Source organism: uncultured Bacillus sp., from assembly GCF_958411575.1.
GTDB lineage: Bacteria > Bacillota > Bacilli > Bacillales > Bacillaceae > Bacillus > Bacillus spizizenii.
This window is the reverse complement of record NZ_CATYRA010000007.1, coordinates 169807-226018: the sequence shown is the minus strand read 5'-3', so window position 1 is coordinate 226018 and position 56212 is coordinate 169807. Positions and strand designations below refer to the sequence as shown.

Genomic DNA, 56212 nt, shown 5'->3' with positions numbered 1-56212 from the left:
TATACGTCTTTAAACAGAACGAAAAAAGACACAAGCCAAAGCTCGTGTCTTTTATCACAATCTATATGATTAGTTTAAGATTTTTACATTTACAGTTTTGACGCCCCAATTAGATGCATCACTTTTATTGGGTACAAATACGTCGATTTTATTTCCTTTAATAGCGCCGCCAGTGTCTGCTGCTGTTGCTTCACCGTAACCTTCAACATAGACTTTAGAACCTAGTGGAATCACATTAGGATCAACCGCGATAACTTTCGCGTTCGGGTTCTTATTTAAGTCAACGCCTGTTGCTGTAACGCCGGAGATACCGCCGTCGTTAGCAGTGTAAGCAGTAGCAGTAACTGTTAGTTCTTTTGAAGCTTGTTGATTATTTGTATTAGATTGAACAGCCTTTTCTTCTGTAGGAACAGAAGTTTCTGCTGCAGCCTTTGTTTCTTGTTTTGGTTGTTGTTGAACTGTTTCTTGTTTAGGTTGCTCTTTTTGCACAGCTTCTTGTTTTGTTTCAGTTTGAGGTGCGCTTGTTTGCGTATTCTCAGTAACTGTGTTTGCTGCTGTTGCCTGACCTTTTACTGAAAGTGTTGATCCAGCATAGATCATGTCAGAGCTTAGGTTATTCCAAACCTTCAGGTTATTGACTGTTGTTCCGAATTGTTGAGCAATCTTTGTCAGCGTATCTCCCGCTTTAATTGTATATTGCCCAGTAGTGGTTGTTTCTTCTGAAGAAATGGTCAGTTTTTCTCCTGCAATGATTTTATCAGAAGTTAACTTGTTCCATTCTTTTAGGTCCTTTAGGTTCACTCCGTTTTTCTGAGAGATTCCCCAGAGCGTATCACCCTTTTGCACCGTGATTTCTTTTGCAGAAGCGTGAGCTCCGAATGCAGTTGATGAAAGTGCAGCAACTGCTACAAAGGACATAATCGTCTTCTTCATAAGTAAATCCTCCCTTGTTAGCTTTTTATTGGCGGCTAACAGGTGATATCGTAACACACGTAAATGTCAAATCAATAACAAAAAGATATGATTTAGATTACAGTTCCTTTACATGAAGGATTTCTCTCTGCTGGAAAGACTTGCTGAACCCTTGATATAATAGGCTTCGCAAGTCTTTTTATTTCGAGAAAAAAAAGAGAAAATAAAATGTGTTTTTTATAGAAAAAAAGGTTGATTTACGTTTTTTTAGTCTGACACCCCTGCATAAGCTTGTATTTCTTGTAAAAAAAGCCGGCCGTATTTTGCTCTTTTTTGTTCTCCGACTCCTTTTATAGACAAAAGTTCTTCATCATTTACGGGCTGTTTTCCTGACATTTCTTTTAACGTTTGGTCAGAGAAAACGACAAAAGGAGGAACACCCTGCTCTGCCGCGATTTCTTTGCGAACCATGCGTAATCGTTCAAACAGCTCGTCATTTTCAGTAATCGCTGCCGCTTTTAACGCTTCTTTTCTCTTTATTGATAATTCTCCTCTTAGCACATTCCTTCCTTTACTGCTGACAAAAAGAGTCGGAAACGTTCCGTCTGACATCCTGATGAAATCGTCAGAAATAAGAAATTCGATAAAATCACTGATTTCCCCTACTGATTGGTGTTTTAATATCCCGTATGTGGAGAGATCGGAAAAGCCGTTTTCAAGAACCTTTTTATTTTTAGAACCGGCTAGCACCTGGGCAACCATCGTCTTGCCAAACCGTTCTTTCATGCGAATGATACAAGATAAGACCATTTGTGCCTCCCGGGTCACGTCATGGGACGTCCTTGTATCAGTGCAATTTCCGCACTGTCCGCACGCATGAGGCTCCTTTTCTCCGAAATACATAAGGATAAAACGCTGCAGACAATCTTCCGTGTGACAATAGTCGACCATTTGTCTCAGCTTTTTTAAATCCTGCTTTTGTTTCTCTTCATGCTCTGATTGTTCAATTAAGAAACGCTGCACCATAATATCCTGCGGTGAAAACAGAAGTACACATTCGCTGGCAAGACCGTCCCGTCCAGCTCGTCCAGCCTCTTGATAGTAGCTTTCCATATCTTTCGGAATCTGTGCATGCAGAACAAATCGGATATTTGATTTATCAATGCCCATTCCAAAAGCAGAGGTTGCCACCATCACTTGCAGCTCATCATTAAGAAACCTTTCCTGCTGCTCTTTTCTCACATCATCTGCCAAGCCCCCGTGATATCGGCCTGCACTGATCTGATTTCGTTTCAATCTCTCATATATTCGATCAGCTTCTTTTCTGGTCGCTGTGTATACAATCCCTGCTTCATGTCTGTTGTTTTGCACATAATCATCAATAAAACGATCCTTATTTTCTCCTTTTGCTACTTTAAAGGTTAAATTGTCTCGGGAGAATCCGGTATGTACGGTGTTTTCTTTTTGAATATGCAGCTGTTTGCATATATCCTCATGAACCTCAGGTGTTGCTGTTGCTGTTAATGCCATGATGACAGGCTTGTCATGTAATTCTCGGAACAAAATTTCAATATTTCTGTAGCTTGGCCTGAAATCGTGGCCCCATTGAGAAATACAGTGCGCCTCGTCTATTGCGACCAAAGGAACATCAATGCTCTGCAAAATCCGTATAAACTCTGTGGACGTTAGTCGCTCCGGTGTAATGTAAAAAAGCTTATAAGCCCCTTCTTTGAGTCCGTTCAGCCTCTCATATATTTCCTGATTGGATTGTGTGCTGTTAATGTAGGCGGCGTTAATCCCTGCTTCTTCTAACGCATCGACTTGATCCTTCATCAAGGAAATCAACGGCGAAATGACGATCGTTGCCCCTTCAAACATTAGTGCCGGAATTTGATAGCAAATCGATTTGCCTCCTCCCGTCGGCATAATGCAGGCCGTATTTTGTCTCGCTTCCGTCACCGAGCGGATCGCTTCTTCTTGTCCACTGCGGAGTTTTTCATAACCGAAATAATGGGCCAGAAGGGATTGGGCTCTATGTAACATAACGTGTAAACCTCGCTTTTCCTTGAATTTCTCCCATCATATCATAAAAAAGCGGCCTTCATTTCTGTCACACAGAAATTGATTTTCACTATACCTATCTTTTTTAGATAAAATAAAAAGCCATTTCCAAAAAGGAAATGGCTTTCGCTACATCTTGCCGTATGCAAGTAAGAAAGTTTTAAACCACCACTCCTCAAAGTGGGTGTTTGCAGAAACGTTCCTGTCGTCCTCTGCAATGGAGGCATGACATTCCAGCTTCGATATAAAACTCCCTATTACAGCTTAAAGGTTAAAACTTAATTAACAATACGCACAAAGTAGCTTCTTTTATATAGTACACCATCAGCCGATTTTTATCAAGGGGACAGAACAATTGTCTAGAAAAACTTTTTCCAACGATTAAAACTGCTTTTTCGCAATTATATCTGACGATTCGACAAATGAAAAATATATTACAATAAAAAAACAGCCTTTTACGCTAAGAGGAATGATCACTTTTTTCTATATAATATGTATACAAAAAAACTCCTATCGCAGTGATAGGAGTCTTTGTTTCATTAGAATTTTGCAGCTAGATCTTTTGCTTCTTGTAAACCTTTTTCAACGATTTCTTGAGCTTGATCAGGCGCTGCGTTATGTCCTTCGATAACAACTGTGTGCAAGTCTTGAACACCCCAGAAACCAAGAACTGTTTTCATGAAGTTTAATGACATTTCAAGTGCAGCCATTGGTCCTTCAGAGTAAATGCCGCCGCGCGCGTTAAGGAGTGCAACTTTTTTGTCTCCCATTAAACCAACTGGTCCTTCTTGTGTGTATTTGAATGTAACGCCTGCACGAGACAGGTAATCAACATAAGTATGAAGAACTGCCGGCACTGTGAAGTTCCAAAGCGGGAATGCGAAAACAACTTTGTCAGCTTTTACAAACTGGTTCAGATATTTGTCGGCAATTGCAGCTTGTTTTTTCTCTTCTTCTGTCATTTCCATTCCTTGACCTGCTTTAAATGTTCCGTTAATCATATCTCTTCCAAGGTAAGGAAGGTTCTCTTTATGAAGATCTAATTCAACCACTTCATCAGCAGGGTTATTTTCTTTATAAGCAGCTAAGAAAGCCTCGTAAAGTTTAGTTGAAACGCCTTCTTCGGCTGTACGGTCGCTTGATTTTACAAATAATACTGTAGACATTTGTATTCCTCCCGGTAAACTTTTTATATTAACTTACAAATAGTATGTTACTTTCTTTTTTACGCAAAGTCAATCACTTTATTTTGAATATGAGATTTTTTTTCAAAAAAAAGCAAGTACATCTAATATCGGTGTACTTGCTTGCCATTTTCACTTCGAATCTTGTTCACGATCCAAAATCTCATACGTCTGAGAGCTTTTTTGATCAATGGTTTCTTTATTGGATAGATCTTTTACCTGCTTGTGAAACTCTCTTTCAAATGATGGAGCGTCTGTCTCTACATCATCCTCCATATCAGCTTGGGCCTCCACTGTCATTCTTGCATAAGGAACAGCTTCAAGCCTTTCATAAGGAATGTCTTGGCCAGTTTTTTCACAAACTCCGTACGTTCCATCTTTCATTTTTTGTAACGCATGGTTGACCTCCTCTAACAGCTCCCGGTCGATCTCTCTCACCGTTTGGTCTGTCATCCGGTCTGTGACGAGGGTGCCGTGGTCTGCCATGTGGTTGTCAACCCCATTGGACAGCTCCCCCACTTCTTCCGTCATTGATTCTGTTTCCTTCTTCTCGCCGGACAATTCTTTTTGCATATCGAGCAATTTATAATAGAGATGCTTCTTTTGTTCTTTTGTCAGCGCCATGTGTATCCTCTCCTTTCTATCCTGTTTCCCGTTTTGCCCCCTGTCAAACATGGGAACTTGATAGAAAGATGAGCACTGCATCTTTGAACGCATCGCCACCAGAACGAGGCATGTACGCTCTTCTCTGTTTTTTATATAAAAAAAGCCTAACCATTTTTCAAACGGCTGGCTCATCAAATATTCAGCTGCACAAGTGCTTTGTCAGCACCGCTTGAACTTCGCTTAAATCAGTGTCTTTCGCAAATTCTAATTCGAACGTTTTGCTTCTAGTCATCAATAAAAGCCCAGTGTCCGGGTCGAACATGCCCGCTTCTTGGATCGCAAAGCTTTCAATTGTTTTATATGGAAGAAATACACGAACCTTCTTTTTAGAAAACATTTTATTGTCAAAGAAAATGATCCGCTTATTTGTAAAGCAAATTTGGTCCACTCGGAGCTTATAAATCGATTCTATTCTTTCCCCTTCAACGAGCAAAGCTTCAAGCTTCTTTGCATCCGTTGATCTGCTAACAGAAAAAATACCCAATGAAGAACCCCTCTTTCTGCATTTATCTAGCTGTTGTCATCAAGTAATACGCACGTATAGAGAAAAAAGTTTCAATATTCAGCATTGTTTTTTTAAAAAAAGTGGTTTTTAAAGTTTTCATTGATTTTGTTTTATTTTTCCTGTTTTAATCATAAAAAAACCGCAGCACTGCTGCGGTTTTTTTTCTATCCTCTGCTTTTTTCAGGCTTTAAACCTCTTCGAAGTATTCTTTATAATAGCCACCGACTTTATTCGTATTGTCGATCACAAAGATAAACTCCTCTGTTTCATTTTTCACTTCATATTCTTTTCCCGGAGTTAAAACGCGGTTTACGATATATTTTTTTGCGTTTGTCTGCACACATTTTACCTTTTTGATTGTTTCTTTTTCAAGCCAATTGTTATGAATCATAAATGAAATCTCCTTTTCATATCTATAAGCTTATTGTAGCTTTTTTCTTTTGTAAATTGCAATATCGGTTATTCATTGATTTTGCCTTGTTTTCTATTATAGAATGTTTGTATACGCTTACTCTTACAGCAAATATTACAGCTTATACCTGCTATTCAATCAATGAATCAATGTGCTATCACCAAGAATCTCAAAACAGACCATAAAAAATGACTGGAGGTTTGTTACAGATGAGTTCTTTAACGATGCAAGTGACGAAAAGGCTGGAGACATTTTTACAAGGAACAAAAAAGCTTTATATTGACGGAAAGTTTGTTCCGAGTGCCTCAGGGGCAACATTTGACACACCCAACCCGGCGACCGGCGAAACTTTGATGACACTGTATGAAGCCCAGGCTGCGGATGTGGACAAAGCGGTTAAAGCTGCCCGGAAAGCCTTTGACCAAGGAGAATGGAGAACAATGTCTCCGGCTTCGAGAAGCAGACTGATGTATAAGCTGGCAGACTTAATGGAAGAGCATAAAACTGAGCTTGCTCAACTTGAAACGCTTGATAACGGGAAACCGATAAATGAAACGACGAATGGAGATATACCGCTTGCTATTGAGCATATGCGCTATTACACCGGCTGGTGTACAAAAATAACAGGACAGACGATTCCGGTTTCCGGCGCTTATTTTAATTATACGCGCCATGAGCCTGTGGGCGTCGTCGGCCAGATTATTCCATGGAATTTCCCGCTCCTGATGGCGATGTGGAAAATGGGCGCTGCTCTTGCAACAGGCTGTACAATCGTGCTCAAACCGGCTGAACAAACACCGCTTTCTGCTCTTTATTTGGCAGAATTGATTGACCAAGCCGGCTTCCCTGACGGTGTCATCAATATCATTCCGGGATTCGGTGAAGATGCGGGAGAAGCGCTGACGAACCATGAAGCGGTTGATAAAATTGCCTTTACCGGCTCCACTGAAATCGGAAAGAAAATCATGGCCACCGCTGCCAAAAGCATTAAGCGGGTTACATTGGAGCTGGGCGGAAAATCACCTAATATTCTTTTGCCGGATGCGAATTTGAAAAAAGCGATCCCAGGCGCTTTAAACGGTGTGATGTTTAACCAAGGCCAAGTCTGCTGTGCGGGCTCACGCGTTTTCATTCATAAAGACCAATATGATGAAGTTGTTGATGAGATGGTGTCCTATGCTGAATCACTCCGCCAAGGAGCGGGACTTCATAAGGATACACAAATCGGGCCTCTCGTGAGCAAGGAACAGCACGAACGCGTTCTTTCCTATATTCAAAAAGGAAAAGACGAAGGAGCGAAAGCAGTGACTGGCGGAAGCTGTCCTTTTGAAGAAGGATATTTTGTCGCACCGACTGTGTTTGCGAATGTTGAAGACGAGATGACCATCGCAAAAGAAGAAATTTTCGGACCGGTGCTGACTGCTATTCCGTACGAAACAGTCGATGAAGTCATTGAACGAGCGAATCATTCAGAATATGGACTCGCAGCCGGACTATGGACAGAGAACGTCAAGCATGCCCACTATATCGCGGACCGTCTTCAAGCCGGAACCGTCTGGGTAAACTGCTATAATGTGTTTGACGCAGCATCTCCGTTTGGCGGTTATAAACAGTCAGGACTCGGACGAGAAATGGGATCATATGCCTTAGATAACTACACAGAAGTCAAAAGTGTATGGATAAATCTCGAAGACTAACATGTATGTCAAAAAACTGCTGCCTGCCAGCAGTTTTTTTCTTTCTGTAATGGCTGTAAAAGACGCTGAATATATATGCTTCTGAAGGAGTTGAGCGTGATGGGCACACTTCAGGAGAAAGTGAGGCGTTATCAAAAGAAAACCATTGCAGAGTTAAAAAACAGGCAAAATGCTGACGGTTCGTGGACATTTTGCTTTGAAGGACCAATCATGACAAATTCCTTTTTTATTTTGCTCCTCACCTCACTAGATGAAGGCGAGAATGAAAAAGAACTAATATCAGCGCTTGCAGCCGGCATTCGTGAAAAACAGCAGCCCGACGGCACATTCATCAATTATCCCGATGAAACGAGCGGTAATATAACGGCTACCGTCCAAGGATATGTCGGGATGCTGGCTTCAGGTTGTTTTCACCGATCTGACCCGCACATGAGGAAAGCTGAACAATTTATCATCTCACATGGCGGTTTGAGACATGTTCATTTCATGACAAAATGGATGCTTGCCGTGAACGGGCTGTATCCTTGGCCTGTCTTGTATTTACCATTATCACTCATGGCGCTCCCCCCAACGTTACCAGTTCATTTCTATCAGTTCAGCGCATATGCCCGAATTCATTTTGCTCCTATGGCTGTAACACTCAATCAGCGATTTGTTCTTAAAAACCGCAATATTCCATCTCTTCGCCATCTCGATCCGCACATGACAAAAAACCCTTTCACTTGGCTTCGATCAGATGCTTTTGAAGAAAGAGATCTCACGTCTATTTGGTCACATTGGAATCGCATTTTCCATGCACCCTTTGCTTTTCAGCAGCTCGGCTTACAGACGGCTAAAACATATATGCTGGACCGGATTGAAAAAGACGGAACATTATACAGCTACGCAAGCGCAACCATATTTATGGTTTACAGCCTTCTGTCACTTGGTGTGTCACGCTACTCTCCTGTTATCAAGAGGGCGATTAACGGCATCAAATCACTGATGACAAAGTGCAACGGGATTCCTTATCTGGAAAACTCTACTTCAACTGTTTGGGATACAGCTTTGATCAGCTATGCCCTTCAAAAAAACGGCGTGACCGAAACAGACGGCTCTATTACAAAAGCAGCTGCCTATTTGCTAGAACGCCAGCATACCAAAAGAGCAGATTGGTCTGTCAAAAACCCGAGTGCAGCGCCCGGCGGCTGGGGCTTTTCAAACATCAATACAAATAACCCTGACTGTGACGACACTGCAGCCGTATTAAAAGCGATTCCCCACAGTTATTCTCCTTCGGCTTGGGAGCGAGGGGTGTCTTGGCTTTTATCGATGCAAAACAATGACGGCGGATTTTCTGCTTTTGAAAAAAATGTGAACCATCCTCTAATTCGCCTTCTCCCGCTTGAATCCGCCGAGGACGCGGCAGTTGACCCTTCAACCGCTGACCTCACCGGACGTGTGCTGCACTTTTTAGGCGAGAAAGCTGGTTTCACTGAGAAACATCAACATATTCAGCGCGCTGTGAACTGGCTTTTCGAACATCAAGAACAAAATGGGTCATGGTACGGGAGATGGGGTGTTTGCTACATTTACGGCACATGGGCTGCTCTCACGGGTATGCATGCCTGCGAAGTTGACCGAAAGCACCCTGCTATACAAAAGGCCTTGCGCTGGCTCAAATCCATACAGCATGATGACGGCAGCTGGGGAGAATCCTGTAATAGCGCCGAAGTCAAAACGTACGTCCCGCTTCATAAAGGAACCATTGTACAAACGGCCTGGGCTTTAGACGCTTTGCTCACATACGAAAGTTCCGAACACCCATCTGTTGTGAAAGGCATGCAATACCTTACTGACAGCAGTTATCATGGCGCCGATAGCTTGGCCTATCCAGCCGGAATCGGATTGCCAAAGCAATTTTATATCCGCTATCACAGTTATCCATATGTATTCTCTTTGCTGGCTGTCGGGAAGTATTTGAATTCTATCGAAAAGGAGACAGCAAATGAAACGTGAATCTTATCAAACGGAGATGTTCAATTGGTGTGAAGCATTGAAGGATCAGATTCAAAAGCGAGGACAGCTTGAACAGTTTGAAGATCAATTTGACAAAATGATTGAAGCGCTGGAAGATGACCAAACAACAGAAGAAGATTGGTATAAACAGGCTGCTGCCCTTTATCGGGATATTACAGAATCAGAGGATACAAGTGAAAGACGTGCTTACGTCCCTATAGGGAAACATGTGCTGCCAAAGCTTCCGTACAAATATTCCGCCTTAGAACCTTATATATCACGCGACATTATGGTCCTTCATCACACGAAGCATCATCAAAGCTATGTTGATGGTCTAAACAAAGCAGAAACAGAGCTAAAAAAAGCGAGAGCATCAAAGAATTATGACTTGATCACTCATTGGGAAAGAGAGCTTGCATTCCATGGAGCAGGCCATTATTTGCACAGTATTTTTTGGTTTTCGATGCATCCAAACGGAAAAAGGCGTCCTACAGGAGCATTGTTCCAAATGATTGATATTTCATTTGGAAGCTACTCGGCCTTTAAAGAACATTTTACTCAGGCCGCTAAAAAAGTGGAAGGTGTCGGCTGGGCCATTCTGGTCTGGGCTCCCCGATCGGGACGGCTGGAGATTTTAACGGCAGAAAAGCACCAGCTCTTCAGCCAATGGGATGTGATCCCTCTTTTACCGCTTGACGTATGGGAACATGCCTACTATTTGCAATATAAAAATGACAGGGCAAGCTATGTTGATCATTGGTGGAATGTCGTGGATTGGCGCGAGGCAGAAAAACGTTTCGAGCGGGCAAAAGAAGTCGTTTGGAAACTCTATTAAAAAAAGCCCCCTTTTCACGGGGGCTTCGTGTTTTAAAAAATGCCTACCACATGCAAAAATACGATGATGATGGCAACAGGAGATAGATAACGAATGAGCAGCAGCCAAACCGCAAACCACTTTCGTTTGAGATTGGAACCGCTTTTCAGCTCGTCAAACAAATCCTGTTTCGGTATTTTTAGCGGGACAAAAATAGAAATCAATAACGCGCCTAACGGCATTAAAATATTGCTTACAAGATAGTCGGCAGCATCAAAAATAGACAAGTGAAATAGAGAGACGTCACTTAAGACACCGTAGGATAATGCAGACGGCACTCCGACAATAAAAATAGCAATTCCGCCTAACCAAGCGAATCGTTTTCTCTTATTGACATCGCCTTTTGAAAGCACTGCGACCAAAATTTCCAGCATTGAGAAAGCGGATGTCAATGCTGCAAATAAAAATAGAATTAAAAATGCTAATAAAAAGATAATTCCGAATGGCATTTGATTAAACACAGTCGGCAGCACGTTAAATAACAGAACCGGCCCTTGGTCTGGTTTGAGGCCGAATGAAAATACAGCTGGAAAAATCGCAATTCCTGCCATTACAGCAACAAGCATGTTTAATACAGTTACTGATACAGCGGACTGCACAACGTTTTCCTGTTTCTCTAAATAAGAGCTATACGTTACCATGACTGATACACCGACACTTAATAAGAAAAAGGATTGGCCCATCGCATATAAAATCGTATTGGCGTCAATCGCGGTTAAATCGGGCATCAGGAAAAACTTGAGCCCTTCCATCGCGCCATCAAGTGTAACGGAACGCACCATTAAAATAACAAATAATATAAAAAGCGCTGGCATTAATATTTGGCTTGCTTTTTCAATTCCGCTGCTAACCCCTTTTGCAACAACTAAAATTGTCACCACCATAAAGAGCAGCTGGCCTCCTACAGCGAGATAAGGATTTGAAATCGTGCTTGCAAATATCGTATCAAAACCAGATGTTTGCGATAAACCTCCAGTAAAGCCTTTTGTAATATAAATTAAAATCCACCCGCCGACGACACTGTAAAAAGATAAAAGAATAAAGCACGTCGCCATTCCTAAATAACCGATCCAATGCCACTTCGTTCCCGGAGCAAGTGTTTTATAGGATTGTACGGCATCTTTCTGTGTTTTTCTGCCTATGATGAATTCACCTAACAATAAAGGCAGTCCGATTAAAACCGTAAATAAAATAAAAATAAGTAAAAATGCGCCTCCTCCGCTGGTTCCCGCTACATATGGAAATTTCCATATCGCACCAAGCCCGATAGCTGATCCTGCCGCAGCTAAAATAAAGCCGAGCTTCGAAGACCATTGATTCGCTTCCTTCACCCTATCACTCCTATTTTATCTAACCATTATAAAGATTCATTGTAAGAATATCTTCCTATATAGTCAAGAACATTTTAATTAGTTTACATAATGTATTTGTTGTTTTCTATTAAAAGTCAATCCATCTACTAATATTGAATTATTCAGAAAATTAATTATAATAAGAGAATGCCTCAAAATCTGTGAGAATTTCTGCTGAAGTTCTTGATAAATGTGTAAGGAGTGTTTTGATGGACATCATTAGAAAAATAAGTCATTTCGCGGGACAAACCTTTGGCATATGGGTCATTGTTTTTGCCGTGCTGGGATTTACTTTCCCGTCTTTTTTTACATGGATCAGTTCTTATATTACGATTTTTCTTGGCATTATCATGTTTGGAATGGGTCTTACACTGCAAGCCGATGATTTCAAAGAACTGATCAGAAAACCTTGGCATGTCATTATCGGGGTAATTGTTCAGTATACCATCATGCCGCTCGTTGCTTTCGGCCTCTCATTTGGGCTGCATCTTCCAGCTGAAATCGCAGTGGGTGTTATTCTTGTCGGCTGCTGTCCTGGCGGCACAGCCTCTAATGTCATGACATTTTTAGCAAAAGGAAATACGGCTCTTTCTGTTGCTGTTACAACAATTTCTACCTTGTTGGCACCTGTTTTAACACCAGTTTTGATTATGCTGTTTGCCAGAGAATGGCTTCCTGTCTCGCCAGGGTCTTTAATTATTTCAATCTTACAGGCTGTGTTATTTCCGATCATCGCAGGCGTGATCGTCAAAATGTTTTTTAGAAAACAAGTGGAAAAAGCCGTACATGCCCTTCCGCTTGTTTCTGTCATTGGCATCGTTGCGATTGTCTCAGCTGTCGTCAGCGGCAACCGGGAAAATCTCCTTCAATCAGGGTTGCTCATTTTTTCTGTTGTTATCCTGCATAACGGAATCGGTTATTTGCTTGGATTTCTTTGTGCAAAGCTTTTAAAAATGGATTATCCGTCTCAAAAAGCAATTGCAATCGAAGTTGGCATGCAAAATTCAGGACTTGGGGCGGCACTCGCCACGGCTCATTTCTCACCGCTATCTGCCGTACCTAGCGCGATATTCAGTGTGTGGCATAACCTTTCTGGTTCCATGCTAGCAACATATTGGTCAAAAAAAGCGAAAAAGAAACAAACTGCATCCAACAGCAGCAATCTGTCCCTTTAAATACGCATCAAAAAAGGTACATCACTTTATCGTGATGTACCTTTTTTTATTATCCCTCTAATAAAAGCTGTTCAGGATCTTCCAGTAAATTTTTGATTGTCACTAGGAAACCAACCGCTTCTTTACCGTCAACAATCCGGTGATCATAAGATAAAGCGATATACATCATCGGACGGTTTTCGAAACGCTCTTCATCAATTGCTACAGGGCGCAGTTGAATCTTATGCATGCCCAGTATACCGACTTGAGGGCTGTTTAAAATCGGAGTCGACATCAGTGAACCGAAAGTCCCTCCGTTTGTAATGGTGAAGGAACCGCCCTGAAGCTCACTAAGGGTTAATTTATTGTTTCTTGCTTTTTTCGCAAGGTCACCGATTTCTTTTTCGATGCCTGCAAATGTCAAACGGTCCGCATCCCGTACAACCGGAACGACAAGGCCTTCATCAGCTGCAACAGCAATCCCGATGTCGTAGAATTTCTTAACGATCAGCTCATCGCCTTGAATTTCCGCATTGAGCAGCGGATATTTCTTCAACGCAGCAACGACCGCTTTCGTGAAGAAAGACATAAAGCCAAGCTTCACTTCGTTTTGCTCAAAGAATTGATCTTTGCGGCGTTTTCTGAGGTTCATGACAGCCGTCATGTCTACTTCATTAAATGTAGTCAGCATCGCTGATGTTTGCTGTACCTCTACAAGGCGTTTTGCAATCGTTTGTCTGCGACGTGACATTTTTTGCACTTCGACAGGTTTATCAAAGCTTTGTTGTGCTTTTTGAGCCTGAGGCTGCTGTTGTTTCTGAGGAGCCGGTTTTGACGCTGGTTTTTCGTACGCTTCGACATCCTGCTTGCGCACTCTTCCTAACGGATCTCCCGTTGGAACCTGAGACAGGTCAATTCCTTTCTCTCTTGCCAGCTTACGGGCTGAAGGGGAAGCGATCGTTCTTGATTTTGCTTCGGCTTGTGCTTCCTCGCTAACCTCTTTTGCAGCTGGTTCAGCCTGCTTCTCTTCTTTCTCGCTATCTTTGCTTTCAGCTTTCTCTGAAGGTGCAGGGGCAGAACTTTCACCCGCGCCTTCTGAAATCGTACCGATAATTTCTCCAACTTGGACGGTATCACCCGAATCTTTCAATACCTCTTGAAGTACACCCGATTCTTCTGCTGTCAATTCAACATTTACTTTGTCCGTTTCTAGTTCAAGCAGATATTCACCCTGTTCTACATAATCACCAGGCTGCTTCAACCATTGGGCTATTGTTCCTTCTGAGATTGATTCTGCTAATTCAGGTACCTTAATTTCCGCCATTTTTTCATTTCCCCCTTAGTTTTTGCGAGTCAAGCTATCAGATACAATACGTTCCTGTTCTTTTTTATGAACTGTCGGATCTCCCTCTGCAGGGCTGGATCGTCTTCTTCGTCCAATATATTGAACGCTTACTCCCTGTGGTGCAATCTCTGTCAAATATGGGCTGATATAACTCCAGGCCCCCATGTTCTGCGGCTCTTCCTGCACCCAAACGATTTCTTTCAGGTTCGGAAGTTTTGCAAATAATTCTTTGACTCCTTTTGCCGGGAATGGATACAGCTGTTCAATTCTCGCAATGTGAAGCCACTCTTTACCGTCTTCTAGCTTATTGAAATGGTCGCTGATGTCTATAGACACTTTACCGCTGGATAATACAAGTCTGGTTACTTTTTCATAGTCATGAGAAAGTCCGGACTGTTCGTATACAGGCTGGAAGCGGCTTTCGCTGAGCTCCTGCACTTCCGAAACCGTATTCGGATTACGAAGAAGGCTCTTCGGCGTCATAATGACGAGCGGCCTGATTTCTTCACGAAGCAGCATTTTGGCCTGTCTTCTTAAAATATGAAAATATTGTGCAGCGCTTGTCAGGTTGGCAACCGTCCAGTTGTTTTCCGCGGCAAGCTGCAGGAACCGCTCGATTCTTCCGCTTGAGTGCTCGGGCCCCTGTCCCTCGTAACCGTGCGGAAGAAGCATGACTAATCCGGATTTTTGGCCCCATTTCGCGCGTCCTGCAGAAATGAATTGGTCAAAATACACTTGAGCAGCGTTGGCAAAATCTCCATACTGCGCTTCCCACATGACAAGCGTTTCCGGTGAATGCACGTTATAGCCGTATTCAAAGCCGAGAACCGATCCTTCAGACAGCGGGCTGTTATGAACAGCAAAAGATGTGTCACAGTCAGATAAGTGATGCAGCGGCACAAATTCTTCGCCCGTCTCACTGTCATGAAGCACAAGGTTTCTTTGGGCGAACGTTCCGCGCTCGGAATCCTGCCCAGTTAAACGAATCGGTGTTCCGTCTTTCAAAATAGAAGCAAACGCAAGTGATTCAGCCAAAGACCATTCCACTTTTCTATCATCATCGAACGCCTTGGCGCGTCTTTCTAAAATGCGCTTAAGCTTGCCGAAAACGTTAAATGACTCCGGCCAATTGATTAATTCGCCATTCAGCTTACGGAGCACATCAAAATCAATGGATGTGTCCACATCAGGGAAACCGTTTGAAACAGGCTCTGGAAGTTCAATTTCAGAGGCGGTATGTTCCTTTTTAGCCGGCACTTTCTGATAAGCATCCTCAATGCGCTTCGTTACCGATTTTTCGATGTTTTGAACAACTTCTTCGGTAAGCACGCCTTCATTTACGAGCTTTTCGGCGAAAATTTGTTTGACGGTCGGATGCTTTCTGACAGCATCATACAGCATCGGCTGAGTGGTAGACGGCTCATCCATTTCGTTGTGTCCGTAGCGTCTGTACCCGATCAAGTCAATCAGAAAGTCCTTGTTGAATGTTTTTCGGTATTCGACCGCAAACTTAACAGCTGAAAGACAGGCTTCTGGATCGTCCGCATTTACGTGAACAATCGGAATTTCATAGCCCTTCGCCAGGTCACTGGCATAGTTTGTCGATCTTGATTCAGCGCTTTCTGTTGTGAATCCGATCATATTATTGGCGATAATATGAATCGCACCGCCTACTTGATACCCTTTTAAAGAACTTAAATTCAATGTTTCAGCGACGATTCCTTCCCCAGGGAATGCAGCGTCTCCATGAATTAAAATGGCAAGCGATTTTGTTTCATCTTGCACCGGGTATCCGCTTTGTGTTCTCGTTTCCTGTGCCGCTCTCGTGCTGCCTTCAACAATCGGATTGATAAATTCCAAGTGGCTCGGGTTGTTTGCTAACGTAATGCGCGCTGATCTTGTTTCAGCGTCTTGAAGCTCCCGATTGGCCCCCAGATGATATTTGACATCCCCTGTCCATCCATAGCTGATTCCGATTGATCCCTCAGACGGGACAAGATCTTTGTTCGGCGCATGCTGGAATTCTGAGAAAATGATTTCATACGGTTTGCCGAGCACGTGTGCCAAGACATTCAGGCGCCCCCTGTGCGCCATCCCGATGTTGACACTCGTCGTGCCAGATTTGACAGATTGTGCAATAATGTCATCCAGCACTGGAACTAGAGCGTCTAATCCCTCAATGGAAAAGCGCTTCTGTCCGACGAATGTGCGGTGTAAAAACTGCTCGAAGCCCTCTACTTCTGTCAGTCTTTCCAGCACAGCCGACAGCTTTTCAGCTGAGTTCTTCTGGAACAGCTCGCCGGATTCAATCATCTTTGTCAGCCACTCACGCTCTTTGAAGTCATGCACATGGTCAAATTCAAATGAGATGGTTCTTTTATACGTATTTCGTAAATACTGAATGGCTTCTAAACCGTTCGTAATGTTTTTAGGAGCGTCTTTGCAAATCACTGACGCAGGTATTGCTTTTATTTCTTCTTCTGTTAGCCCGTAATCGGATAATGGAAAGAGTTCGCTCTTTTTACCATCCTTTCTGAGCGGATTGACGGAAGCGTTTAAATGGCCATAGGTTCGGATATCTTCTGCAAGTCTGACTGCGGATGCGATCTTTTGAATCAGATCGGCTGTAACACGTCCCTTTTCTTTTGTTCCCGAGGCCTCTTTTATATCGCTTGGCGGAGCACCGAGCTCGTCGAACATTTCCTTTAGATCCGGATCAATGCTGTTCGGATCCTGGGTATACTGATCGTAAAGCTCCAGCGCATAGCCGAGGTTCGGACCGTAAAAATCTTCCCAATTCATTCGTTGTTTCATACTATTTTGAAACATTTGAATATTACCCCCAACTTAGATAATCAAGTGAATGATTCACTATCTTAAAATAACTTTCGAACGCTGTGTCCAAAATTATGTAATAAAAACGCTTCCAACGATATTTTACCACTGTTTGCAATTTGATTCTACCTTGATTGTTCACAAAATAGTAAAAAACCTTTATAAAAAACAAAAATTTAATCATTTGAAAAAAGAAACGCCAAAAAGCATAGGATAAAGGGCTATCCTATGCTTTTATGGAGTAGTTTTTTCAGCAGCGGATACAGAACATCCGGTAGCTCATCAACATCCGGGACAAATATACTGAATTTTCCGTACATGTCCTGAATGGTCTTCATTTGCGATTCTTCTATTTCTGAGTTGGAGAGAAAAACATTTATCACTTCTATTCCTCTCTTTCTGGCTTCAATAACCGCTTCACTTGTATCGACAATCCCGTTTTGTTCATAGCCAAACGCGGCCGGCTCTCCATCTGAAAAAACGATCAAGAACTTTTGCGCCTCGCTGCGCTGCAACATTTTTTTCGTCATCTGCCGGATCGCATAGCCGTCACGGTTATCTTCCTCAGGCTCAAGCTGCATAATTGCCGGTCCAGCCTCTTGTCTTAATGATGATTGAAAGGGAATAACCGTATTGAAATAGTTTGGCTGGCTTGTTTCGGTCGCATCGTTTGTATCCTCCCAAAAGCCGACAATCTGATGCGGAACCGCTACCGATTTCAACGCTTCGTGAAACAGCACGATTCCCCGCTTTGTTTCGTCCATTTTGTCGAACATGCTGGCAGAACAATCGACCAGCAATGTAAAAACCGCGTCAATTTCTGATGATGGTTCTTGTTTTTTGTAGAAAAGACGCGGATTTCGCTCAGTGAAGTAACGGAGAAGCTTATTGTTCAGCCGTCCGGCATGAAGGTCTGTTCTAGGCAATGTTTTTTTATGCTCCAGCGTTTTTTGAATCATTTGTTTTAAACGCTTTTGATACGATTCAATCGTTTTTGCCTGCTGTTTATAAGAAAGCTCTTCTTCACTCGTTGCCTTCTGCGGTTCTTTATAAATCGGAAATGCGTATTTATTTTCTTTGCCGTCAGCCATACCCGCACCGTTCGGCTGGTCTTTTTGGGACTCCAGCGCTTCCAGCTTGGAATAGTCTTTCCGTTTTGTTTGTCTGGCTGATCCCTGGACAGAGCCAAGGGCTTGATCTCCATCATCGCCTTCCCTTGAAGCGTCTTTTCCTAAATCTGATTTTGCTCCGTGTTCAATATCAAATTGAAGGAAGCTTTTAGACGGTGCTTCTGTTTCCCGGTGCCATGTCGGCATTTCTTCTTCATGGATATCCTCATCACCGTCTGATTTTTTTGGAAGTGTGATGTCATCACTCAGCTTCGGCGCTTTTTTCTCATCTACAAATAACGGTTGTTCTGCAGCTTTCGCGTAGTCAAGCTCAGGCAAAAAGAAGTAGGTGTTCAACATGTCTTTATCGAGCACCTCTTCAAGTCCGTCCATAAGGTCTTCTACAATTTTTAGAACCTGCCGCGTCGAATCTGCTTCATACACGCGCAGGAGCTGCTGCTCAATAAACGGGCGCATCAGATCGATATCTTCACGCATACACGGAAGGGTCTCGAGCGGTGATTCTGTTGTTAGCTTGACATAGATCGCGCAAAAGAGGGCATCCGTAAAAATGCTTCGCTCTAAATTTAAAGTCAGCTGGGTGGAGAAGTGTTTTCTGTACATGTCTTTTCGCTTCGCAAATACATGTTTCGTACCCGGGCGCTCATGTTTGATACATTCCTCAATTCTGATGTCCTCAAGCAGCATAAACAGCTGCTTGGCAAAACTTTTGAACGTAAGATGCTGATGGATATCATTCAAAAAGTTTGCAAACTCGTGCAGCGAGCTATATCTCGTTCCGACCGAACGCAGGTAGACGTCACTTTTCAGACCCGCTTCCATGTCCTCCGCCGCCCTGTCTTTCCAAAAGTGGCTCATATAGATTTTCTTTTCAAATGGGTTGTAATAGGACTGAACGCCATACTCCACTTCTACCGCTTCACTCTTGGTGAGTGTTTTGGCCAAATCAGTGAGCATCATAAATAAAAATGAATCTATTGTGCTGTCATTAAATTTGATAAATTTCATCGCAGCGCCCTCATTCAAACAGAGTTTCTGCGATATTTCGGACGGCCGCCTTTTCCCGGTCATCATCAAGCTTCTCTACAATTCCCCGCTCGATGGCTCGACGCGGCGGAATATAAGCGGCTAAATCACATGTATCAATTAACGCTCTGATGGATGCCGCTTCTTCAGATACCTGTCCGTTATTGGCTTGAACGATCAGGTCAGAGGAAAGCGTGATAAACCGGTCAATCAATTTCTCATCTTGCAGGGCTGATTGAGACATGAGCACTTGTTTCAGCAGCTCGCCTTTAATATAAGGCACATCGATGATGACAAAACGGTTTTTCAATGCTTCATTCAGCGGAACAGTTCCGACATAGCCTTCATTGATGGCTGCAATGACTCCGAAGCCTTCTTTAGCCCGAATGACTTCGCCTGTAAACGGATTTGTCATCATTTTTCTGTAATCTAATACACCGTTTAAAATAGGCAGTGTTTCCGGCTTTGCCATATTGATTTCATCTATATAAAGAAAATGGCCTTCTTTCATGGCTTTTGTGACAGGCCCTGAAACAAACTCGATCGTCGCCTGGCCAGATTGATTTTCAATCGTTTTATAGCCGACCAGGGCTTCTGCGTCCAAGTCAACTGAACAGTTGACACTGTGCATCGGTTTATGAAAATAGCTGGACAATGTTTCTGCCAGCTTTGTTTTTCCTGATCCTGTAGGCCCTTTCAGCAGGACATTTTTTCCCATGGCTAAGGCGATAATGGCGTCGAATAAAATCGCTTCATCGTCCGCCTCATAGCCTGATGTCCCGATGAGCGACTGAAACTCTGGGGAAATCGGCTGATCTTTATATGATAATAGCTTTTGTTGTATATCTTCCGGCAATGTTAAGTGCTGTAATTGAGTTGTCATAGACAAGTTCCCTTTCTTATTCGTATTCCATTAACGAGTATACTAAAAAAGCCCCTGTATGCTCAATACAAAAGGGCTTGGATGATATTACTGTTTCTCGTTATTGCCGGAAAGGGCTCCGCAGACGATACGCGCACCTGAATTGCCGCTAGGATTTGTCAAATAATCGTCGGCATTCTCATGAATAATAAACGCACTTCCGTCCTGGTCGAGAATATTTAGTTTACTTCCTTTTTTCAGTGAGGTGTCCGGCGCATTCATAATGACATCTACTTTTCCATCAGCACCAACTTCAAGGTTCGGTAGATCTCCGGCATGATGCCCCATCGGATTGTTGAAGCCGTGTTCTTTGTTTTGCGGATTAAAGTGGCCTCCCGCTGATTCAAAATCCGGCCTGACACATGAACCTTTCTCATGGATATGAAAACCGAGTGAAGCGCCGGGGCGCAGGCTGTTTGCGGAAATATGAATGTCGAGTCCCTCGTCTTCTGATTCTTTGATTTCTATAAAACCGACTGCTTTGCCTTCACGATTAACCAGCTGGACATGATGACCAAACGCTGACGTTTCAATCACTTCTTTTTCCGGTACCCGCTTAGGAGGGTCATGAGGGTTTTTTTGTCCGCATCCCGCAACTCCCAGTGCCGTCACCATCATCAACAGCAAGAGACGGTACATACTGTCTCCCCCTTGTTTTTTCTAACAGTGTGGTCAATCATTTTCTGATATAAACAAAAAAGCCTATAAAAAGGCTTTTTGTCATACTCATTTTTAAAAATAACTTCTTGCGCCCAAATAGCGCTGTTTCCAGTATGAATTGCTGAGATTGGAAATGTCGACGCCTGATGAGCTTGCATGAATAAAGTCTCCGCCGCCTAGATAAATCCCCATGTGAGACGGGCCGGATTTATATGTGGTAAAGAAGACAAAGTCTCCGACTGACGGCTGGCTGACTTTTTGCATGACATTCCAATATCCTGCCGTACTCAATCTTGATATCGATGATACATTATTAATGAGGTAATAAATGAAGCCGCTGCAATCAAAACCTGCAGGCGTGTTTCCGCCCCAGCGGTATGGCACCCCGACATATTTTTTCGCTTCTGTTATCATTCTGTCAATCTTCGAACCTATTTGAATGTTTGATCCTGAGTTGTCTTTTGGCTTTGTCTGATTTGAATTGTTAGATTTTGTTGTTCCCGAGATGGTCAGAACCTGTCCAATTTGCAAGACATCAGATGACAAATTGTTTTTATCGCGGATACTTTGCACAGTGACTCCGAGCTGATTCGCGATTTTCCACAGCGAATCGCCTGCTTTTACCTTGTATGTAGTTGTTTTTGAGGAATTGGAGTTTGACGGCTTATTGGAACCGCTGTTTCCGCTCTTAGGTGAACTGTTCCCCTTTATTTTGAGTACCTGCTTAGGGTAAAGGGTATCTGATGTTAAGCCATTTAAGGTTTTCAATTCAGCTACAGTCATATTTAAGCTGTTTGCAATTTTCCACAGTGAATCACCAAGCTTAACCGTATATGTACTTTTCAAAGAGCCTGAAGAATTGGAACCGCTGTTTTTCTTCGATCCGTTTGAGCCGCTTGAACTGCTTGTCCCTTTAATCTTAAGCTTTTGCCCAGGACGAATCAGATCGCTGGTCAGGCTGTTTAAGCTTTTGAGCTCAGAAACACTCATTTTATGATTTTTAGCAATCATCCATAGCGAATCACCATATGCAACTGTGTATGTTGATGTTTTGCTTGAGCTTGGTGAGGATGTCGTGCTTTTTTTACTGCTTTCAGGAATTTTAAGGCTTTGCCCGACATAAAGCACCGTTGATTTCAATTTGTTTTCGGATTTCAGAGCTGATATTGTCGTATCATATTGACGGGAAAGCTTCCACAGAGAGTCACCGCTTCTTACTTTTATCGTTTTTGCTTCCGCGGGTGCTGTGGCCATCGATGACCCGACAACTGCGGAAACAGCCAAGCCGGCTACAATCTTCTTTTTCATTCATTCAACCTCCTAAACTGTTTATAGCGCAAAAACAGTTAGTATTTCGTTTCCAAAAATGGAACACATCAGTTTTATCGTCACTTTTTCAGCAAGTTACATCCTTTTCAAACATTTGGCTGCAATTTCAGCATCGTTCGACCTTTAAATCAAATAAACACCTAACATTTTACATAAGCTGCCTATATTTTTCGAAAGTCTAAGGAACTAATTAAGCGGGGGTAAAAATGATGGTTTTCTATTGTTAAATGGAGCAGATTTTCCTCCTTTCTTGTCTGTTTTTCTTATCAATTCTCTATCGTCGTGTCAAATCCCTTCCTCTGCTTTCTTACGAAAATGCCAAAATGCCTGTTCTTTTGATAAGAACAGGCATTTATTATTATGCGTTGGCTGATTGAGTTTTGAGTTTCACAACTTCAAGAATGCTGTCGGCCGCTTTTTTAGATCCGCCTGCCGCTTTCAATGATTGGCCAATGTCTTTTGCCTTTTCAGCATATACGGGATTGTTCATCACTTCATGAATTGTTTCTTTCAGAAGGCCTTCTGATAATTGTTCTTTTTTCAGCACTTTTCCTGCGCCTATTTTTTCCACTTGATTTCCTACAGCAAATTGGTCAGCACCCATCGGAATGACTACGAGCGGGGTTTCAAAATACAAACCTTCACTTGTGCTATTCATTCCCCCGTGGGTTACAAATAAGCTGGCTCTTTTCAGGATCTCAAGCTGTGGGACATACGGGCGTACAATGAAATTCTCCGGAATGTCGTTTAGCTCATTTGCTTTAATATGTTTGCCGATGGAAAGCACAACTTTTCCGTCAAAGTCTTTACATACCTCGAGACATTGATTAAAAAACTGCTTTTGATTGTTAAAAATGGTTCCCATTGAAATAAACAGCACGTTTTCATTGTCAATCTGATCAAATGGGAAATCGTTGTTTCCGGCCCTTTCTGTAATGGAAGGACCGACAAATACATACCGATCGCCGAATTGATCAGCCATTGGCTGAAATTCCCTTGATGTAAAGACAATCGTCAAATCCCCATCTGAAGAAAAAACGTCAAATGGCTTTTTGATCGCTGTTTGAAAATCAGCATTTAATGTTTCTACAAGCTGCTGGTAAGATTCATAATGTGACGATTCTTCAATTGACCCTTTCATGTAAGAACCCATTATTTCCTTTAGAAATTCCTCATTCATTGCAAAGGTAGTACACAATGAAAATCTCGGCAGCTTCAGCAGGTTGGCAATGATTTTACCGGCCAGTAAATGGTGATCATATATGACATAATCATACGATTCATGTTTGACTTCATCATAAATATGAGTCGCAATATCCCTACAGCCTTTCAAAAAGGCGCAGATCATTTCTGCGAAATCTCTTTCTTCATCTCCTGTTGCGTTTTTTCCGAAGTAATCTTCTCGAAAATCATGATACTCACGAAACTCAATATCAAGAGCTGCAATTTTTTCTTTGTATTCCTTCACTGCGTAGTAAGTAATATGTTCTCCCCGTGATTTCAGCTCCTTCATTACACCGATAGACGGATTAATATGTCCTTCACCGGGAAAACCGATCATTAATACATTAGCCATGCGGCAGCACCCTTCCTTTAAAATTTATGTAATATTTTATACGGTACTACAAATACAAAATTAGGTAAAGTATTTAACTTAATTAACATTAATTCGATATAACTTTTCTACCAGTTTATATTTACTGCCTTCAAGACAAAAAGCATTCAGCTTAAAGTGAATGCTTTAAAAAAGGTTCGAATTCAGTCATTTTGTCTCATGATAGGTTTCTTAATCAGGCCCTTTTATTTATTTTTACGTTCTTGGCGAAATTAACGGATATAATACACCATCTTTGGCAAACGACATCTTCCCTGTCTCCTCTGAAACAACGAGAACAAGCGCATCCGTATACCCCGACATACCAAGAGCCGCGCGATGCCTTGTTCCCAAATGGACATCCACTTCCTTTGTTGTCAGCGGGAGAACATTGGCTGCTGAGACAAGTTTATTTTCCCTCACTAATAAAGCGCCGTCATGTAGAGGATTTCCGGGGAAAAAGATGCTTTCAATTAATGAAGCGCTGATCTCCGCATGAAGGGAGGTTCCTTTTTGAATAAAATGTTCAACAGGGTCCGCTCTTTCAATCACAATTAAAGCACCATGCTTATGTTCCGAAAGGGCTTTAATCGCCTTGGCCAGCTCGATAAATGCCGGTGTAAATTGCTCAATGTATGTTTGCAAATAAAACGATGATGCGATGCCCTGCATGTCCTGAAAAATGTGGCCCAATTCATCTAATTCACAAAGAAGGCACTGGTCTTTTTCGTGTAGCGTTTTTAAGATTAGCGACGCATCACCTAATATTTGCTCTAAATACACTTGTATTTTTCCCTTAAATGCATTTTCTGATATCTGTTCATAACGCATAGACCTTCATCTCCTTTTCAAATTTCCAACTTTTCACGCATGCTAATCTTATTGATGCACATTCTATTGGTAAAGGAGGGATGTAAAGAATGGAAATCGAAAGAATCATTCAGTATGTTTGCACCTTTTTAGGCGTGATTTCGCTTTCTTTTATTTATGCCCAAATGTTTAGAAAAACGAAACCGACAAAAAAAGAATAGGACCGGCGTTCATTGCTTTTTATACATAAAATGTTATAATTTCTCTCGTTATGAAAAAGAAACGGAGATCAATGTATGAAAGAAACTCGAAACGCCCGGCAAAAGATCAAACAGCTTTTGCACATTTTAATTCCGATATTAATTACCCAGGCGGGGCTTTCTCTTATGACTTTTTTAGATACGGTGATGTCTGGGAAAGTCAGCCCCGCTGATTTAGCTGGTGTCGCTATTGGCTCAAGCCTTTGGACCCCTGTTTATACAGGACTTGCAGGTATATTAATGGCGGTCACCCCGATTGTCGCTCAGTTTTTAGGCGCTGAAAAAAAACAGCAAATTCCCTTTACTGTTTTACAGGCTGTATACGTGGCCGCACTTCTTAGCATAGCTGTTTTAGCGATTGGATATGCTGCAGTTGACCTTATTCTTGGCCGATTAGACCTTGAAACTCACGTCCATCAAATTGCCAAACACTTTTTAGGCTTTTTATCGCTGGGAATTTTCCCTTTATTTGTTTACACCGTTTTGAGATCATTCATTGATTCATTAGGAAAAACGAGAGTCACAATGATGATTACACTCAGTTCTCTTCCGATCAATTTTGTATTGAATTACGTATTCATTTTCGGGAAATTCGGCATGCCGGCACTCGGCGGTGTAGGCGCCGGGCTAGCTTCCGCGCTTACATATTGGTGTATCTGCATCATCAGTTTTTTCATTATTCATAAATCAGCACCGTTTTCCGAATACGGGATTTTCCTTACAATGTATAAATTCTCTTGGAAAGCATGCAAAAATATGCTCAAAATCGGTCTGCCTATTGGGTTCGCCGTGTTTTTTGAAACGAGCATTTTCGCAGCTGTCACGCTTCTGATGAGCCATTTTAATACAGTCACTATCGCGTCCCACCAGGCAGCCATGAACTTTGCTTCACTTTTATATATGCTGCCGCTCAGTGTGTCCATGGCATTAACAATTGTTGTCGGTTTTGAAGCTGGTGCAGCCCGTTTTAAGGATGCGCGCTCATATAGCTTGATCGGCATCATGATGGCGATCGGTTTTTCCTTGTTGACAGCAGCCTGTATCCTTTTATTCAGAGAGCAAATTGCCGGCATGTACACTTCTGACCCTGATGTGCTCCGGCTGACACAGCACTTTTTAATTTATGCGCTGTTTTTTCAGCTTTCCGATGCTGTTGCAGCACCGATCCAGGGAGCGCTCCGAGGGTACAAAGATGTGAACTATACGCTTGCTGCCGCCTTTGTCTCTTATTGGGTCATTGGCCTTCCGGTCGGTTATGCGGTCGGTACGTTTACAAGCCTCGGCGCGTTTGGCTATTGGATCGGATTAATTACAGGACTCGCCGCAGGAGCAGTTGGACTGTTTTTCAGGCTGGCTAAACTGCAAAAACGTTATTCGCAAAAACAACACATTTAAAAGAGGTGATCAATCATGGCAAAAAATAAGAAATTATACGAATATCTTTCTCAGCATGCGGAGACGATCAGTTCAACATGGTACGAAACAATCGAGGAGACTGATCCGAATTCCATCTATGCATCAACTGACCCTGCTGTCATTCACAATTTAAAGAGCCAGAATCTCGCCTTCAATTATAAGATAAATCGCATTTTCATAGATGATGAGGAGGTATACCTACCTATACTGAAAGAATGGGCGTTTGAAGTGACACAGGATCAAGAGCATTTAAAGACTCCTATCCACTATATTATCCGGGAGTTTGTTAGAGTGAGAGATTTATATGTTTCCTATGTGAAAGAATTTGTCCATCTCAATCAGGACACTGTGAAAGGCGAAGAAGCCGAAGATCTGTATCACTCCCTTATAAAAGCGTTCGATCTTGTGATTCATATTTTTATAGAAGAGATGTACAAAAACACAAGCCTTCAGCTTCAGGCTCAAAAAGATATGATTACTGAATTAAGCGCACCGGTCATTGTGCTGTTTCACAGCGTCGGACTGCTGCCTTTAATCGGAGATATTGATACAGTACGCGCCAAACTGATTATGGAAAACACCCTGCATCAATGTGCGGAGAAAAAGGTGACGCAGCTGTATATTGATTTGTCAGGAGTAGCTGTTATTGATACAATGGTTGCCCACCAGCTGTTCAGTCTGATTGAAGCGCTGCGTTTAATCGGCGTTTCATCCACATTGTCGGGAATCCGCCCGGAAATCGCGCAAACCGCGGTTCAGCTAGGTTTGACTTTTGAAGATATTTCCTTGAGATCTACCCTCGCTTCAGCGATTGCATCTGACTTGAAATTAAAAAAGGTATAAGGCTTAAGGCCTTATACCTTTTTGATTAATCATTCCATTGATACGTCCAATATACTTCTTCTTCAAACCATGTTGCCATAACAGGTTCATTGTTTTTCAATTTTTCTTCAAGCTCTCTAAGCATGCCTTCTGTTTGAGTGCGGTGAGCTCTTAACGCATTCATTTTAATATCAGCCACTTCTTTGATATCAAGTACGACATCTGCTTCGCCGAGAACCTCTTCTCTATTGCGTGTAATCGCCATGCAGAGCGTACGCGGACGGTCTTCTTTCTTTTTCCGGTACAATGCACGAATAACCGCTTCCCCGCATGCATCATGGTCAGGGTGCACACCGTGTCCAGGATAAAATGTGACAATTAAACTTGGTTTTACATCATCTATGATCTCTTCCATGATATCAGCTAAATACTCATCGTCTTCAAATTCGAGCGTTTTGTCACGGAGCCCCAGCATCCGAAGATCATTGATATCCATTTCTTTGCAAGCGTTAATGAGCTCTTGTTTTCTTAGCAGCGGCAATGTTTCCCGATTCGCGAAAAATGGATCGCCCATATTTCTGCCCATTTCACCTAAAGTGGCACAGGCGTACGTAACGGGAATGTCTTTTTTTCTGTTTAAGGCAATCAGGCCTGCCACTCCGTATGATTCGTCATCAGGGTGAGGCAGGATTACAAGTACGTGTTCTTTCATTATTTTTCACCCTTTTCTTTAAACTGTGAACGGTTTTTCACTGATTTGCAGAGAAATAGCCAGTTTACCGCCCGGCAGGTGTCCCGCCATTAATAAACGGTTTTCTTCATCTATCGTGTATTCAGTCAAGCCTTCAGCATAAATCCAGCCTTCTTCTGTTTTTAAGCCAACACGGTAAGGTCCGCTTCCTTTGATTTTCGCCTGATGATAGGTGACTTTTGCATTGCGGATGTATGCAACAACCGTCATGTTTTTTTCATTTAAGTGCGCTGAATAAGAACCGGTTGTGGTTTCTAAATGGATATATACAGGGCGGTCCGCATATCGTTCTAAAGATGCTTGCACATCTTCTTTTATGATTGCTTTCATGATTGCTCCCCTCTTTCTTCTTTTAAATGCTCTGCACGTTCTGTATGTAATTTGACCAGCTGATATTTCACAGCCGGTTCGAGCTGTGAATTCACAATGCGTTGGATCGCGGCAAAATATTTTTCCAGCATCGGTTTCCGGAGTCTCGGATGTGTTCGTTTATCCAAGAGCTCAAGATCAATCGCCTCTGCTACCGCTTCTGCGTCATCACTTGTGAGAGATCTGTTATTCCAAAGTGAAGCGTAGGCTTTCACTATCTCTTTATCATTGTCCATCGTCTTGCTCCTTTATGTCTTACATACATGAAATGATTATACATAATATATGCTTTAACTGAAAAGCCAAAGGCCTCAATGGCTTTTTGACGCCCGTTTCCATTTTACTTGTGAAAACGTAAACAAGAGCAGCGCAGCCCATATACAGCTGAATGTAAAAGCCTTCGAGCTTGAAAATGGCTCATGGTAAACAAACAGTCCGATCAGCAAGGTAATGGTCGGTGCAATATATTGCAAGATTCCGACTTGATACAGCGGCAGCCGTTTCGCCCCTTCCGCAAACAATAATAGCGGCAAAGCCGTAAACACACCAGCAAAAAAGAGCAGCATCCACGTGCCCCCGCTTTCTGCACCCGCTGGCTGAACATGGCCGCTCAGCAGCAAATACCCCAATGCAATCGGCATAATCATGAATGTTTCAAGTGTTAAACCGATGGCGCTCGGCAGACTTGTTCTTTTTTTGCTTAACCCGTACAGCCCGAAGCTGAATGCGAGCAGGAGCGCAACATAAGGAATGGAGCCGTATTGGAACGCTGAGATGATGACGCCGGCCGCCGCAATCGAAACCGCCACCAGTTGCAGGCGATTCAGTTTTTCCTTTAAAAATAAAATTCCAAGGAGCACTGATACAAGCGGATTAATGTAATAGCCAAGACTAGCCTCAAGCAAAAAACCATGGTTGACAGCCCATATGTATACAAACCAGTTAATCGAAATCAGGACAGAAGCGAGAAATAAAGATAGGATGCCTCCATTCTTTTTCAAAGAGCGCAGCTCCTGCCACCCTGTTTTCCATTGCCGCAAGAAAAAAAGCACGATACACATAAAAACAAAAGACCATATAATACGGTGAGCCAAAATATCAAGAGCCGGCAGCTGTTCGAGAAGCTTCCAATAGAGCGGAAACAGCCCCCACATGATAAAGGAAACGGCTGTGTAAAGAACGCCTTTTTTCGTTTCTGTATATTGCATGTAAATCCCTGCCTTTCTTTAGAGCATCTTATATTATATCACGTGAAAGATCTGTCGGGCATATACTATTTTGTCCATGAAGAAAGGGTGTGACGACGATGTTTGAGTGGAACAAGTACTTTCCTTTCCACAATCAATTTTCTAAAGAAGCTTTAAAAAAAGCTGATCCAAAAGAAGTTGAAACGTATGTAAATCGTGTGATGGAAAGTGTGTTCGGAAGTGATTATGCGGCTCAATTTCCTTTCCGCGATCCCCTTCCCAAAAAAGAACAGCCCGCCAAACCTGATGCCAAACCTGATATTGATATATTCGAAACAGCAGACCATGTGTTTGTAAAGGTGCCAATCAGTGAAAGCCAGCTGGAACAGTTGAAAATTAAACACACTTCTCACGCATTAATGATAGAAAATTTCCCGAATTTGGGGCATCCCAAAAAGATAAATCTGCCTTGTTTAGTCAAACGCAAAGGAACAAAAGCCGTCTATAAGGATGGCCTTCTGGAAGTCATGTTTCAGAAGCAGCAAGACTACAATATGTCCGAGGTAGAAATCATCCGATAAAAAACGGCCTGCACCGATGCAGGCCGTTTTTTATTAATAGAAGCCGGGATAACCCCCGTATGGCGCGCCGGCGCCAAAACCGTACGGTGCGCCTCCGTATCCGTAAGGGCCAGGCGGATAAGCATAGGGACGAGGATAGTTAAACAGAGCACTCCCAAGAAAACCGCCTAATAAACCACCGACTAAAGGAGCTCCAAACAAGAAAGGATTACGCACCGGGTATCCGGCTGGGTCTGGGTTCCCGCGATAATATGAATGATGAGGGTACATGATTTTTCCTCCTTTATGTCTGCCTATACGTAGGGTATTCAACAAGGAAGAAAAACGATTGGGCTATGAACTAAATCTAGGTATTGTTACATCACAAGCCCTGCCAATAACACACACGATAAACTGAAAACGTTTTTGTCAACAGATAGTAAAACATCTTGGTTACTTAATTGTCACCTTTTGGTTAACTAGTATATTCATACTAATCTCCCAAACCACGACTTGTAATCATTTTTGCGGGCTTCCTCGGTTTCCATCACACTTTCCACACTATTTATTAGTTATATGTTGATTAACTATTGGTTATATGTTATGTTTTTTATCAAGTTAGCAGCCAGCCTTTATATTTATCCATTGTCTAGAAACAAGTCCCAAACAACATGAAAACGGACGGATAACAACTTCACATGAGGAGGAATTCACTTGCCATTATTACGTTTTGATGTAATTAAAGGCCGTGATGAAAAATCGCTGCAATTGTTATTAGATACCGCTCACCAAGCGATGGTCGAAGCGTTTGGTGTTCCGGAAAGGGACCGTTATCAAATTGTCCATCAGCATCCGGCAAACGAGCTTATAATCCAGGATACTGGATTAGGATTTAAAAGATCCAAGGATCTTGTCATTATCAGTATGACAAGCAAAGCAAGAACAGAAAGCCAAAAAGAAAAATTGTATGCCCTCCTGGCTGAAAAACTAGAGGCAGAATGCGGTATATCTCCAGAAGACCTAATGGTTTCTATTACCGAGAATGGTGACGCAGACTGGAGTTTCGGTCTTGGTGAGGCGCAATTTTTGAATGGAAAACTATAAAATAATGAACATGCAGTTAAAAAGAGAGGGCTTCATCAGAGGTCCTCTCTTTTCATTCTCTCATTTTTTTAGTAAAAGCGGAAATAATCACTGCGAAAACTGCCAGCAAAACAAGGTATAACGGGGTAATCCGAATTTGGTGGCCTTTTTAAATCCAGTCTTGATGCCAATGAAATTCCAATGGAAGGTGACTGGGTTTTGGCCGAAAATATAAAATTCAGGCAGATAGAGTTCCACTTTACTGATTTGCATAACCAGATAAACGATCATCCCCATTCACATTCATATTATTTTTACAAATCTGTAAAAGGCATTCTGACCAATATAAAAAGCCATGTAAACGGTATGAACCACCACCCCTTACATGACTAATGACTATATTATGAAATAAAGACCCTTTCCCGAACGCTTCTTTCCTTATTTCTCTTCCTCGCACACGGTTTCCCCGGGTTCGCAAAATTGATCGGCCCACGCCTGCATCTCTTGGAATACAGCTTGAAGCGCTGTTCCTTTTTCAGTCAGCGTGTAGATGACTTTGACCGGCGTTTCAGGGAGAACCTGCCGTTCGACGATCTCGTTTTGTTCAAGCTCCTTAAGGCGCTCTGCGAGCATTTTTTGGCTGATCATCGGAATTGTTTCCGTTATCTCTTTAAACCGTTTCGGCCCATCCATAAGCACATGGATGATCAGACCGTTCCATCGTTTTCCCAACAATGAGAAAGCGGATTCCATTTTAGGGCACATTGTATTTCCCACAAGTCCTCATCCCTTCATCTATTAATTGACATGTATTCAATGATCCATTACAATAATCTTTCAAGTTACATTTAGTAAGCTTCTAACTTTTCTATTATCATACCACGTTTATCCGAAGGAGGAAACACTATGACGAATACTCTGGATGTTTTAAAAGCACGTGCATCTGTAAAGGAATATGATACAAATGCCCCGATCTCTAAGGAGGAGCTGACTGAGCTATTGGACCTTGCCGTTAAAGCGCCTTCAGCTTGGAACCTTCAGCATTGGCATTTCACTGTATTCCACAGTGATGAATCAAAAGCGGCGCTTCTTCCTATAGCGTATAATCAAAAACAAATCATTGAGTCTTCTGCTGTTGTTGCCATTTTAGGCGATTTAAAAGCAAATGAAAACGGTGAAGAAGTTTACGCTGAATTAGCAAACCAAGGCTATATTACAGATGAAATCAAACAAACATTGCTCGGCCAAATCAACGGTGCCTACCAAAGCGAGCAATTCGCACGAGATTCCGCTTTCTTAAATGCTTCTTTAGCAGCTATGCAGCTTATGATTGCCGCAAAAGCAAAAGGTTATGACACTTGCGCAATCGGCGGATTTAACAAAGAGCAGTTCCAAAAGCAATTTGATGTTAGTGAGCGCTATGTTCCGGTTATGCTTATTTCAATCGGAAAAGCAGTAAAACCTGCTCATCAAAGCAATCGCTTACCGCTTTCAAAAGTGTCAACTTGGCTGTAAGGATATGAAAAAACCTTAGTCCGAAATACGGACTAAGGTTTTTTTAAACAATCGCATCTTTGTACCATTCACGCGCCTGTTCAGCTTCATGCTGAGTCAGCTGATGGCCTCCATCCTCCCAGTAAACAGAGGCTGATGCCCCGCTGTCACACAAATAGCGGTGAAGCTCTTCTGATTCTTCCTTCGTGCAGAGAGGGTCGTATTTCCCGGCACCGATAAAAACAGGGAGTCCCGTCATATCAGGCAGCTTGATACCGCGGATCGGAACCATCGGATGATGCAGAATAGCCCCTTTTAAAACATCTTTATAATGGAAAAGAAGGCTTGCTGCAATATTTGCGCCGTTTGAATAACCGACCGCAATCACTCGGCCGCGGTCAAATTGATGCGTTTCTGCAGCCTCGTCGATAAAATTTTTCAATTCCCTTGTCCGCTCCACGAGGTCCTTTTCATCAAAGACACCTTCACTCAGACGTTTGAAAAAACGCGGCATTCCATTTTCAAGCACCGACCCTCTGACACCAAGCAAATGGGCATGAGGGTCTATAAACCGTCCTAATGAAAGGAGATCGTGTTCATTTCCGCCGGTGCCATGTAACAGCAAAAGTACGTTGTCAGATGTCCCTTTTTCATAAATATACTTCATTGTAAAGTCCCCCTTTTAAAGTTCAGGCAATATGTCTGTAATTTGTTGTCTATGTTTCTCCAGCCATTCAGGCAATTTTAATGCGGTTCCCAGCTCATCAAACGTTTCATCTGTCATAAAGCCAGGTTCATCTGTGGCGATTTCAAATAAGATACCGCCTTTTTCCCTGAAATAAATGGATGTAAAGTATTCTCTGTCAAGGATTTCTGACGAAGAAAGATGGTTTTCCGCCATAATCGGCAGCCAATTTGCCTGTTCCTCTTTTGTTGTCCGAAACGCTACATGGTGTACCGTGCCATAACCTCCCACCCCTCTTTTTTCAGGGTGTAGATGTACGTCAATGACGCCACCAATGGTCGCTGAGGATGTCAGTCTGACAATCTGGCCTTCTTCCGCCGCTTTGGTGTATCCAAAGCTTTCCGTTAACAATTGAATGGTCGCCTGCGGGTCATAGGAATACAGCAGCACGCCTTTCATTCCCATAATCGCTTCATGTTGTGAAATGCCGTCAGGCGTCCACTCGCTTTTGCCACTTTTCGCATCCTCCATAATCGCTAGCGGAAGGTCTTCCGTATCATCAAAAATAAGACCCTTTTCACCGAATAACATTTTCTCCTCTAAGTTCAACCCGTTTTTCTCAAGACGTTCCTTCCAAAAAGACAGGGAGCCTTTAGGAACCGAAAAGTACACACGGCCCGCTTGGCCTTTGCCTACCGTTCCCTGTCCGCTTCCTTGGAACGGGAAAAAGGTCATAATTGTACCGGGATCTCCTTTTTGATTCCCGAAGTAAAAATGATACGTTCCGGGATCATCAAAGTTTACTGTTTTTTTTAACAAGCCGAAGCCCGAGCACTTCTGTATAAAATCGCAAGTTTTCTTGCGGATCTCTGGCGAATGCTGTGATATGGTGCAATCCTTCTGTCTTCATTTTCCACTCCTATTTATCTCGATTTAAAGATATTTATTATTTTAAACCTTTATTGAAGAGGATGCAAACCATGTGTTTTGATTAAATAATTGAAAAAATCATTTTTTTCTAATAATTATCTTGTGATCTTTTCTTACAACTGCTATTATAGTGAGCATTATCATGATTCAGGAGGAAAGTAAATGGTTAAAAAAGCACTTATTGTTATTCTCATTCTTTTGCCATTCGTTCAGCTTGCGCTATTGCCGCTTGTGAATCGAATTGAACCGATTGTTTTCGGCCTTCCGTTTTTCCACTTTTGGCTGCTGTTGTGGATTATCATTACGCCGTTATGCTCGTTTGGCATTTACCAGATGCAAAAAAAAGATGGAGGACTTGAATAATGCAAGGGAATCTGACTGCACTACTCATTACAGCTATTATCGTTTTGACCGTTGTCTGTATCGGATTTCTCGCCGGAAGAGACAAATCCTCACGCACTTCGGTGGAAGAATGGTCTGTCGGCGGCAGACGCTTCGGCGGTCTTCTCGTCTGGTTTTTAGTAGGCGCCGACCTCTATACGGCCTATACTTTCTTAGGGTTAACCAGTACCGCTTTTACTGGCGGAAGTGTTGCATTTTTCGCCATTCCTTATTCTGTCTTGGCCTACTTTATAGCCTACTTCTTTCTGCCGAAACTTTGGAAAGTTGCGAAAATTCATAAATTAACAACACTCGCAGATTACGCACGGGAACGTTTTGACAGTAAGCTTTTAGCAAGCCTTGTTGCCATCGTCGGTGTGCTCATGCTTATTCCGTACATATGCCTTCAGCTGAGCGGCATTCAAGATACGCTCCAAGTTGCCGGCACCGGGTATATTAACGTAAAATTCGTTGTGATCATTTCATTTATTCTTGTGGCGCTTTACACATTTTTCAGCGGAATTAAAGGGCCTACATTTACAGCCATCATTAAAGACATTTTAGTATGGGTCATTATGCTGTTTATGGTGGTGTCCCTCCCTCTCATTCATTTTAACGGCTGGACACCAATGATTGACACGTTAGTAAAGGAAGCGCCGCAAATGCTGACGATACCGGCAGAAGGGCCAAAAGGCATTCCTTGGTTTATCACAGCATCTATTGTTTCCGCCCTGGCACTTTTTATGTGGGCACATGCCGCTACAGGCGTTTTCACAGCGAAGAGCGCTGATGCAGTTAGAAAAAACAGTATGTTTTTGCCGCTTTATAACATTGTGTTAATTTTGGTTATTTTTCTTGGCTTTATCGCCTTTCTTGTCCTGCCGGAAGATACAAATCCAAGACTGGCGCTGCTGCATTTGATTCAAACATCTTACGGCGGCGTGGCACAAGGTTTTGCATATGCCACGATCGCTCTTGCTTCTTTGATCCCTTGTTCCATCATGGCAATCGGGGCATCAAATTTGTTCGCCAATAACCTATATCGGGATTTAATACATCCGAATGTGTCTCAAAGCAAGCTGACCCTTATCACCCGTTCAATGGTGTTTGTTGTCATCGGCCTTGCGCTTCTGTTTGGAATGCTGTTCCCGACTGCCTTAGTGACACTTCAGCTATTGGGAGTATCCGGCATGGTGCAAATCTTCCCGGCGATTGCTGTCAGCCTATTCTGGAAGCATCAAACGAAAGAAGCGACGGTTATCGGATTATTAGTCGGCCTTGCAGTTACATTTATTGTGTATACCACTCAATCCGCTCATGGCATTTATGAAGGGTTCTGGGGATTGGCCGCCAACATCATCGCTGTGGTTATTCTGAATCCGCTGTTCGTCAAGAAGGCAGGATCCAATCCTGTCATTGAAGGTTTATTTGGTAAAAAACAAGATGCTGACCCAAATCAAAAGGGTGCATAAAAAAACCATACGCGGCAGCCGCGTATGGTTTTTTTTACATTTCTTTTTTCAGAGTTTCGATTGCCTTTTCCATTTGCGTATCATTATTTGACAGCTTCTTTTGAAGTTCTGTCATTAATTTCGTTGTTGTATCGCCAGTCAGTACACCTGTTTCTTTCAGCTTCTCTTTTTTCTGGAACTGTTTGACGACAGATACAAAATCCTGATCATACGTACTGTTTACCTTTACCTTGTAGCCAAGTGCTTTGAGCATTTTCTGAGCTACTTTGACGTTGGTGCCTGAATCACCTGATTTGTACGTTTTATCTGCGTCCAAATACGGAAGCTTCGCGTAATCAGGCAGTTCTGCTTTCACTTGAGGCTTGATGCCTTTTTTGTGAATCCATTCACCATCGGCAGTCAGCCATTTGGCGACTGTCAGTTTGACAGTAGACCCATCATCATATTCTTTTGCTGTTTGAACCGTGCCTTTGCCAAATGTCGTTTCGCCGATTAACGGTATGCCTGACGATTCATGAAGGGCAGCGGCCATAATTTCCGCGGCGCTGGCTGTGCCGTCATTTACTAAAACGACAGTCGGCTTGGTCACTTTTCGATCTTTTTCGGCCTTCATGACTTCTTTTGAACCGTTTTTGTATTCAACCTGCATGATGTTTTTCCCTTTTTCAATAAACAGGTTGCACATCGTAATCGCCTGATCCATTAAGCCGCCCGGGTTGCCCCTCAAGTCTAAAATATAGCCTTTGGCGCCTTTTTTCTCTAAACTGTCAATCGCATCTGTCAGCTCTTTAGCAGTTGTTTCAGAGAAAGAAGTGATTTGGATTTCGCCGATGTTGTTGTCTTTCATCTCGGAATAGACGGTTTCTACAGGAATGGTATCGCGCTTAATGGAAAGATCGATATTTCCAACTCCCGCTCTGTTCAGCTCAAGGTTCACTTTTGTGCCCTTTTTGCCTCGAATTAAAGCGACGGCTTCATTTACATTCATGCCTTTAACGCTTTTTCCGTTCACCTTTAGGATTTGGTCCTTCGGTTTGATTCCGGCTTTTTCAGCAGGTGAACCTTTAATTGGCGACACAATAAGAATTTCTCCGTCTTTCTCCTCTACTTGGGCTCCGATTCCTTCAAAGGATGCAGAAATCGTCTCGTCGAATGATTTTGCTGCCTCTTGATCCATATATGTGGAATACGGATCATCCAGAGATTGAATCATTCCTTTAATTGCTCCGTCTACTAATTTGTCATCATCTGTTTTTTGGTAATAATCACTTTTGATTTGCTCATACGCTTTATTTAATTTGTCGAACTTGCTGTCTCCCATGCTTGCTGATTTTTGGCCCAGGATGCTGGAATTGCCCGTAATAAATAAAGTAAGCGCCGAAGCGACAACCGCAGTGATCAGCACAATAAAAAACAGTTTTAATTGCCGTTTCAATTAAACACCACCTTTTTCTTCTTACAATATTATCATGGACGAATACTTATTCGTCAACTCGGAGCAGAAAGGAAAGAGAAACGCCCTTCTTTCGCTTTTCATAAACCTATGTCTTTATACGACATATGATAAAGAAAAAGGAGGATTCGATATTGAGCCGATATTTAGAAATGCTGTCCTTATTCGGTGTCGCAGGAGCGCATCCAGGCGGGCTCGCTTTTTCAAAAGCGGTCTTGCAAAAGGCTGCGCCCTCCCTGAATCAGCCGATTCTTGATGCCGGATGCGGAACAGGCCAAACTGCGGCTTATTTAGGACATTTACTGTATCCTGTAACAGTCGTTGATAAAGACCCTATCATGCTTGAGAAAGCAAAAAAAAGATTTGCAAATGAAGGGCTTGCCATCCCTGCATATCAGGCGGAGCTGGAACACCTCCCGTTTTCTTCTGAGTCCTTTTCCTGCGTCCTGTCAGAATCGGTCCTCAGTTTTTCCCATCTGACATCCTCTCTTCAAGAAATGTCAAGAGTATTGAAGCCCGGCGGGATGCTGATTGGTATAGAAGCAGCTTTAAAAAAACCGATGTCCCCCGCAGAAAAAGAGCAAATGATGGATTTCTACGGGTTTACTTGTTTACTTGAAGAAACCGAGTGGCATAAAACCTTGAAGTCTTATGGCTTTCAAAGTACTAAAGCGATAACACTTCTTCCGGATGACATGGAATTTGAGCCAACCACAGAAATGGATTTATCGCAAACGATTGCTCCTATTTATTACGATACACTTCAAACACATTATGAACTCATGCAGATATATAGCGAGTATATGGGTCATTGTATCTTTATCGCGTATAAGTAAAACGGCGTATCGCCCCCTGTTTTCGTCCAACCTTTTTTTCCTATCTATCATATGCTGATAGAAAGTCAGTTTAGGAGGGAAACAATATTGGAGAGATATTACCATCTTTGCCGAAACCATCAAGGTAAAGTCGTCAGAATTACAGAGAGAGGCGGAAGAGTTCACGTCGGCAGGATTACCCGTGTCACAAGAGACAAAGTTTATATAGCTCCGGCCGGCGGAGGGCCAAGAGGCTTCGGTTACGGATATTGGGGCGGTTATTGGGGATATGGAGCGGCTTACGGTATTTCCCTCGGTTTAGTTGCAGGAGTGGCTCTGGCTGGTTTATTCTTCTGGTAAGCATAGAATAAATATTTGATCAATTGCTAGGTTCACCAGACACAATGAAGCCCGCTTATCCATTGTAAGCGGGCTTTCTCTATTAGATTTTCTTCACTTTTTCAAAGTATTCTTCGAGCGTTAAATCATTATCTTGCATGACCTTTGCTGCCTTTTTGCCTACATAACGCAGGTGCCATGGCTCATATTCATATTTCGTGATATCCTCTTTATTTTTCGGATAACGAATGATAAAGCCATATTTATAAGCATTGTCCTGTACCCATTTTCCGTCGGCCGTGCTTCCAAACGCTTCATTTAGCTCAAAGCCATTGCTCCGGCTCGAAATGTCCATCGCAAGGCCTGTTTGGTGCTCGCTTTCACCCGGGTAAGCAACCGCTTCCTTTGCCTTCTTTTCCCCTTTTAGGCTTACTTCATTGTCAAAAATGACTTTCTGTCTATCATACGAACGGTACCCCGAGACAGCTGCCAGTTCATAACCTTCCTTTTTCGCAGCATCGAACATCGTTTTTAATGCGTCGGCCGCTTCCTTTCTGATGTAACGTTTTTGAATCTTTTCCTCAAAAGAAAACTCTACATCAGGTACGACTAGATCGCTAGGTTCATAGTTTCCGGGCAGTGCGTATTGTTTATTGACAAGCGCGAGTATATTTTCTGGATTTTGAATGGTTTCCAGACCGTCTACTTTTTTAGTATCATTGAAATATTTGCTTTCCAATGAAAACTCACTGTCTTGAGTGTTTGTTTTTTTGCTGTCAGTTGTTTTTTGATCTGTTTGCTTTGTTTCTGCTGTGGTTTTCGTATCCTTTTGAGCGTCTCCATTCGACATGCTACAGCCGGCTCCGACTATTGCCGTTACACTCAGAGCGGCAGCCAGTGAGAACCATTTACCGGACTTTTTCATATTACATTACCTTCCTTTTATCAATCGTTTCCGCATTCACAAAGAAGAGGCTGCCGGCACCCAGCACGCCTCTTGATTTATTTTATTGTGATACGGAATGTAAAGCCACTTCTATCATATCATGAAATGTAGTTTGACGCTCTTCCGCTGTCGTTTCTTCTCCTGTTAATACGTGATCACTCACAGTGAGAATTGACAGCGCTTTTCTTCCGTGCTTCGCTGCTAATGTGTACAATGCAGTTGTTTCCATCTCAACGCCCAGCACTCCGTAATTTGCAAGCTTTTCGATTTGCGAATCGTCGTTGTAGAACTGATCAGCTGTAAATACGCTTCCTACCGTCACCGGCACGCCTTTATCCTTTGCGGCATCATAGGCATTTTTTAAAAGCTCGAAATCTGCGCAAGGCGCAAAATCAATACTTCCGAAAGCGACTCTGTTCATTTGTGAATCAGTTGAGGATGTCATAGCCAAAATGACGTCCCGCACTTTGACATCTTTGCGGATAGCGCCGCAAGAACCTACTCTTATTAGATTTTGCACATCGTAGCTTTGAATTAATTCATTCACATAAATTGAAATAGACGGAACGCCCATTCCCGTGCCTTGCACGGAGATTTTTTTGCCTTTATATGTACCCGTAAATCCGTACATGCCTCTGACTTCATTGTAGCATTCTACATTTTCAAGATACGTTTCAGCAATAAATTTTGCTCTGAGAGGATCTCCCGGCAAAAGCACTGTATCCGCAATCTGCCCTTTTTCAGCACCTATATGTACACTCATCTCATATCCTCCTGTAAATCTAAATTATGATCCAGTCCGTTCATTTTACAACGAATGTCATGGTGTGACAAACTTCAGCATTGATTATAAAGGAATCTGGCGAAAAAAGAAATATTCCGAGGCCGTTTGGACACTTCCTGAGAAAAACGGGATAATCGAGGTGTTTATTTGAAAACCTAACCGCAGGAAGGAGGGATGAGACATGGGTAAAAAACAGCGCAACCGGATCACCGGCCAAAAAAAGAACAATCATATACCTGCAAAAGATGTAATTGCAGCTGAAGAGGCGCACGGGAAAGAGTATTCCGCGGCCAAACGCAAGCCTTAAACTGCAGAAAACTGCGGAAATCCGCAGTTTTCTATTTATTATGTCGTTTGTACAATCAGACGATTGATTTTCCTCCATCCGGCGGGAAGCAGTTTGTAATATGTTTTCCCTTTTCTGCCTTCATCAATCAGAATCACGTCCCCTGTGGCCATAAATCTCGCATCATAATCACTTGGAACGGTGTCAAATACATTAAATAAAGAGAATGCTCTTTTCAGCACGTCTTGATGATCGCTCCCGTTGAGTTCAGTTCGATAGACGGCTCTATAGCCCTTTTTTTCGCCAAACCGGGGTGTCTGAAATATTGTCACGTCATAGGAACAAGACTTCTTTTTAAACACGGATAACATCATCAAGATCCCCTCCCTTTTATTTCTTTAACATATTGGCGTTTTTGTCACGTTTTCCTCTCTCTATTTTTGTCGAATCCGCTTCATTTTTTCGTCAAAACCTTTTACTAGGAAAAACAGAAGCAAACCTAGACTAAAGCCTCCTAACACGTCAGTTACAAAATGAACCCCAAGATAAACTCTGCTTATGCCGACTAAAACCGTGACTAAACCGGCTATTGTATATACTATTTTTTTATGTTTGGATAAAAACGGGAGGTGTTTCACTAAAAAGTAGGCAATGACAGGATAGACACAGGCAGCATTCATGGAGTGGCCGCTCGGAAAGCTGAAGGATGATTCATGAACCAGCGGTGCAAAATCAGGCCTCACTCGTTCGATCCATTCTTTTAAAACTTTGTTTAACAGCCGATCCGCACCGAATACCAAGAGCATCAAAAGGCCGTCCCATGTTTTTCTGTAGAAAAACAGACCCGCTCCAATGATCACGATAAGAGGGAGCAGAATAGAAGAAGCACCAAGATGCGTAATCCCTGTCATGACATCATTAAGCCATGGCTGGCGGATCAAAACAGCTGCCTTGCTTATCGCTTCATCCGCTGATTGCACAGCATTTGTATGAATGGCTACAGCTAGAAAAAGAAAGAAAAGAAACAGACTAACGGGCTTGTACAACAATTTAACCACCTCGATTTTCACAGAAGTCATAGCATCACAAATAATAAAACCAGAGCTGATCGCTCCGGTTTTAACCCTCAATCATCTTCATCCAGCTCTTCATCTATCATACATTTTTCTATCAAATAATCAAAGGTAATATCAGCGATTTCAAACAGCTCATCCTCACTCGGTATGTAGCCCCGTCTTGCAAGCTCTTTGTAAAAAAATTCAGCGATTTCTTCCGTATCAATCACAAGATCTATTTCTTTCATCTCCGTACCGCCTCCTTTTTTATGTTTTATGAAAAAACAGGCTGAATTATACCCGGTGTTCTAAACAATTCTTTCAGTCATATACATTGAATAAAAAAACAAGCCATGGGAGGCTGACGCAATGATTGCTAAAATGATGGAAGCACTGGACGGAGAAAGATTTGATATCATAATGGAAAAAACGCTCAAAGGAATGACGCATGTGATGATTTGGGGCTGTCTGCCTTATTTTTTATATGTCTTGATCCGTATGTTCACAAACTAACTGAAATGCTCTTTTAAACTTTCCAGAACAAACATCATCATATCTTTATATTCTTCATCTCGAAACATTTCGTACAGAATTTTGTAATCATTATAAATATCCAGAAGTTCATCAACAATTGATACAGCAAGGATATGAAGGGTATCTTGTTCTTCATCATCGCCTTCAAACTGAAGAAGAGCAGACGATGCCATATCTTCGCCGATCTCATGGCCAGTTTCTCCGACATAGTGGACAAACAAAAGCTGGTGTACAAACTGGTCCATTTCATATTTTCTCAGCACCAGTGTGAGATCCTCTTCCTCCGTTTCAAGCCACTCTCCATCCTTTAAACGGGTCAGCTCATAAATGATATCTTCCCAGCCATCTTCTAAATATCTCCAAATTTCTGTTCTGTGGCCGATAATGCGAAAGAGTTCTTTTCCATAATCTTTTACATAAACAACGTCCCCAATAAGGAATTCATACTCAATATCCAGCTTTTCCATGTCGACAATGACACCTTCATAATCTTTATAAAGCTGAATGGACGATTCAAAGTATAAGACTTCATTATGATTCACTTCATAAAGATAGTGTTTATCAATTTGGTGTACTTTTGTGACGGTGCCGACTGTTCCATACATAATGACGACTACGATATCCCCTACTTGGAATTTCGGTTTATTTTGCTTCATGGTGTCTCCCCCTCGCCGCAACATTTCTCATACGCTATCGTATGCTGGGTTACACCAATTCGCATGGGCATGAAAACCATTGGAAGTATCCAATTATGGTATGTGTATGCGCACAAAAAAATCCGCAGCGCGGATCTGCGGATTCTAACATGTGGTTATTTGCCGTGCACCTCGGCCTCGTATTTTTCCCAAGCTTCATCAAACGTCGCCATCGTGTCCAGATAATCAACATTCAGCTCCAAATATGAACTGATTTCGTGATAATCGGTTGATGTTTTTGGGAAGCTGTGATCCTCATACGCCTGATTGGCAAATCCACTGATGCTGTCCTTCGGCTTCGGATGTCTGTATTTCAATAAATAATGATAAAAGGATTTCATAGGTTTCCCCTCCTGGTGTCTGTCTTTTGTTGTTCTATTATACAGTTCAAGTGTAAAATTACAACAAAAGAATACCGAAACATCATTCAGGAGAAGTCAAAATAGTTGCGTTTCAAAATCCTTTCTGTCTCCATGAGCTGCTGATACGTTAGGCTTTCAGGCAGTTTTTTTGTTTGAATCAAAAGCAGCTGGTCCTCAATCTCCTTAATCGTGGTTTCCTCTTGATAGGTCATTCCGCAGGAAGCACACACCATGGCGGGGGTGTCTGTCAGTTCTATGGCTCTTGTTCCGTCAGGGAGCTCCCAGTACACCGTGTTCCTGCCAGGTACCGCTTCAAGCTCGCCGCACCATTCGCATGCTTTCATGAAGAATCACCTCCGCTTTCAGCCTCTTTCTGTTTTTTCTGCTGTGCCAAAAATTTCTTTTCTTTTAGCTGGTCTCTTTTCTCACGCCGGTCTTTTAATGTTTCATGCTCCGGATTCGATGTGTATGCCTCTCTCCTTTTGATTCTGGCTACATTTTCCGGTGTAAATGAAACCTCTTTGTCAGCAAAAATAGCACTGAGCCCGAGCGGCTCCTTTTTGTCAGCGATTTCAGGGAAAACGGACTCAAAATAGGCGTCGGCCTGGTTAGGGATATAATTCTCCGGTTCCGGATATGATGTAATCACACCTTCAAAATTTCTTAAGATGATTTTGTCAGGGCTTTGCGACAGTACATAATTTGGCTGCAGGGCGATTTTCCCCCCGCCGCCTGGTGCGTCAACGACAAAGGTAGGAACCGCATATCCTGAGGTATGGCCTCTCAGCCCTTCAATAATTTCTAAACCTTTGGAAACAGGAGCTCTAAAATGCCCGATGCCCTCTGACAGATCACATTGATAAATATAATACGGACGGACTCTGATTTTTACCAAGTCGTGCATGAGCTTTTTCATGATGGGAACGGAATCATTAATACCGGCTAACACGACGGCCTGATTTCCAACCGGCACTCCTGCGTTCACCAGTTTTTCACAGGCTTCAACGGATTCCTCTGTCATTTCGATGCTTGTATTGAAATGGGTGTTCAGCCAGACCGGATGATATTTTTTCAAAATCTCGCACAGCTGATCGGTGATGCGCTGCGGAAAGACGACCGGCGCCCTTGTTCCGATTCTGATTACTTCCAGATGCGGAATGCTGCGCAGCTCTTTTAAAATGTATTCTAAAATTTGGTCATTGATTAGCAGTCCGTCACCGCCTGAAATTAAACAATCGCGGATTTCGGGTGTTTCCCGGATATAAGCAATGGCAGCATCAAGCTGTTTTTTAGGGACTCCCATTCCGATTTGCCCGGAAAAACGTCTTCTTGTGCAGTAGCGGCAGTACATGGAACATTGGTTGGTGACAAGAAACAGCACACGGTCGGGATAGCGGTGTGTCAGGCCAGGTACCGGTGAATCTTCATCCTCATGGAGGGGGTCTTCCAGATCGTATTTTGTTTTGTGCATTTCTTCAGAAAGCGGTACAGACTGCATGCGGACCGGGCATCTCGGGTTATCGGGGTCCATTAAAGAAGCATAGTAGGGTGTAATATTTAAGGGGATCGTTTTGGTTGAAATTCTGACGCCTTCCTCTTCATCCTCGGTCAAGTTAATGACTTTTTTTAAATCATCTAACGTTCTTACCGTATGTGTAAGCTGCCAAAGCCAATCGTTCCATTTCTCTTCCGGAACGTCCTTCCATAACTCTATCTCCTTCCAATGCCGTTTCGGTTTATACCATTTGCTATCCAAATGAATTCCTCCTTGTGCATCATTTTGACTTACAGGTGCTTGCACCAAATATTCATGTTTTCAAGACCTTCCGCTATATAGCAATTATTGATCAGCCTTCCTCCGTACTGATAACCGGAATGGTACAACACAGCATTCATCCCAAAAGACGCAGCGCGGGCGAGAGAAAATACATGAAAGATATTCTCTTCAGCCATTTCTTTTTCTAATGCCTCGATTAAAAAGCTTGTCAGCGAATGTCCTCGATATTCCGGAAGCACAGCGCAGTCGGTTATTTCTGCATGCCCGAGCTCAGGGTTGATTTCTGCGCTTGCTGCACTGATCAGGCGGTCATGGTCAAACATGACATAATACATCGTATTTGTATTCATCGTCTTTTCAATATAAGCAGGGTCAAATACCGGGGTCGGGTACGTACGAAATACTTTTTTATACAGCATTGATAGTTGGTACATGTCGTTTGTTTCAGCTTTTCTCATCGTAAAGACGGGTGTATTATCACTGCGGAGGCGAGGTGCAGTGCGATATAAAGCTTCGAGCATTTCCTGTTCCTCTATATAAGAATGTGTTTGTCTCCGGTTTTCTGTGAGGTAACGGACCATGACACAAGCCGGGTGGCCAAGATAATAACCCTTAAGAAAACCCTCCGGCACAAACAATTGTTGGGCAAGCACTGCCTCATCATGCTGTTTTGTATAGACGATGATTTTTTCCGCACCCTCTTCTTTTGCCGCAGCCACGATATCAGGCAGAGCCTTCTCAATGGCTCCGTCATAACGAACGACTCTGATTCGTTTATTAAAGCCGTCATGGTCCAGAACTGCTGTAACACCGTTATTCTTTATCGACTTGAGCATCCGCATCCTCCCCGTCTGTATGAATCCCGCACCAATCCATAACAAAAAGTGCAATAATTTTAGCAGATTCTATCATGGCTTCAACCTCAATGTATTCATTTGCCTGATGAGCTGTTTTTGTTTCCCCGGGCCCGAAGACAATCACTGGCGTATCTCCTGCATGATATAAAAGCCCTCCGTCCGTTCCCCATGGCGAAGCTTCGATAATTGGCTCTGTCTGTTTCGTTTTTTGATAGGCTGATTGCAGCACTGAAATTAAAGGGTGGTCATCAGGTAAATCATTCGGCAGCCATTGAGCGCCGAACCATTCTACTGTTACCGGATGGCGTTTAAACCATTCGTCACGGTATTCTAAATCCTTCAACCAGTTTTCCAATTCAAGTTTTACTGCTTCTGGTTTTTCATGGGGAGCAATTCCGCATCTCCCTTCTATGACGACACGATCTGCAACTGACGAAGGCCACGCTCCCCCTGAGATGGTGCCGATATTCACTGGTACCGGTATTGGGACATTGTCATACAGCGGATCTGAAATTCTCGCATTGCGGACTTTCTCCAGCTCTTGTATGGCTGTGATAACGTGCATGCTTTTTTCAATGGCGCTTACCCCTTCATAGCGTGTGCCCCCATGTGCCGCTAATCCCTTTACTGTAATTCGAAACCACATCGAGCCCTGCTGCTTTATAAATAGTTTCATATTCGTCGGTTCCGGGATCAGTGCCCCGTCAGCACGATAGCCTCTCATGATGGCGGACAGTGTTCCGGCGCCGCCGCACTCTTCATCTACAACACTTTGAAACAATACATCTCCCTTTAAATTAACATCGCAGGCGTGCAGGGCTTCTAAAGCAAAAAGAAGGGCTGTATTGCCTCCCTTCATATCCGTTGAGCCGCGGCCGTATATTTTACCGTTTTCTTCGACAGCTTGAAACGGTTCATACTTCCAATCCTTTACGCTTCCTTCAGGCACAACATCGATATGACCGTTTAAAATCAGTGACCTGCCCCCGCCTGCTCCCGTTTTTTTTGCAACGATGTTCGGGCTCTCATGAAAATCAGAGCGGTCTGATTTAAAGTAGGGATGCTGTTTTAATTGCTTTAGGCTTGGCTCCCACACGTCAATGTCCATATGAAATTGCCGCAGCTTTTCAAGCACAACAGCTTGGGCGTTAAATTCTGCACCCAAAGTGCTTTTTTCTCCAATCAGTCTTTTGAGAAGACGAATGGCTTTGGCCGAATGCTGATCAAGCCACCCGATTACTTTTCTCTCAATGTCATGCATCCTCACTCCCCCTTTTAAGAAAAAGGCATATCTATTTTGATTTCAGCTTCAGTCAGCCTCGTCACCTCGTCGATTGTCGAGCCATTCATCAGCTCTTTTAAAATGAAATGACGGCCGTCGACCTCAAGAACGGCTTTTTCAGTAATGATCATATCTACACAGCCTGCTGCGGTTAATGGAAGCGTGCATGTTTCCGTTAATTTAGGCCTTCCCTTTTGATCTGTATGACTCATGACGACAACCACTTTTTTCGCTTTTTGGGCCAGTTCCATCGCACCGCCCATGCCCGGCACCTTTTTTCCCGGGACAAGCCAATTTGCCAAATCGCCTGACTGACTCACCTGCAGGGCGCCTAAAATCGTAATGTCAATTTTGCCTCTTCTGATCATCGCAAAAGACGTCGTTGTATCAAAATAAGACGCCCCTTTTACAGCGCGGACAGGATACCCCGCGGCGTTACATAAATGTTCATCCTCTTCACCCTTTTCAGGGCTTTCACCAATGCCAAGCACACCGTTTTCCGCCTGCAGCATGACCTGCATGTCAGGCGGCAAAAAGTTCGGCACCAAAGATGGGATGCCGATACCGAGATTCACAATCATGCCCGGCTTGATTTCAGAAGCGGCCCGTTTTGCGATCTGTTCTCTCTCTGCTACTCCCAAGCCCATTTCCACTTCACTCCTTCGCTTCTCACAACCCCCTCGACAAAAACCCCCGGTGTGACAATCATTTCTTCGGAAATCTCTCCCATCGGGACGATCCGCTCAGCTTCGGCAAAGGTTCTCCTGGCAGCCATTGCCATAAGCGGATTCATATTGCGCGCTGTTTTGTTATACGTTAAATTGCCGAATTCATCGGCAATTTGCGCATTGATGAAAGCAAAATCAGCCGTCAGCGCCTCTTCAACCAAATACCGCTTTCCAGCCACAGACACGATGTCCTTTTCCTCACAAACCATTTGATTATCAATGCCGACGTCGGTTAAAATGCCGCCGAGTCCCGATCCGCCGGCACGAATCCGTTCCGCAAGCGTTCCCTGCGGTGAAAATTGAACCTCTAACGTCCCGTCTGTCATCTGTTTTCCGGCTACAGGATTGGAACCGATATGCGATGCGATCAGGGTTTTGACTCGTTGATTGACAATAAGCGGGCCGACCCCTATTTCCGGGAACCCGGCATCATTGCAAATGACGGTTAAATCCGTTACACCGCTGTCCAATATAGCTTCAATCAATGAAGGAGGCGTGCCGACTCCCCCAAAACCGCCAAACATCAGGACCGATCCGTCCTGAACATCTGCAATTGCTGTTTCGATGCTGATTGTTTTTTGAAATGGCGCCATTTGATTTCAATCCTTTTTCAGTATTTTTTCGACCGCTCCAACTGTTTCCGAAAAAATTGAAATGAGCTCTTCAACTTCACCGTCTGAGATAGTAAAAGGAGGAGCAATAATGACAGCATCTCCTTCCCCGCTGTCTATTCCCGCTTTAGCAGGATAAACAATCAGTCCGCGTTTTTTCGCCTCGCCGATCATGCGCTGAGTAACCGCCTGCTCTTGAGGAAAAACGTTCTTCGTATTCTTGTCTGCTACAAATTCAACGCCTAATAGCAGTCCTTTTCCGCGCACATCGCCAATGATCTCGCTTTGAGATGCTGTCTCAACAAGCTTCTTTTTCAGTACAGCCCCCTTTTTCTCTGATTGCTTGATCAAGCCGTGCTTTAACACATACCGCAAAACTTCAAGAGCGGCTTTAGCTGAATAGGGATGTGCACTATATGTGTGGCCGCTCATAATCACACCTGAGCCTTGTTTTATCGTTTCAATAATAGAATCAGATACAACGGCAGCGGCAATAGGCGCATACCCAGCACCGAGACCCTTTCCCAGTACAGCAATATCAGGAACGGTGTGCCAATGCTCTGTCGCGAGCATCCTTCCCGTTCTTCCAAGCCCTGTCATCACTTCGTCTGCAATAAAGAGCACTTCGTGTGTGCGGCATACCTCACTTAATCTCTCATAATATCCCGGAGGCGGAGTAATCGCTGCTCCTGCGGCACCAATAATAGGCTCAGCCACAAAGCCGGCGATAAATTGGCTTCCGATTCTTTTGATCGCAGTTTCCAGTTCATCAGCGGCAGTCTGAACAAAGTCTTCTTCCGTCCCAAAATTCCGCCGATACACATGAGGAGCTGAAATAGTGGGATATCGCTCAATAAGGTGGGTAAATCGGTATCTCCTTTCATAAAACCCAGATAATGAAAGCGCTCCCAAAGTTATTCCGTGGTAACTGCTCCACCGAGACAAAAAGATGGATTTTTGTGTTTCCTTTTTTTCCTGCCAATACTGAATGGCGATTTTCATAGCTGTTTCTATCGCTTCTGATCCGCTGTTGACAAAAAAAGACCAATTCACATCTCCCGGAAGCTCCTGCGCCAAGAGAGCGGCTAATTGCTCGGCAGGCTCGCTCGTAAACTGTGAGCGGTAAGCAAAAGACACTTGATCAAGCTGGTCTTTCAGCTTCTCAGTCACATCACGAACCCCGTGGCCGATATTACATGTCACTGCACCTGATGAGCCGTCAAGATATCTTTTTCCGGTCTGATCATAAACATATGAGCCCCTTGCATAGCTAACCACTGGATAGTCCGAACTAAGCTCCGGCTTAATCAAATAACTGCTCATGCTCCCACCCCAAAAAAACCTTTTGATATATTGTATGAGTGTCCAAATTGGGGCATGACGTTCCCCGCAAAAACTTTTCACACAAAAAGAGCCTTCCTGAACGGAAAGGCTCCTTTTGAATTTCATCATCTAGCAAATGAAAGCGGCTCCGACAATAATTAATAAAATGAACAAGACAACAATCAATACAAACGTATTGGTCCCACAGCCAAATCCGTAACCGTATCCAGAGTATCCATACATGTTGTTTTCATCCTTTCTAATCACGATATACGGCATTTTATGCGGGCCAAGTCCCAAATGGTTTGTGCAAACGCCTATTTCATGTAAGGAAATAATGAAAAACAGTATGCACCCGCTCATATTTTTTAAACGTCAGCTTTTCGTAAAAATGGGTTGCGCCGTCAGTGCTTGTAGCCACTAAATAGGCTGCTTCCATTCCTAGTGATTTGGCGATGGACAGCATTTCTTTTACTAAGATACTGCCATAGCCCTTCCTTTGAAACTGATCCAAAATTGCCACTTCTTCAATTTTAGCCGTTTTCTCTTGCGGGTGAACAAACAGCTCGCCGCACCCAATAGGAATCTTCTGTGCCTGGTCTCTGTAACAAACAACAAGGATAATCGTACCCGATTCGTAAAAAGGATATTTTCTTTTTAATTTTTGTTCAGCGATCGCTTCTCCAATATAAATGGAATCATAAATTTTCATGATAGAAGAGCCATCGCTAAGGCTTTTTGCCGTTCCCCATGCCGTTAACGGATGTCCCATCTGCCCCTTCCAGTCACTAAGCTTCATGTCATATAACAACTCATCCTCGACGACAAATCCGCTTTTGACAAGTGATTGCTTCAAACCGAGCGGAAAAACATGCTGCGGCGACGCTTTTAAATGGAGATAATTCGCTTCAAGCAGCTTTGGTACGGAGGGCAAAAAGTCCAGTAACCGCTCCAATGGAAACGTATTATGGAGCTGAACAAAGTTATGAGAAAAAATGTGCGGAAGCTTCGGATCTCTGTAAACACTGTAAAAATCAAACGATGCCGATTCAGACGTTAACAATATATATTGATGTTCCGTTTTTGAATAATGTCCTGTCATGAACGTCTCCTTTTTATGACCTATACCTTTATTCAGTTGCAATATTCAATTTCTTTATAATCTCATCGTACACCGGATAAAACGGCTTTCCAATTGGAAATTGCTGAATATTTCGGAAAGAAGCGGATATTGGCTTCTGATGTAAAAAGAACTTCCTTGTTACTTGTTCACTAATCGGGTGAAAGACACCGTTTAGAAACAAAAACGGCTCGCGATCTATAAAAAACAGCCTTCGCCCAGGCGGATTTTCGATCAATCCAGATCGTTCCCGCTTGATCGGCAGCCCTTCCGGCAGCGCCTTCAGTTCTTCTTTTTCAATTGTCAGTATGTCTTTTCTTTTAAATTGATAAAATTGAAAAGCATACTGACCCACAATCCGTCTTTTTTTTCCGGCTTCGATATAAAATATTGCAGGATGGTCAGCTTCCTTTACTAAAATATAATTCGGAATGTTTAAAATTCTTCCAATCCTATATTGGAATAAATAAGGGTCAGGAACAGCCACAGTCCGATTTAGATACAAAGAACTCCACCTTTCCCCGACAGGATGTCTTACACCCTGATCAAGAAAATACACATTTTGATCTGATCCTTTTACAAAAGAGCCGTCAACCAAATCGGCGGGCAGAAACCGATATGCATTTTGAAATGAATCGGGGGTTTTATAGGTTGTATCTAATACTTCATTTATCGGCAGAAATGGGGCAAAGTTGTTGATCCTGGCCCAAAAAATTGAATCGCCATGATTCCAGTGCTTCATATCATCATCCCAATAGCTTCCATATTTATGTTGAATACGATCAAGTAACGAACGGCGATGCATAACTGAGCAATGATCGACTTGAAAAGCCGCCTGATCTAGCACTGCATTGGCATTTCTATAGAAATGTGAGATTTCCTCTCCCCGTTCGTTTACATGTACAACTTTTTGTTTTGAATAGACAGCCTGTGCTTCAGGTTTATCTAAAAACGTCTGCACCATACGGCTCAGCCGCTCAGGATGATAAACAGTGTCATCGGTGAGATAGGAAATGTAATCGCCATCGGCAAATGGGAGTGCTGCGTTAATTAATGTGGCATAACGGGTTGTTCTTAATCGTTCTGCAGGATGTATGAAACTGTTTTGATAACGAATGCGCTGGTCATGAAGGTACTTGTGAATTACCGCAGTTGTTTCTTCATTAGAATGATCATCCATGATAAAAAGCTCCCAGAGATCATGCGTTTGCTTCATGACGCTTTCAATTGCTTTTTGCAGATAATCAGGTTTGTTGTAACTTGTTAAAATAATAGACACTTTCTCTCCCATCTATACAGCCCCCTATCGTCAAACATAAAAACGGCCCCGCAGCAAGCAGAGCCTCTGTCTTCATTTAAAAAGCACCCCAGCTTACAATACTTGAGAGTGCGACATTCGATCTCGTGTTATTTAACGGGTTTTGAAAAATAACCAAATCAGTCAGAACCTCTTTTACGATGACGTTTTGAAGCGTATCCCCATTCGACAGATGAACTGTTGAAACCGGTACGCCAAGCTCTTTTGCAAATACGAGCTGCCGTCTGAGATCAGATGGATTTCCTTCAGAAGAAGATTGACGTATGAGCAGAATCAGCAAAAGCAGAATAAAATGCAGTTCATCTTGATTTTCTTCTTGATTCACGTGTTTCTCTAAATCCACACAATCCCTCTCCCTTATCCTTATACTCTGTTTCACAATATGAACTGACTTGATTTATGGTATAGGCTATGTCCACTCATTTAAAAAATCAGCATTTTCCTTAAATGTATGAAAAATAGATCAGGTACGGCGTTCGACTCATACCAATTGGCAATCAGAAGAATATGATTAACGTGAGTTCACTATTGGATAGGAGGTGTGTGTAATGAGCTCTGAAAATGCACAGTTAAAAAAGGATTTGATTAAAACCCTTTTAAGCCCTTTATTCTCAACAGAAGGAGGAGTAAACGTGGATAATAATCTTAAAGACATGCTTGAAGCTGCCATCGATCAAAAAGTAGATGAAAGTGAAATGATTACGGCTGAATCTACTTCCCTTCCGGCAAGATGGATTTTTGCCAGAGTTACGCCAGGCACGACAATCAGCATTGTGACTGATTCCGGTGACATGATCGGGCCGGTTGTGTTCGTTGCTTTCGATCAAGTTCATGGTATCGTATTTGTAACACAGGAAAGCTCCGTCACTCCGGCAGGTCAAGCTACAACATTAATTGATGTAGACAAAGTAGAAAGCGTTACGTTCTTTTCATAATATCTGATGAAAGTCTTGTATATCCAGTCGGGATACGGAGGAATTTACAGTTATTTTGATAGCTGGGTTGAAGAATGTTTTCGGATCACTCATACAGAGTATATGTCTGCAGATAAACTGGAAGCAGCATCTCTGGTGAAGATCGAAGCGTTTCAGCCGGACTTCGCACTTATGATGGTTGGAGACCGCGTTCCTCACGACTGGCTGACCTGGTTAAAGGGTAAGGGTATTCCCGTGTATGTTTGGCTGACCGAAGACCCATTTTATATTGATATCAGTCTTCAGGTGATTAAGCACGCTGACGCCATATTAACGATTGAACAAAATGCCGCTCTCTATTATCGGGAGCTTGGCTTCCAGCACGTCTATTATGTTCCGATTCCAGTTAATCATCGGCTGTTTAAAAAAATGGACACCGAACATTCTTTTCATTCAAATCTGCTTATCATCGGCTATCCTTACCCTAATCGGGTTCAGCTTATGAAAGAAGCGGTACACCTGCCTTACACGGTTCGAGTCATCGGAACGGAATGGAAAAAATATCTGCCTAAAAAAGTGCTCAAACAGCCGCATATCGATGTCGTCAGCACATGGATTCCACCCGAACAGGCCGTTCATTATTATAACGGGGCAGACATTGTCATCAATGCGCATCGGCCTTATCATTTTGCTTTCAACAAAAATAATATTCGCATCAAAAATGCCAGCTTTAATAACCGAACGTTTGATATCGCTGCATGCGAAGCATTTCAATTAACAGATTTACCCGCGGCCCATCCTTTTTCATCCTTTATTTCTTATCACAGCATTAACGACTTTAAGGAAAAAGCTGCTTTCTATATCAACCATCCTGAGGAACGGCATAAAGCAGCTGCATCCAATTACAAAGAGACCGTACCCGCAAATACGTATGATGAGCTTCCTGAAAAACTAAAGGCGATTCATCTGGCGCTTTCTTAAAACGATTTTTTCATATCGCACAGAAAAAAGCAGCTTGCTCAGCTGCTTTTTTTCTAGCCATCAGAACGGTCCTTCAACTTACGCGGATTCACCTGTTTGTGAAGATCAGGCTTTCCGCCAAGATGCTGTGCAACCTGTTCCCATGACACAATTTTGAAGTTTTGATTGACGGCTTGTCCATTGTCAATATTTTCGCCGTCCTGTGCCACAAAAATCCCGTAAGGATATTTTGGGCCAAGTCCGAAACCGAGAACATCAATACCATCCGTGTCACTAGTACCGTCTATCTTCTTGCCATCTGTGATGTCAAAGTTGGCTACATAGCGATTGCTTCCCTGCCGTTCATACATTGCATAGCTGTTATTTCCCTGACTTGAGGCCATGAGGTAACCTTTGCCGTCTGGCGCATAGTAGATCGTCAGTCCTTCAATATCAGCTGTCAAATGTTCTCCTGCCGCACGGTCGACAACCTGCCCCTTTGATCCTCCGTCTGGCTCAGCATGAAATTTCCAGATGGCCTCATCTTCCTCTGCTATATACAGGTTCCCGTACTCATCATCCGCAACAAGGCCTTCAGTTTGAGAATTCAATTTAAATTCACGCACTTTTTTCCCTGTTACATAACCCTTTCCATTATCAGCAATTTCATACTGCTCAAATTCTCCTTGCTTGCCTGTCACTAGTGCGTAAAATGCTCCTGTTTTCTGGCTGTGATACAGACTGAATCCGTAAACTTCAGAAATATCACTGGAAATAGGATGTTTCGGGTCTGTAATACTTTTCAAATTCCCTTTATCCCCGTCCATTGCGTATACTTCGATTGTATTCTTTCCTTCAGACCGATTGGAGGCGGCAGCAATATCAATTTTTTCGCCGTTCAATGGAAAATCATAACGCAGATCGACATTATTGAGCTTGCCAAACTCGTAAGAATGAAGCTGTTTGCCGTCTAAATCATACACGATGAGCCCTGACTTCTTATTTGTCGTGATCAGTTTGCTTTTTTCCGGATGCTTTTCATGAATCCAAATGGCTGGGTCATCTGCTGCGTCATCGCCTGAAGCGACAGGATCTGTCTCCATTTGCGCTGTCACTTTAAAATGATGTTCCGCATTCACATGATGAGCCGACACCGAGTTTGCTGTCAGGTTAAGCAATAAACCCGCGGCAGTGCTTAGCAGCATTGTTTTTGAAACCTTCATTTGGTACCCTCCTCTTTATCACTATCACTTCTATTGTAAAATATATACAGGTATTTAACTGTGAGGAAAATGAACCTTTTTTTATAGTGTTTCTGACTCATAAACCACTTGTGCCTACGAGGGACGTAAGATAACTCTGTCAGATTTCCTTTTGCGGCGCGCAATAAAATTATAATGAATATTTAGTACATTGTTTATTTAGTTATTTTATTCTATGGCTGCGTCTATTCCATTTTCTATTAAAAAATAACACTTTGTGACATGATCATTCCCCTAAATTTTGTTTTATTGGTTGCTTTCATTAACTCGATTAAAAAGTTGAACATATGATGCATGGTAGAGAAACGAGAGTTGGAGGATAAGCCATGCCTAAACAGCAAACAGCAGAACTAAAACCATTTTTCCATAACAAAACAGTTTTAGTCACTGGCGGAACGGGTTCAATCGGGAGTCAAATTGTCAAACGCCTTTTGCTGCTTACTCCGAAACAGGTGATTGTATTCAGCAAAGACGACAGTAAACAGTATGTTATGAGCCAAAAGTATGCGGAGGATAAGCGGCTTTTATTTGTACTGGGAGATGTGCGCGATTACAGAAGGGTGAATCAGGTGATGAGAGGCGTCGATATCGTCTTTCACGCTGCTGCGCTGAAACAGGTTCCGACCTGTGAAGACCATCCATTTGAAGCGATCCAGACCAATCTCATCGGCGGACAGAATGTGGTGGAGGCTGCCCTTTTACACCGAGTGCAGCATGTCATCAATATCAGTACAGATAAAGCTGTATCTCCTGTGAACACAATGGGTGCCACCAAGCTGTTATCTGAAAAGCTGTTTCATCAAGCAAACCGCCATGTTCAAAACAGAGGAACCGTGTTTTGTTCGGTCCGCTTCGGAAATGTTCTCGGCTCAAGGGGCTCGGTCATCCCTATTTTATTTGAACAAATGATGGAGG

General features: G+C 42.8%; 60 protein-coding genes, 1 other RNA gene and 2 pseudogenes (1 of these 63 cut by a window edge). 18 read left to right on the top strand and 45 right to left on the bottom strand.

The genetic code is table 11. The annotated features are described in order from the left end of the window. Window positions 1-69 precede the first annotated feature (69 nt). The 7 genes from Q5C82_RS13695 to Q5C82_RS13665 all read right to left on the bottom strand — a co-directional run bounded on the left by Q5C82_RS13695 (window position 70) and on the right by Q5C82_RS13665 (window position 5719). A complete protein-coding gene (locus Q5C82_RS13695) occupies window positions 70-933 on the bottom strand; it encodes a LysM peptidoglycan-binding and 3D domain-containing protein (protein ID WP_003220145.1) in 864 nt (287 codons plus the stop codon). A gap of 246 nt (window positions 934-1179) precedes the next feature. Beyond that, window positions 1180-2955 (bottom strand): DNA helicase RecQ, encoded by a 1776-nt coding sequence (recQ, locus tag Q5C82_RS13690; RefSeq protein WP_003220144.1) that lies wholly within the window; start codon window positions 2953-2955, stop codon window positions 1180-1182. A gap of 140 nt (window positions 2956-3095) precedes the next feature. Beyond that, window positions 3096-3282, bottom strand: a non-coding RNA gene (gene ssrS, locus Q5C82_RS13685) — 6S RNA. Window positions 3283-3512: 230 nt separating this feature from the next. Then, entirely contained in the window at window positions 3513-4139 is a 627-nt protein-coding gene (azoJ, locus tag Q5C82_RS13680; protein ID WP_003220143.1) for an FMN-dependent NADH-azoreductase AzoJ, read from the bottom strand. A gap of 150 nt (window positions 4140-4289) precedes the next feature. After that, entirely contained in the window at window positions 4290-4781 is a 492-nt protein-coding gene (locus Q5C82_RS13675) for a TraR/DksA family transcriptional regulator (RefSeq protein WP_003220142.1), read from the bottom strand. 181 nt (window positions 4782-4962) lie between these two features. Then, window positions 4963-5307 (bottom strand): PH domain-containing protein, encoded by a 345-nt coding sequence (locus Q5C82_RS13670; protein ID WP_003220141.1) that lies wholly within the window; start codon window positions 5305-5307, stop codon window positions 4963-4965. A gap of 208 nt (window positions 5308-5515) precedes the next feature. Next, a complete protein-coding gene (locus tag Q5C82_RS13665; protein ID WP_003220137.1) occupies window positions 5516-5719 on the bottom strand; it encodes a DUF6501 family protein in 204 nt (67 codons plus the stop codon). A 230-nt stretch (window positions 5720-5949) separates the two neighbouring features. Here Q5C82_RS13665 and dhaS point away from each other — a divergent pair, with 230 nt between their 5' ends. From dhaS to Q5C82_RS13650, 3 genes are all read left to right on the top strand, one after another. Beyond that, window positions 5950-7437, top strand: a complete 1488-nt coding sequence (gene dhaS, locus Q5C82_RS13660) for an aldehyde dehydrogenase DhaS (protein WP_003220135.1) — start codon at window positions 5950-5952, stop codon at window positions 7435-7437. 99 nt (window positions 7438-7536) lie between these two features. Further along, window positions 7537-9435, top strand: a complete 1899-nt coding sequence (locus tag Q5C82_RS13655; RefSeq protein WP_003220134.1) for a prenyltransferase/squalene oxidase repeat-containing protein — start codon at window positions 7537-7539, stop codon at window positions 9433-9435. Beyond that, window positions 9425-10270 carry a superoxide dismutase gene (locus Q5C82_RS13650; RefSeq protein ID WP_003220132.1) on the top strand — a complete coding sequence of 282 codons (846 nt, stop codon included), beginning with the start codon at window positions 9425-9427 and terminating at the stop codon, window positions 10268-10270. The genes Q5C82_RS13655 and Q5C82_RS13650 overlap by 11 nt, the downstream gene beginning before the upstream one ends. Window positions 10271-10302: 32 nt before the next feature. On the opposite strand, the gene Q5C82_RS13645 is transcribed toward Q5C82_RS13650, so the two are convergent. Next, a complete protein-coding gene (locus Q5C82_RS13645; RefSeq protein ID WP_003220130.1) occupies window positions 10303-11640 on the bottom strand; it encodes a sodium-dependent transporter in 1338 nt (445 codons plus the stop codon). 230 nt (window positions 11641-11870) lie between these two features. On the opposite strand from Q5C82_RS13645, the gene Q5C82_RS13640 reads away from it, so the two are divergent. Then, a complete protein-coding gene (locus tag Q5C82_RS13640; RefSeq protein ID WP_003220128.1) occupies window positions 11871-12836 on the top strand; it encodes a bile acid:sodium symporter family transporter in 966 nt (321 codons plus the stop codon). 49 nt (window positions 12837-12885) lie between these two features. On the opposite strand, the gene odhB is transcribed toward Q5C82_RS13640, so the two are convergent. From odhB to cdaS, 8 genes are all read right to left on the bottom strand, one after another. Beyond that, on the bottom strand, window positions 12886-14139 hold the full coding sequence (gene odhB / locus Q5C82_RS13635) for a 2-oxoglutarate dehydrogenase complex dihydrolipoyllysine-residue succinyltransferase (RefSeq protein WP_003220126.1): 1254 nt from the start codon (window positions 14137-14139) through the stop codon (window positions 12886-12888). 15 nt (window positions 14140-14154) lie between these two features. Beyond that, window positions 14155-16989: a 2-oxoglutarate dehydrogenase E1 component gene (gene sucA, locus Q5C82_RS13630; protein ID WP_003220123.1), complete on the bottom strand. Its 2835-nt coding sequence runs from the start codon at window positions 16987-16989 to the stop codon at window positions 14155-14157. Between the two features lie 227 nt (window positions 16990-17216). Then, window positions 17217-19133, bottom strand: coding sequence for a nitric oxide reductase activation protein NorD (locus Q5C82_RS13625; RefSeq protein ID WP_003220121.1), 1917 nt, complete (start codon window positions 19131-19133; stop codon window positions 17217-17219). Between the two features lie 10 nt (window positions 19134-19143). Then, window positions 19144-20034, bottom strand: coding sequence for a MoxR family ATPase (locus tag Q5C82_RS13620; RefSeq protein ID WP_003220117.1), 891 nt, complete (start codon window positions 20032-20034; stop codon window positions 19144-19146). Between the two features lie 87 nt (window positions 20035-20121). Next, complete coding sequence (locus Q5C82_RS13615; protein ID WP_003220114.1) at window positions 20122-20712, bottom strand: superoxide dismutase family protein; 591 nt, start codon at window positions 20710-20712, stop codon at window positions 20122-20124. Window positions 20713-20805: 93 nt separating this feature from the next. Next, on the bottom strand, window positions 20806-22041 hold the full coding sequence (gene cwlS, locus Q5C82_RS13610; RefSeq protein WP_003220112.1) for a D-gamma-glutamyl-meso-diaminopimelic acid endopeptidase CwlS: 1236 nt from the start codon (window positions 22039-22041) through the stop codon (window positions 20806-20808). Between the two features lie 379 nt (window positions 22042-22420). Then, window positions 22421-23638, bottom strand: coding sequence for a macrolide family glycosyltransferase (locus Q5C82_RS13605; protein WP_003220110.1), 1218 nt, complete (start codon window positions 23636-23638; stop codon window positions 22421-22423). 234 nt (window positions 23639-23872) lie between these two features. After that, complete coding sequence (gene cdaS / locus Q5C82_RS13600) at window positions 23873-24487, bottom strand: cyclic di-AMP synthase CdaS (RefSeq protein ID WP_003220108.1); 615 nt, start codon at window positions 24485-24487, stop codon at window positions 23873-23875. A 275-nt stretch (window positions 24488-24762) separates the two neighbouring features. Between cdaS and Q5C82_RS13595 the strand changes: the two genes are divergently transcribed. Further along, on the top strand, window positions 24763-26121 hold the full coding sequence (locus tag Q5C82_RS13595) for an MATE family efflux transporter (protein WP_003220103.1): 1359 nt from the start codon (window positions 24763-24765) through the stop codon (window positions 26119-26121). A gap of 15 nt (window positions 26122-26136) precedes the next feature. After that, window positions 26137-26985, top strand: coding sequence for an RsbT co-antagonist RsbRC (gene rsbRC / locus Q5C82_RS13590; RefSeq protein WP_003220101.1), 849 nt, complete (start codon window positions 26137-26139; stop codon window positions 26983-26985). Between the two features lie 25 nt (window positions 26986-27010). Here rsbRC and bshB2 read toward each other — a convergent pair whose 3' ends face one another. The 4 genes from bshB2 to rarD all read right to left on the bottom strand — a co-directional run bounded on the left by bshB2 (window position 27011) and on the right by rarD (window position 29292). After that, window positions 27011-27676, bottom strand: coding sequence for a bacillithiol biosynthesis deacetylase BshB2 (gene bshB2, locus Q5C82_RS13585; protein ID WP_003220099.1), 666 nt, complete (start codon window positions 27674-27676; stop codon window positions 27011-27013). Between the two features lie 18 nt (window positions 27677-27694). After that, window positions 27695-28045, bottom strand: coding sequence for a YojF family protein (locus tag Q5C82_RS13580; protein WP_003220097.1), 351 nt, complete (start codon window positions 28043-28045; stop codon window positions 27695-27697). Next, window positions 28042-28320: a hypothetical protein gene (locus Q5C82_RS13575; protein ID WP_003220095.1), complete on the bottom strand. Its 279-nt coding sequence runs from the start codon at window positions 28318-28320 to the stop codon at window positions 28042-28044. Before Q5C82_RS13575 ends, Q5C82_RS13580 begins: the two co-directional genes overlap by 4 nt. A 75-nt stretch (window positions 28321-28395) precedes the next feature. Beyond that, window positions 28396-29292 (bottom strand): EamA family transporter RarD, encoded by an 897-nt coding sequence (gene rarD / locus Q5C82_RS13570; protein ID WP_003220093.1) that lies wholly within the window; start codon window positions 29290-29292, stop codon window positions 28396-28398. 98 nt (window positions 29293-29390) lie between these two features. On the opposite strand from rarD, the gene Q5C82_RS13565 reads away from it, so the two are divergent. Continuing rightward, window positions 29391-29852: an Hsp20/alpha crystallin family protein gene (locus Q5C82_RS13565; RefSeq protein ID WP_003220091.1), complete on the top strand. Its 462-nt coding sequence runs from the start codon at window positions 29391-29393 to the stop codon at window positions 29850-29852. Window positions 29853-29885: 33 nt separating this feature from the next. Here the strand turns inward: Q5C82_RS13565 and Q5C82_RS13560 are convergent, their stop codons facing one another. Beyond that, window positions 29886-30122, bottom strand: coding sequence for a hypothetical protein (locus Q5C82_RS13560; protein ID WP_003220090.1), 237 nt, complete (start codon window positions 30120-30122; stop codon window positions 29886-29888). A gap of 423 nt (window positions 30123-30545) precedes the next feature. Here Q5C82_RS13560 and Q5C82_RS13555 point away from each other — a divergent pair, with 423 nt between their 5' ends. Then, a complete protein-coding gene (locus Q5C82_RS13555) occupies window positions 30546-30935 on the top strand; it encodes a tautomerase family protein (RefSeq protein ID WP_003220088.1) in 390 nt (129 codons plus the stop codon). Between the two features lie 417 nt (window positions 30936-31352). Here the strand turns inward: Q5C82_RS13555 and yodB are convergent, their stop codons facing one another. Next, window positions 31353-31691 (bottom strand): transcriptional regulator YodB, encoded by a 339-nt coding sequence (yodB, locus tag Q5C82_RS13550; protein ID WP_003220087.1) that lies wholly within the window; start codon window positions 31689-31691, stop codon window positions 31353-31355. Window positions 31692-31820: 129 nt separating this feature from the next. On the opposite strand from yodB, the gene Q5C82_RS13545 reads away from it, so the two are divergent. After that, entirely contained in the window at window positions 31821-32429 is a 609-nt protein-coding gene (locus tag Q5C82_RS13545; RefSeq protein WP_003220086.1) for a nitroreductase family protein, read from the top strand. Between the two features lie 43 nt (window positions 32430-32472). Here Q5C82_RS13545 and Q5C82_RS13540 read toward each other — a convergent pair whose 3' ends face one another. Then, window positions 32473-33075 (bottom strand): alpha/beta hydrolase, encoded by a 603-nt coding sequence (locus tag Q5C82_RS13540; RefSeq protein ID WP_003220085.1) that lies wholly within the window; start codon window positions 33073-33075, stop codon window positions 32473-32475. Window positions 33076-33090: 15 nt separating this feature from the next. Then, window positions 33091-34003: pseudogene (locus tag Q5C82_RS13535) on the bottom strand (ring-cleaving dioxygenase). Between the two features lie 182 nt (window positions 34004-34185). On the opposite strand from Q5C82_RS13535, the gene Q5C82_RS13530 reads away from it, so the two are divergent. Together Q5C82_RS13530 and Q5C82_RS13525 are read left to right on the top strand one after the other, a co-directional pair. Then, window positions 34186-34386 (top strand): DUF3311 domain-containing protein, encoded by a 201-nt coding sequence (locus Q5C82_RS13530; protein WP_003220084.1) that lies wholly within the window; start codon window positions 34186-34188, stop codon window positions 34384-34386. Continuing rightward, complete coding sequence (locus Q5C82_RS13525; RefSeq protein ID WP_003220083.1) at window positions 34386-35876, top strand: sodium:solute symporter; 1491 nt, start codon at window positions 34386-34388, stop codon at window positions 35874-35876. The genes Q5C82_RS13530 and Q5C82_RS13525 overlap by 1 nt, the downstream gene beginning before the upstream one ends. 34 nt (window positions 35877-35910) lie before the next feature. Here Q5C82_RS13525 and ctpA read toward each other — a convergent pair whose 3' ends face one another. Beyond that, window positions 35911-37311 carry a carboxy-terminal processing protease CtpA gene (gene ctpA / locus Q5C82_RS13520; RefSeq protein ID WP_003218130.1) on the bottom strand — a complete coding sequence of 467 codons (1401 nt, stop codon included), beginning with the start codon at window positions 37309-37311 and terminating at the stop codon, window positions 35911-35913. A 152-nt stretch (window positions 37312-37463) separates the two neighbouring features. Between ctpA and Q5C82_RS13515 the strand changes: the two genes are divergently transcribed. Then, window positions 37464-38165, top strand: a complete 702-nt coding sequence (locus Q5C82_RS13515) for a class I SAM-dependent methyltransferase (protein ID WP_003218133.1) — start codon at window positions 37464-37466, stop codon at window positions 38163-38165. An 87-nt stretch (window positions 38166-38252) separates the two neighbouring features. Then, on the top strand, window positions 38253-38504 hold the full coding sequence (locus tag Q5C82_RS13510; RefSeq protein ID WP_003218135.1) for a hypothetical protein: 252 nt from the start codon (window positions 38253-38255) through the stop codon (window positions 38502-38504). 82 nt (window positions 38505-38586) lie between these two features. On the opposite strand, the gene ldcB is transcribed toward Q5C82_RS13510, so the two are convergent. Then, window positions 38587-39408 (bottom strand): LD-carboxypeptidase LdcB, encoded by an 822-nt coding sequence (ldcB, locus tag Q5C82_RS13505; protein WP_003218137.1) that lies wholly within the window; start codon window positions 39406-39408, stop codon window positions 38587-38589. 82 nt (window positions 39409-39490) lie between these two features. Next, entirely contained in the window at window positions 39491-40192 is a 702-nt protein-coding gene (deoD, locus tag Q5C82_RS13500; protein WP_003218140.1) for a purine-nucleoside phosphorylase, read from the bottom strand. Window positions 40193-40394: 202 nt separating this feature from the next. Here deoD and Q5C82_RS13495 point away from each other — a divergent pair, with 202 nt between their 5' ends. Then, on the top strand, window positions 40395-40520 hold the full coding sequence (locus Q5C82_RS13495) for a hypothetical protein (RefSeq protein WP_003218142.1): 126 nt from the start codon (window positions 40395-40397) through the stop codon (window positions 40518-40520). 38 nt (window positions 40521-40558) lie between these two features. Here Q5C82_RS13495 and yodL read toward each other — a convergent pair whose 3' ends face one another. From yodL to Q5C82_RS13480, 3 genes are all read right to left on the bottom strand, one after another. Beyond that, complete coding sequence (yodL, locus tag Q5C82_RS13490) at window positions 40559-40873, bottom strand: shape determination protein YodL (RefSeq protein ID WP_003218144.1); 315 nt, start codon at window positions 40871-40873, stop codon at window positions 40559-40561. 60 nt (window positions 40874-40933) lie between these two features. Then, window positions 40934-41545 (bottom strand): phosphatase PAP2 family protein, encoded by a 612-nt coding sequence (locus tag Q5C82_RS13485; RefSeq protein WP_032727422.1) that lies wholly within the window; start codon window positions 41543-41545, stop codon window positions 40934-40936. An 80-nt stretch (window positions 41546-41625) separates the two neighbouring features. Beyond that, window positions 41626-41802: a YozD family protein gene (locus Q5C82_RS13480; RefSeq protein ID WP_003218148.1), complete on the bottom strand. Its 177-nt coding sequence runs from the start codon at window positions 41800-41802 to the stop codon at window positions 41626-41628. A gap of 121 nt (window positions 41803-41923) precedes the next feature. On the opposite strand from Q5C82_RS13480, the gene Q5C82_RS13475 reads away from it, so the two are divergent. Continuing rightward, the gene (locus Q5C82_RS13475; protein ID WP_003218150.1) at window positions 41924-42067 is read left to right on the top strand and encodes a hypothetical protein; all 144 of its coding nucleotides are present in this window, start codon (window positions 41924-41926) and stop codon (window positions 42065-42067) included. Here the strand turns inward: Q5C82_RS13475 and Q5C82_RS13470 are convergent. The 14 genes and pseudogenes from Q5C82_RS13470 to cgeC all read right to left on the bottom strand — a co-directional run bounded on the left by Q5C82_RS13470 (window position 42064) and on the right by cgeC (window position 52504). After that, window positions 42064-42744 carry a hypothetical protein gene (locus Q5C82_RS13470; RefSeq protein WP_003218152.1) on the bottom strand — a complete coding sequence of 227 codons (681 nt, stop codon included), beginning with the start codon at window positions 42742-42744 and terminating at the stop codon, window positions 42064-42066. The two genes, Q5C82_RS13475 and Q5C82_RS13470, sit on opposite strands and share 4 nt — an antisense overlap. A 155-nt stretch (window positions 42745-42899) precedes the next feature. Beyond that, window positions 42900-43124 carry a YozE family protein gene (locus tag Q5C82_RS13465; protein WP_003218154.1) on the bottom strand — a complete coding sequence of 75 codons (225 nt, stop codon included), beginning with the start codon at window positions 43122-43124 and terminating at the stop codon, window positions 42900-42902. A gap of 86 nt (window positions 43125-43210) precedes the next feature. Next, window positions 43211-43489 (bottom strand): YokU family protein, encoded by a 279-nt coding sequence (locus tag Q5C82_RS13460; protein WP_003218156.1) that lies wholly within the window; start codon window positions 43487-43489, stop codon window positions 43211-43213. Continuing rightward, window positions 43486-44901 carry a lysine 2,3-aminomutase gene (gene ablA, locus Q5C82_RS13455; RefSeq protein WP_003218158.1) on the bottom strand — a complete coding sequence of 472 codons (1416 nt, stop codon included), beginning with the start codon at window positions 44899-44901 and terminating at the stop codon, window positions 43486-43488. Before ablA ends, Q5C82_RS13460 begins: the two co-directional genes overlap by 4 nt. Window positions 44902-44930: 29 nt before the next feature. Continuing rightward, the gene (ablB, locus tag Q5C82_RS13450) at window positions 44931-45758 is read right to left on the bottom strand and encodes a putative beta-lysine N-acetyltransferase (protein ID WP_003218159.1); all 828 of its coding nucleotides are present in this window, start codon (window positions 45756-45758) and stop codon (window positions 44931-44933) included. Continuing rightward, on the bottom strand, window positions 45736-47046 hold the full coding sequence (locus tag Q5C82_RS13445; protein WP_079996389.1) for a peptidase: 1311 nt from the start codon (window positions 47044-47046) through the stop codon (window positions 45736-45738). The genes ablB and Q5C82_RS13445 overlap by 23 nt, the downstream gene beginning before the upstream one ends. A gap of 8 nt (window positions 47047-47054) precedes the next feature. Then, entirely contained in the window at window positions 47055-47708 is a 654-nt protein-coding gene (locus tag Q5C82_RS13440; protein ID WP_003218163.1) for a 3-oxoacid CoA-transferase subunit B, read from the bottom strand. Further along, entirely contained in the window at window positions 47693-48382 is a 690-nt protein-coding gene (locus tag Q5C82_RS13435; RefSeq protein ID WP_003218165.1) for a CoA transferase subunit A, read from the bottom strand. The genes Q5C82_RS13440 and Q5C82_RS13435 overlap by 16 nt, the downstream gene beginning before the upstream one ends. A gap of 6 nt (window positions 48383-48388) precedes the next feature. Then, the gene (locus Q5C82_RS13430; protein ID WP_032727320.1) at window positions 48389-49723 is read right to left on the bottom strand and encodes an aspartate aminotransferase family protein; all 1335 of its coding nucleotides are present in this window, start codon (window positions 49721-49723) and stop codon (window positions 48389-48391) included. Further along, window positions 49704-49859: pseudogene (locus tag Q5C82_RS13425) on the bottom strand (hypothetical protein). The gene Q5C82_RS13430 and the pseudogene Q5C82_RS13425 overlap by 20 nt, the downstream one beginning before the upstream one ends. Then, window positions 49853-49966 (bottom strand): YhzE/YjcZ family sporulation protein YoyG, encoded by a 114-nt coding sequence (gene yoyG, locus Q5C82_RS13420; protein ID WP_003218179.1) that lies wholly within the window; start codon window positions 49964-49966, stop codon window positions 49853-49855. The pseudogene Q5C82_RS13425 and the gene yoyG overlap by 7 nt, the downstream one beginning before the upstream one ends. 79 nt (window positions 49967-50045) lie before the next feature. Further along, window positions 50046-50825: a GNAT family N-acetyltransferase gene (locus tag Q5C82_RS13415; protein WP_003218181.1), complete on the bottom strand. Its 780-nt coding sequence runs from the start codon at window positions 50823-50825 to the stop codon at window positions 50046-50048. A 28-nt stretch (window positions 50826-50853) separates the two neighbouring features. Next, the gene (locus Q5C82_RS13410; RefSeq protein ID WP_003218183.1) at window positions 50854-52134 is read right to left on the bottom strand and encodes a glycosyltransferase family 2 protein; all 1281 of its coding nucleotides are present in this window, start codon (window positions 52132-52134) and stop codon (window positions 50854-50856) included. Window positions 52135-52198: 64 nt separating this feature from the next. Further along, window positions 52199-52504, bottom strand: a complete 306-nt coding sequence (cgeC, locus tag Q5C82_RS13405) for a spore maturation protein CgeC (protein ID WP_003218185.1) — start codon at window positions 52502-52504, stop codon at window positions 52199-52201. Between the two features lie 205 nt (window positions 52505-52709). Here cgeC and cgeA point away from each other — a divergent pair, with 205 nt between their 5' ends. Together cgeA and Q5C82_RS13395 are read left to right on the top strand one after the other, a co-directional pair. Then, window positions 52710-53096 (top strand): spore crust protein CgeA, encoded by a 387-nt coding sequence (gene cgeA / locus Q5C82_RS13400; RefSeq protein WP_003218187.1) that lies wholly within the window; start codon window positions 52710-52712, stop codon window positions 53094-53096. Window positions 53097-53102: 6 nt separating this feature from the next. Next, window positions 53103-54056 (top strand): DUF3880 domain-containing protein, encoded by a 954-nt coding sequence (locus tag Q5C82_RS13395; RefSeq protein ID WP_003218189.1) that lies wholly within the window; start codon window positions 53103-53105, stop codon window positions 54054-54056. A gap of 53 nt (window positions 54057-54109) precedes the next feature. Here Q5C82_RS13395 and Q5C82_RS13390 read toward each other — a convergent pair whose 3' ends face one another. After that, the gene (locus Q5C82_RS13390; protein WP_003218192.1) at window positions 54110-55258 is read right to left on the bottom strand and encodes a phytase; all 1149 of its coding nucleotides are present in this window, start codon (window positions 55256-55258) and stop codon (window positions 54110-54112) included. A gap of 365 nt (window positions 55259-55623) precedes the next feature. Between Q5C82_RS13390 and Q5C82_RS13385 the strand changes: the two genes are divergently transcribed. After that, a protein-coding gene (locus tag Q5C82_RS13385; RefSeq protein WP_003218194.1) for an SDR family NAD(P)-dependent oxidoreductase crosses the window boundary here: on the top strand, window positions 55624-56212 show its 5' portion. The gene runs 437 nt beyond the window's last position; 589 of the gene's 1026 nt are visible here — the first part of the coding sequence; it begins with the start codon at window positions 55624-55626; the stop codon falls past the right edge of the window.

What these genes read in the sequence shown, in the direction of transcription:
- Q5C82_RS13650 (WP_003220132.1), top strand. Translation starts at nt 9,425, where the DNA reads ATGAAACGTGAATCTTATCAAACGGAGATGTTCAATTGGTGTGAAGCA.
- Q5C82_RS13575 (WP_003220095.1), bottom strand. Translation starts at nt 28,320, where the DNA reads ATGGACAATGATAAAGAGATAGTGAAAGCCTACGCTTCACTTTGGAAT.
- Q5C82_RS13470 (WP_003218152.1), bottom strand. Translation starts at nt 42,744, where the DNA reads ATGAAGCAAAATAAACCGAAATTCCAAGTAGGGGATATCGTAGTCGTC.
- odhB (WP_003220126.1), bottom strand. Translation starts at nt 14,139, where the DNA reads ATGGCGGAAATTAAGGTACCTGAATTAGCAGAATCAATCTCAGAAGGA.
- Q5C82_RS13540 (WP_003220085.1), bottom strand. Translation starts at nt 33,075, where the DNA reads ATGAAGTATATTTATGAAAAAGGGACATCTGACAACGTACTTTTGCTG.
- cwlS (WP_003220112.1), bottom strand. Translation starts at nt 22,041, where the DNA reads ATGAAAAAGAAGATTGTAGCCGGCTTGGCTGTTTCCGCAGTTGTCGGG.
- Q5C82_RS13695 (WP_003220145.1), bottom strand. Translation starts at nt 933, where the DNA reads ATGAAGAAGACGATTATGTCCTTTGTAGCAGTTGCTGCACTTTCATCA.
- sucA (WP_003220123.1), bottom strand. Translation starts at nt 16,989, where the DNA reads ATGTTTCAAAATAGTATGAAACAACGAATGAATTGGGAAGATTTTTAC.
- Q5C82_RS13580 (WP_003220097.1), bottom strand. Translation starts at nt 28,045, where the DNA reads ATGAAAGCAATCATAAAAGAAGATGTGCAAGCATCTTTAGAACGATAT.
- Q5C82_RS13440 (WP_003218163.1), bottom strand. Translation starts at nt 47,708, where the DNA reads ATGGGCTTGGGAGTAGCAGAGAGAGAACAGATCGCAAAACGGGCCGCT.
- Q5C82_RS13475 (WP_003218150.1), top strand. Translation starts at nt 41,924, where the DNA reads ATGATTGCTAAAATGATGGAAGCACTGGACGGAGAAAGATTTGATATC.
- Q5C82_RS13530 (WP_003220084.1), top strand. Translation starts at nt 34,186, where the DNA reads ATGGTTAAAAAAGCACTTATTGTTATTCTCATTCTTTTGCCATTCGTT.
- rsbRC (WP_003220101.1), top strand. Translation starts at nt 26,137, where the DNA reads ATGGCAAAAAATAAGAAATTATACGAATATCTTTCTCAGCATGCGGAG.
- Q5C82_RS13495 (WP_003218142.1), top strand. Translation starts at nt 40,395, where the DNA reads ATGGGTAAAAAACAGCGCAACCGGATCACCGGCCAAAAAAAGAACAAT.
- rarD (WP_003220093.1), bottom strand. Translation starts at nt 29,292, where the DNA reads ATGCAATATACAGAAACGAAAAAAGGCGTTCTTTACACAGCCGTTTCC.
- Q5C82_RS13665 (WP_003220137.1), bottom strand. Translation starts at nt 5,719, where the DNA reads ATGATTCATAACAATTGGCTTGAAAAAGAAACAATCAAAAAGGTAAAA.
- deoD (WP_003218140.1), bottom strand. Translation starts at nt 40,192, where the DNA reads ATGAGTGTACATATAGGTGCTGAAAAAGGGCAGATTGCGGATACAGTG.
- Q5C82_RS13675 (WP_003220142.1), bottom strand. Translation starts at nt 4,781, where the DNA reads ATGGCGCTGACAAAAGAACAAAAGAAGCATCTCTATTATAAATTGCTC.
- Q5C82_RS13395 (WP_003218189.1), top strand. Translation starts at nt 53,103, where the DNA reads ATGAAAGTCTTGTATATCCAGTCGGGATACGGAGGAATTTACAGTTAT.
- Q5C82_RS13480 (WP_003218148.1), bottom strand. Translation starts at nt 41,802, where the DNA reads ATGAAAGAAATAGATCTTGTGATTGATACGGAAGAAATCGCTGAATTT.
- cgeA (WP_003218187.1), top strand. Translation starts at nt 52,710, where the DNA reads ATGAGCTCTGAAAATGCACAGTTAAAAAAGGATTTGATTAAAACCCTT.
- Q5C82_RS13655 (WP_003220134.1), top strand. Translation starts at nt 7,537, where the DNA reads ATGGGCACACTTCAGGAGAAAGTGAGGCGTTATCAAAAGAAAACCATT.
- Q5C82_RS13615 (WP_003220114.1), bottom strand. Translation starts at nt 20,712, where the DNA reads ATGTACCGTCTCTTGCTGTTGATGATGGTGACGGCACTGGGAGTTGCG.
- Q5C82_RS13545 (WP_003220086.1), top strand. Translation starts at nt 31,821, where the DNA reads ATGACGAATACTCTGGATGTTTTAAAAGCACGTGCATCTGTAAAGGAA.
- Q5C82_RS13415 (WP_003218181.1), bottom strand. Translation starts at nt 50,825, where the DNA reads ATGACAGGACATTATTCAAAAACGGAACATCAATATATATTGTTAACG.
- Q5C82_RS13640 (WP_003220128.1), top strand. Translation starts at nt 11,871, where the DNA reads ATGGACATCATTAGAAAAATAAGTCATTTCGCGGGACAAACCTTTGGC.
- bshB2 (WP_003220099.1), bottom strand. Translation starts at nt 27,676, where the DNA reads ATGAAAGAACACGTACTTGTAATCCTGCCTCACCCTGATGACGAATCA.
- Q5C82_RS13435 (WP_003218165.1), bottom strand. Translation starts at nt 48,382, where the DNA reads ATGGCGCCATTTCAAAAAACAATCAGCATCGAAACAGCAATTGCAGAT.
- Q5C82_RS13460 (WP_003218156.1), bottom strand. Translation starts at nt 43,489, where the DNA reads ATGAAAGCATGCGAATGGTGCGGCGAGCTTGAAGCGGTACCTGGCAGG.
- azoJ (WP_003220143.1), bottom strand. Translation starts at nt 4,139, where the DNA reads ATGTCTACAGTATTATTTGTAAAATCAAGCGACCGTACAGCCGAAGAA.
- Q5C82_RS13605 (WP_003220110.1), bottom strand. Translation starts at nt 23,638, where the DNA reads ATGGCTAATGTATTAATGATCGGTTTTCCCGGTGAAGGACATATTAAT.
- Q5C82_RS13565 (WP_003220091.1), top strand. Translation starts at nt 29,391, where the DNA reads ATGTTTGAGTGGAACAAGTACTTTCCTTTCCACAATCAATTTTCTAAA.
- recQ (WP_003220144.1), bottom strand. Translation starts at nt 2,955, where the DNA reads ATGTTACATAGAGCCCAATCCCTTCTGGCCCATTATTTCGGTTATGAA.
- Q5C82_RS13525 (WP_003220083.1), top strand. Translation starts at nt 34,386, where the DNA reads ATGCAAGGGAATCTGACTGCACTACTCATTACAGCTATTATCGTTTTG.
- yoyG (WP_003218179.1), bottom strand. Translation starts at nt 49,966, where the DNA reads ATGTATGGATACTCTGGATACGGTTACGGATTTGGCTGTGGGACCAAT.
- Q5C82_RS13620 (WP_003220117.1), bottom strand. Translation starts at nt 20,034, where the DNA reads ATGACAACTCAATTACAGCACTTAACATTGCCGGAAGATATACAACAA.
- Q5C82_RS13430 (WP_032727320.1), bottom strand. Translation starts at nt 49,723, where the DNA reads ATGAGCAGTTATTTGATTAAGCCGGAGCTTAGTTCGGACTATCCAGTG.
- yodL (WP_003218144.1), bottom strand. Translation starts at nt 40,873, where the DNA reads ATGATGTTATCCGTGTTTAAAAAGAAGTCTTGTTCCTATGACGTGACA.
- ablB (WP_003218159.1), bottom strand. Translation starts at nt 45,758, where the DNA reads ATGCTCAAGTCGATAAAGAATAACGGTGTTACAGCAGTTCTGGACCAT.
- Q5C82_RS13595 (WP_003220103.1), top strand. Translation starts at nt 24,763, where the DNA reads ATGAAAGAAACTCGAAACGCCCGGCAAAAGATCAAACAGCTTTTGCAC.
- Q5C82_RS13560 (WP_003220090.1), bottom strand. Translation starts at nt 30,122, where the DNA reads ATGTACCCTCATCATTCATATTATCGCGGGAACCCAGACCCAGCCGGA.
- ldcB (WP_003218137.1), bottom strand. Translation starts at nt 39,408, where the DNA reads ATGAAAAAGTCCGGTAAATGGTTCTCACTGGCTGCCGCTCTGAGTGTA.
- cdaS (WP_003220108.1), bottom strand. Translation starts at nt 24,487, where the DNA reads ATGCGTTATGAACAGATATCAGAAAATGCATTTAAGGGAAAAATACAA.
- dhaS (WP_003220135.1), top strand. Translation starts at nt 5,950, where the DNA reads ATGAGTTCTTTAACGATGCAAGTGACGAAAAGGCTGGAGACATTTTTA.
- Q5C82_RS13390 (WP_003218192.1), bottom strand. Translation starts at nt 55,258, where the DNA reads ATGAAGGTTTCAAAAACAATGCTGCTAAGCACTGCCGCGGGTTTATTG.
- Q5C82_RS13410 (WP_003218183.1), bottom strand. Translation starts at nt 52,134, where the DNA reads ATGGGAGAGAAAGTGTCTATTATTTTAACAAGTTACAACAAACCTGAT.
- Q5C82_RS13625 (WP_003220121.1), bottom strand. Translation starts at nt 19,133, where the DNA reads ATGAAATTTATCAAATTTAATGACAGCACAATAGATTCATTTTTATTT.
- Q5C82_RS13465 (WP_003218154.1), bottom strand. Translation starts at nt 43,124, where the DNA reads ATGAAATCCTTTTATCATTATTTATTGAAATACAGACATCCGAAGCCG.